This window comes from Hydrogenophaga sp., assembly GCF_051858985.1.
Classification (GTDB): Bacteria; Pseudomonadota; Gammaproteobacteria; order Burkholderiales; family Burkholderiaceae_C; genus Hydrogenophaga.
Window position 1 is genome coordinate 279,777 of sequence record NZ_JBHYGM010000003.1, and the last position, 56,309, is coordinate 336,085.

The 56,309-nt window shown below is 67.4% G+C and carries 49 protein-coding genes and 1 tRNA gene (2 of these 50 cut by a window edge); 24 read left to right on the forward strand and 26 right to left on the reverse strand.

Going from position 1 to position 56,309, the window contains the following annotated elements; translation table 11 throughout:
- The 4 genes in view from ACTIEY_RS13720 to ACTIEY_RS13735 are tightly spaced (at most 10 nt apart) and all read right to left on the reverse strand, a layout consistent with a single transcriptional unit that may run on beyond the window.
- Positions 1-1,329 carry the 5' portion of a sigma-54-dependent transcriptional regulator gene (locus tag ACTIEY_RS13720; RefSeq protein WP_439519691.1) on the reverse strand. Its footprint begins 171 nt before the window's first position, so only the first 1,329 of its 1,500 coding nucleotides appear in the window; the start codon lies at positions 1,327-1,329; its stop codon lies off the left edge, out of view.
- Positions 1,326-3,134, reverse strand: a complete 1,809-nt coding sequence (locus ACTIEY_RS13725; protein ID WP_439519692.1) for a sensor histidine kinase — start codon at positions 3,132-3,134, stop codon at positions 1,326-1,328. Before ACTIEY_RS13725 ends, ACTIEY_RS13720 begins: the two co-directional genes overlap by 4 nt.
- A 1-nt stretch (position 3,135) precedes the next feature.
- A complete protein-coding gene (locus ACTIEY_RS13730; RefSeq protein WP_439519693.1) occupies positions 3,136-3,375 on the reverse strand; it encodes a PP0621 family protein in 240 nt (79 codons plus the stop codon).
- 10 nt (positions 3,376-3,385) lie between these two features.
- Complete coding sequence (locus ACTIEY_RS13735; protein WP_439519694.1) at positions 3,386-4,186, reverse strand: cytochrome C assembly family protein; 801 nt, start codon at positions 4,184-4,186, stop codon at positions 3,386-3,388.
- Between the two features lie 152 nt (positions 4,187-4,338).
- Here ACTIEY_RS13735 and ffh point away from each other — a divergent pair, with 152 nt between their 5' ends.
- From ffh to ACTIEY_RS13770, 7 genes are read left to right on the forward strand one after another with little or no spacing between them, the layout of a single operon-like run.
- Positions 4,339-5,709, forward strand: a complete 1,371-nt coding sequence (gene ffh / locus ACTIEY_RS13740) for a signal recognition particle protein (RefSeq protein ID WP_439519695.1) — start codon at positions 4,339-4,341, stop codon at positions 5,707-5,709.
- 13 nt (positions 5,710-5,722) lie between these two features.
- A complete protein-coding gene (locus tag ACTIEY_RS13745) occupies positions 5,723-6,343 on the forward strand; it encodes a pyridoxamine 5'-phosphate oxidase family protein (RefSeq protein ID WP_439519696.1) in 621 nt (206 codons plus the stop codon).
- A 14-nt stretch (positions 6,344-6,357) separates the two neighbouring features.
- Complete coding sequence (locus ACTIEY_RS13750; RefSeq protein ID WP_439519697.1) at positions 6,358-7,182, forward strand: SDR family oxidoreductase; 825 nt, start codon at positions 6,358-6,360, stop codon at positions 7,180-7,182.
- On the forward strand, positions 7,179-8,489 hold the full coding sequence (locus ACTIEY_RS13755; RefSeq protein ID WP_439519698.1) for a flavin-containing monooxygenase: 1,311 nt from the start codon (positions 7,179-7,181) through the stop codon (positions 8,487-8,489). Before ACTIEY_RS13750 ends, ACTIEY_RS13755 begins: the two co-directional genes overlap by 4 nt.
- A gap of 29 nt (positions 8,490-8,518) precedes the next feature.
- Positions 8,519-9,442, forward strand: a complete 924-nt coding sequence (locus tag ACTIEY_RS13760) for a bile acid:sodium symporter family protein (RefSeq protein WP_439519699.1) — start codon at positions 8,519-8,521, stop codon at positions 9,440-9,442.
- Positions 9,439-10,437 carry an SDR family oxidoreductase gene (locus ACTIEY_RS13765; RefSeq protein ID WP_439519700.1) on the forward strand — a complete coding sequence of 333 codons (999 nt, stop codon included), beginning with the start codon at positions 9,439-9,441 and terminating at the stop codon, positions 10,435-10,437. The genes ACTIEY_RS13760 and ACTIEY_RS13765 overlap by 4 nt, the downstream gene beginning before the upstream one ends.
- A complete protein-coding gene (locus ACTIEY_RS13770; RefSeq protein WP_439519701.1) occupies positions 10,434-11,345 on the forward strand; it encodes an EamA family transporter in 912 nt (303 codons plus the stop codon). Before ACTIEY_RS13765 ends, ACTIEY_RS13770 begins: the two co-directional genes overlap by 4 nt.
- An 85-nt stretch (positions 11,346-11,430) precedes the next feature.
- Here ACTIEY_RS13770 and mdoH read toward each other — a convergent pair whose 3' ends face one another.
- The 7 genes from mdoH to ACTIEY_RS13805 form a co-directional block, all read right to left on the reverse strand.
- Positions 11,431-13,428, reverse strand: a complete 1,998-nt coding sequence (gene mdoH / locus ACTIEY_RS13775; protein WP_439519702.1) for a glucans biosynthesis glucosyltransferase MdoH — start codon at positions 13,426-13,428, stop codon at positions 11,431-11,433.
- Positions 13,401-14,972: a glucan biosynthesis protein G gene (locus tag ACTIEY_RS13780; RefSeq protein ID WP_439519703.1), complete on the reverse strand. Its 1,572-nt coding sequence runs from the start codon at positions 14,970-14,972 to the stop codon at positions 13,401-13,403. Before ACTIEY_RS13780 ends, mdoH begins: the two co-directional genes overlap by 28 nt.
- Before the next feature lie 191 nt (positions 14,973-15,163).
- The gene (locus ACTIEY_RS13785; protein ID WP_439519704.1) at positions 15,164-16,594 is read right to left on the reverse strand and encodes a sigma 54-interacting transcriptional regulator; all 1,431 of its coding nucleotides are present in this window, start codon (positions 16,592-16,594) and stop codon (positions 15,164-15,166) included.
- Positions 16,595-16,609: 15 nt separating this feature from the next.
- Entirely contained in the window at positions 16,610-17,302 is a 693-nt protein-coding gene (locus ACTIEY_RS13790; protein WP_439519705.1) for a hypothetical protein, read from the reverse strand.
- A 107-nt stretch (positions 17,303-17,409) separates the two neighbouring features.
- The gene (locus tag ACTIEY_RS13795) at positions 17,410-18,822 is read right to left on the reverse strand and encodes a sensor histidine kinase (protein WP_439519706.1); all 1,413 of its coding nucleotides are present in this window, start codon (positions 18,820-18,822) and stop codon (positions 17,410-17,412) included.
- A 66-nt stretch (positions 18,823-18,888) separates the two neighbouring features.
- On the reverse strand, positions 18,889-20,232 hold the full coding sequence (miaB, locus tag ACTIEY_RS13800) for a tRNA (N6-isopentenyl adenosine(37)-C2)-methylthiotransferase MiaB (RefSeq protein ID WP_439519707.1): 1,344 nt from the start codon (positions 20,230-20,232) through the stop codon (positions 18,889-18,891).
- Between the two features lie 69 nt (positions 20,233-20,301).
- Entirely contained in the window at positions 20,302-20,721 is a 420-nt protein-coding gene (locus tag ACTIEY_RS13805) for a hypothetical protein (RefSeq protein WP_439519708.1), read from the reverse strand.
- 105 nt (positions 20,722-20,826) lie between these two features.
- Between ACTIEY_RS13805 and ACTIEY_RS13810 the strand changes: the two genes are divergently transcribed.
- Positions 20,827-21,390 carry a lipocalin family protein gene (locus ACTIEY_RS13810; RefSeq protein WP_439519709.1) on the forward strand — a complete coding sequence of 188 codons (564 nt, stop codon included), beginning with the start codon at positions 20,827-20,829 and terminating at the stop codon, positions 21,388-21,390.
- 7 nt (positions 21,391-21,397) lie between these two features.
- Here the strand turns inward: ACTIEY_RS13810 and ACTIEY_RS13815 are convergent, their stop codons facing one another.
- From ACTIEY_RS13815 to ACTIEY_RS13830, 4 genes are all read right to left on the reverse strand, one after another.
- Positions 21,398-22,036 (reverse strand): class I SAM-dependent methyltransferase, encoded by a 639-nt coding sequence (locus ACTIEY_RS13815; protein ID WP_439519710.1) that lies wholly within the window; start codon positions 22,034-22,036, stop codon positions 21,398-21,400.
- Positions 22,037-22,052: 16 nt separating this feature from the next.
- Positions 22,053-22,613: a YaeQ family protein gene (locus ACTIEY_RS13820; protein ID WP_439519711.1), complete on the reverse strand. Its 561-nt coding sequence runs from the start codon at positions 22,611-22,613 to the stop codon at positions 22,053-22,055.
- Between the two features lie 59 nt (positions 22,614-22,672).
- Positions 22,673-22,749 (reverse strand) — tRNA-Met (locus tag ACTIEY_RS13825).
- Between the two features lie 37 nt (positions 22,750-22,786).
- Entirely contained in the window at positions 22,787-23,575 is a 789-nt protein-coding gene (locus ACTIEY_RS13830) for an enoyl-CoA hydratase (protein ID WP_439519712.1), read from the reverse strand.
- A 150-nt stretch (positions 23,576-23,725) separates the two neighbouring features.
- On the opposite strand from ACTIEY_RS13830, the gene ACTIEY_RS13835 reads away from it, so the two are divergent.
- The 4 genes from ACTIEY_RS13835 (at position 23,726) to ACTIEY_RS13850 (ending at position 26,907) form a co-directional block, all read left to right on the forward strand.
- A complete protein-coding gene (locus ACTIEY_RS13835) occupies positions 23,726-24,520 on the forward strand; it encodes an enoyl-CoA hydratase-related protein (protein ID WP_439519713.1) in 795 nt (264 codons plus the stop codon).
- The gene (gene paaI, locus ACTIEY_RS13840) at positions 24,520-24,954 is read left to right on the forward strand and encodes a hydroxyphenylacetyl-CoA thioesterase PaaI (RefSeq protein WP_439520297.1); all 435 of its coding nucleotides are present in this window, start codon (positions 24,520-24,522) and stop codon (positions 24,952-24,954) included. Before ACTIEY_RS13835 ends, paaI begins: the two co-directional genes overlap by 1 nt.
- Complete coding sequence (gene paaK / locus ACTIEY_RS13845; protein WP_439519714.1) at positions 24,951-26,246, forward strand: phenylacetate--CoA ligase PaaK; 1,296 nt, start codon at positions 24,951-24,953, stop codon at positions 26,244-26,246. Before paaI ends, paaK begins: the two co-directional genes overlap by 4 nt.
- A 148-nt stretch (positions 26,247-26,394) precedes the next feature.
- Positions 26,395-26,907 (forward strand): hypothetical protein, encoded by a 513-nt coding sequence (locus ACTIEY_RS13850; protein WP_439519715.1) that lies wholly within the window; start codon positions 26,395-26,397, stop codon positions 26,905-26,907.
- A 10-nt stretch (positions 26,908-26,917) separates the two neighbouring features.
- Here the strand turns inward: ACTIEY_RS13850 and ACTIEY_RS13855 are convergent, their stop codons facing one another.
- Genes ACTIEY_RS13855 through ACTIEY_RS13865 form a run of 3 tightly spaced genes read right to left on the reverse strand, consistent with a single transcriptional unit; the run spans position 26,918 to position 30,661 of the window.
- Positions 26,918-28,735 carry a M61 family metallopeptidase gene (locus tag ACTIEY_RS13855; protein ID WP_439519716.1) on the reverse strand — a complete coding sequence of 606 codons (1,818 nt, stop codon included), beginning with the start codon at positions 28,733-28,735 and terminating at the stop codon, positions 26,918-26,920.
- A complete protein-coding gene (locus tag ACTIEY_RS13860; protein WP_439519717.1) occupies positions 28,732-29,442 on the reverse strand; it encodes a DsbC family protein in 711 nt (236 codons plus the stop codon). The genes ACTIEY_RS13855 and ACTIEY_RS13860 overlap by 4 nt, the downstream gene beginning before the upstream one ends.
- Positions 29,443-29,491: 49 nt before the next feature.
- A complete protein-coding gene (locus tag ACTIEY_RS13865; protein WP_439519718.1) occupies positions 29,492-30,661 on the reverse strand; it encodes an FAD-dependent monooxygenase in 1,170 nt (389 codons plus the stop codon).
- A gap of 86 nt (positions 30,662-30,747) precedes the next feature.
- On the opposite strand from ACTIEY_RS13865, the gene ACTIEY_RS13870 reads away from it, so the two are divergent.
- On the forward strand, positions 30,748-31,650 hold the full coding sequence (locus ACTIEY_RS13870; protein WP_439519719.1) for an MOSC domain-containing protein: 903 nt from the start codon (positions 30,748-30,750) through the stop codon (positions 31,648-31,650).
- 4 nt (positions 31,651-31,654) lie between these two features.
- On the opposite strand, the gene ACTIEY_RS13875 is transcribed toward ACTIEY_RS13870, so the two are convergent.
- Genes ACTIEY_RS13875 through ACTIEY_RS13885 form a run of 3 tightly spaced genes read right to left on the reverse strand, consistent with a single transcriptional unit; the run spans position 31,655 to position 35,105 of the window.
- Positions 31,655-32,575, reverse strand: a complete 921-nt coding sequence (locus ACTIEY_RS13875; protein ID WP_439519720.1) for a helix-turn-helix transcriptional regulator — start codon at positions 32,573-32,575, stop codon at positions 31,655-31,657.
- A complete protein-coding gene (locus tag ACTIEY_RS13880; RefSeq protein WP_439519721.1) occupies positions 32,572-34,638 on the reverse strand; it encodes a xanthine dehydrogenase family protein molybdopterin-binding subunit in 2,067 nt (688 codons plus the stop codon). The genes ACTIEY_RS13875 and ACTIEY_RS13880 overlap by 4 nt, the downstream gene beginning before the upstream one ends.
- Entirely contained in the window at positions 34,635-35,105 is a 471-nt protein-coding gene (locus ACTIEY_RS13885; RefSeq protein ID WP_439519722.1) for a (2Fe-2S)-binding protein, read from the reverse strand. The genes ACTIEY_RS13880 and ACTIEY_RS13885 overlap by 4 nt, the downstream gene beginning before the upstream one ends.
- Before the next feature lie 150 nt (positions 35,106-35,255).
- Between ACTIEY_RS13885 and ychF the strand changes: the two genes are divergently transcribed.
- Positions 35,256-36,347 (forward strand): redox-regulated ATPase YchF, encoded by a 1,092-nt coding sequence (gene ychF / locus ACTIEY_RS13890; RefSeq protein ID WP_439519723.1) that lies wholly within the window; start codon positions 35,256-35,258, stop codon positions 36,345-36,347.
- A complete protein-coding gene (locus ACTIEY_RS13895) occupies positions 36,347-37,105 on the forward strand; it encodes an RNA pseudouridine synthase (protein WP_439519724.1) in 759 nt (252 codons plus the stop codon). Before ychF ends, ACTIEY_RS13895 begins: the two co-directional genes overlap by 1 nt.
- On the opposite strand, the gene ACTIEY_RS13900 is transcribed toward ACTIEY_RS13895, so the two are convergent.
- Both ACTIEY_RS13900 and ACTIEY_RS13905 read right to left on the reverse strand, forming a co-directional pair.
- On the reverse strand, positions 37,078-38,256 hold the full coding sequence (locus ACTIEY_RS13900; protein ID WP_439519725.1) for an MFS transporter: 1,179 nt from the start codon (positions 38,254-38,256) through the stop codon (positions 37,078-37,080). The two genes, ACTIEY_RS13895 and ACTIEY_RS13900, sit on opposite strands and share 28 nt — an antisense overlap.
- Entirely contained in the window at positions 38,253-38,735 is a 483-nt protein-coding gene (locus ACTIEY_RS13905) for a YqaA family protein (RefSeq protein WP_439519726.1), read from the reverse strand. Before ACTIEY_RS13905 ends, ACTIEY_RS13900 begins: the two co-directional genes overlap by 4 nt.
- Positions 38,736-38,914: 179 nt before the next feature.
- Between ACTIEY_RS13905 and dusB the strand changes: the two genes are divergently transcribed.
- From dusB to purH, 3 genes are read left to right on the forward strand one after another with little or no spacing between them, the layout of a single operon-like run.
- Complete coding sequence (dusB, locus tag ACTIEY_RS13910) at positions 38,915-39,946, forward strand: tRNA dihydrouridine synthase DusB (RefSeq protein ID WP_439519727.1); 1,032 nt, start codon at positions 38,915-38,917, stop codon at positions 39,944-39,946.
- Entirely contained in the window at positions 39,943-40,179 is a 237-nt protein-coding gene (locus tag ACTIEY_RS13915) for a helix-turn-helix domain-containing protein (RefSeq protein WP_439519728.1), read from the forward strand. Before dusB ends, ACTIEY_RS13915 begins: the two co-directional genes overlap by 4 nt.
- A gap of 36 nt (positions 40,180-40,215) precedes the next feature.
- Positions 40,216-41,802, forward strand: a complete 1,587-nt coding sequence (gene purH / locus ACTIEY_RS13920) for a bifunctional phosphoribosylaminoimidazolecarboxamide formyltransferase/IMP cyclohydrolase (protein WP_439519729.1) — start codon at positions 40,216-40,218, stop codon at positions 41,800-41,802.
- A gap of 111 nt (positions 41,803-41,913) precedes the next feature.
- Here purH and hemL read toward each other — a convergent pair whose 3' ends face one another.
- Both hemL and thiD read right to left on the reverse strand, forming a co-directional pair.
- On the reverse strand, positions 41,914-43,215 hold the full coding sequence (gene hemL / locus ACTIEY_RS13925) for a glutamate-1-semialdehyde 2,1-aminomutase (protein ID WP_439519730.1): 1,302 nt from the start codon (positions 43,213-43,215) through the stop codon (positions 41,914-41,916).
- Positions 43,216-43,222: 7 nt separating this feature from the next.
- A complete protein-coding gene (gene thiD, locus ACTIEY_RS13930; RefSeq protein WP_439519731.1) occupies positions 43,223-44,152 on the reverse strand; it encodes a bifunctional hydroxymethylpyrimidine kinase/phosphomethylpyrimidine kinase in 930 nt (309 codons plus the stop codon).
- A 154-nt stretch (positions 44,153-44,306) separates the two neighbouring features.
- On the opposite strand from thiD, the gene ACTIEY_RS13935 reads away from it, so the two are divergent.
- The 6 genes from ACTIEY_RS13935 (at position 44,307) to ACTIEY_RS13960 (ending at position 54,232) form a co-directional block, all read left to right on the forward strand.
- Positions 44,307-44,480 (forward strand): rubredoxin, encoded by a 174-nt coding sequence (locus ACTIEY_RS13935; RefSeq protein ID WP_439519732.1) that lies wholly within the window; start codon positions 44,307-44,309, stop codon positions 44,478-44,480.
- Positions 44,481-44,577: 97 nt separating this feature from the next.
- Complete coding sequence (locus ACTIEY_RS13940; RefSeq protein WP_439519733.1) at positions 44,578-44,973, forward strand: response regulator; 396 nt, start codon at positions 44,578-44,580, stop codon at positions 44,971-44,973.
- A gap of 13 nt (positions 44,974-44,986) precedes the next feature.
- The gene (locus ACTIEY_RS13945; RefSeq protein WP_439519734.1) at positions 44,987-45,352 is read left to right on the forward strand and encodes a response regulator; all 366 of its coding nucleotides are present in this window, start codon (positions 44,987-44,989) and stop codon (positions 45,350-45,352) included.
- A 29-nt stretch (positions 45,353-45,381) separates the two neighbouring features.
- Entirely contained in the window at positions 45,382-45,927 is a 546-nt protein-coding gene (locus ACTIEY_RS13950; protein ID WP_439519735.1) for a chemotaxis protein CheW, read from the forward strand.
- 62 nt (positions 45,928-45,989) lie between these two features.
- On the forward strand, positions 45,990-48,242 hold the full coding sequence (locus ACTIEY_RS13955; protein ID WP_439519736.1) for a methyl-accepting chemotaxis protein: 2,253 nt from the start codon (positions 45,990-45,992) through the stop codon (positions 48,240-48,242).
- Between the two features lie 41 nt (positions 48,243-48,283).
- Entirely contained in the window at positions 48,284-54,232 is a 5,949-nt protein-coding gene (locus ACTIEY_RS13960; RefSeq protein WP_439519737.1) for an Hpt domain-containing protein, read from the forward strand.
- Positions 54,233-54,882: 650 nt separating this feature from the next.
- On the opposite strand, the gene ACTIEY_RS13965 is transcribed toward ACTIEY_RS13960, so the two are convergent.
- Positions 54,883-56,309, reverse strand: partial view of a cryptochrome/photolyase family protein gene (locus ACTIEY_RS13965; RefSeq protein ID WP_439519738.1) — the 3' portion only. 58 nt of this gene lie beyond the right edge of the window; only the last 1,427 of its 1,485 coding nucleotides appear in the window; its start codon lies beyond the right edge, outside the window; it ends in the stop codon at positions 54,883-54,885.

The window sequence follows — 56,309 nt, forward strand, 5'->3', positions numbered from 1 at the left end:
CAGATCGGCGGGGATGTGTTCCGGAGGGCGCGTGGCCATCTCGCTCCGCGCGCCGGGTTCGTCGGGCAGCTGGTCGGGTTGCGTGGGGACTTCAAGAAGGTCGTCAGCGCCAGCGTCCCCGAAGTCTTCGGGCTCCAGCGTCTCGCCGCTGCTGAGGGCGAGTGCGCGTTGCAGCAGGTTCTCGAGCTCGCGCACGTTGCCGGGAAGGTCTCTGGCCTGCAGCCAGGCCAGCGCGCGCGGCGACAGCGCAGGCACGTTCTGCGCAGACTCGGCGCACAGGCGGGTCAGCAGCGCGCCCACCAGGCTGGCCAGGTCCTCGCGGCGCTCGCGCAGGGCGGGTGTGCGAAGCTCGATGACGTTGAGCCGGTAGAAGAGGTCCTGCCGGAACTGGCCCATCTGCACCAGCGCGGTCAGGTCGCGGTGGGTGGCGCTGACCAGCCGCACGTCCACCGATTCCTCCTGTACGCCGCCCAGCGAGCGCACGCGCCGTTCCTGGATCACGCGCAGCAACTTGGCCTGCATGGCCAGCGGCAGGTCGCCAATCTCGTCCAGGAACAGCGTGCCTCCGCGTGCGGCCTGGAAATAGCCCTCGCGGTCCTGCGTGGCGCCGGTGTAGGCGCCCTTGCGCGCGCCAAAGAATTCGGCCTCGATGAGGTTCTCGGGAATGGCGCCGCAGTTGACCGCGACGAACGGGCCAGCGCTGCGGTGGCTGCAGTCGTGCACCGCGCGGGCCACCAGTTCCTTGCCGGTGCCGGATTCACCGAGGATCAGCACGGGTGCCATGCTGGTGGCCACTTTCTCGATGCGGCCCTTGATCTGCACGATGCTGGGCGCCTGGCCCACGATGCGGTTGAGCGATTGCACACCGCTGGTCGGTGGCGCGATCCTGCGGCTGGTGTCGCCGCTGGATGCCGCCGGGGCCGTGGTCGCTCCGTTGGTGCCGCCGGTGGGCCGCTGGCTTTGCACCGCCGCCGTGACCGCACCCCGCAGTTGCTTGAGATCCACCGGCTTGGTGAGGTAGTCGAACGCGCCCGACTTGAGCGCTTCCACCGCGTTTTCCGCCGAGCCGTAGGCGGTGATGACGATGCATTTCTCACTGCGCTGCTGTTCGCCGAGTTCGCGCAGCAACTCCAGGCCCAGGCCATCGGGCAGGCGCATGTCGGTGATGAGCACGTCGAATCGGCGCTGCGCCAGCCACTCGCGCGCCTGCGTGAGGTCCGGCGCAGCCACCACCGCATGGCCTTCGCGCAGCAGGGTGAGCTCGTACAGCGTGCGCAGGTCGGGCTCGTCGTCGACGACCAGGATGGAGGCGGGGACGGCGGCGGTCATCGGGTCGCCAGCGGAGGATCACCCGACAGCGTGCTGCCACCGTGCACGCCCGAACGCGTGGCCAGGGAATCGACCACCGGATACGACAGGCTCTGCTGCACCGGATGCGGGTTGGCCGAGGCCTGCGTCGAGCAGGGCATGAGCACGTAGAACTCGTTGCCATCGCGCTGGTCCAGGCGGGTCCGCTGGTAGGCGATCTGCGCGCCGTAGCGTTCGCACAGTTCGCGGCAGATGTAGAGACCCAGGCCGCTGGAGCGGCTCTCGGAGGAGAAGAAGGGCTCGAACAGGTGGCGCATCACGCTGGCTTCCAGCGGCTGGCCGTCGCTCCAGATCGACATGCGGATGTGCTCGCTGCCACTGGGTTGCGTGATGACGCGGATCGACGAAGGCTTGCCGCTGGCGTGGCGGATCGCGTTGTCCAGCAGGTTCACCAGCAGCCGGCGCAAGTGTTCGGGATCGAACCCCACGTGGGCGGCCGGCGCGTGGGCGTGCACGCCCAGGGTTCGCTGGGCCTGGTTCTGGCGCGCCCATTCGTGGGTGACCTGGCGCACCATCTGGTCCAGCGGGAGTGAGGTCGCCGCGCCCAGGCCCTGGCTGGGCTGCGCGCGTGCCACATTGAGGATGTCGTCCACGATGCGCGAGAGGCGCTGGGCGTTCTGCTCGATCATGCTGGTCAGGCGCTTCTGCCCGGGCTCGCGCACCTCCTCGTCCAGCAGCGCATTGGCCTGGGAAATGGCCGACAGCGGATTGCGGATCTCGTGCGCCACAGCGGCCGACATGCGTCCCATGGAGGCCAGCTTTTCGGTGCGCACGCGGGCCTCGACCTCGCGCAGGTCTTCCAGGAACAGCACGCACAGGCCCGAGCGTCGCCCACCTTGTGCCGTGAGCTTGGTGCGCGCATGCAGTCGCTGGCTCGGACGCTCTTCGTTGTCGATGGTGGTTTCCGCCTCCAGCGACTGGCCCGATGCAAAGGTTTCATGGACCAGGGCGGCCAGGTGGTGCCAGCTGGAGCGGGCCGACAGCAGCAGCTTGGCCGGCTGGGCGGATACCTCACCCAGCAGCATGGCCTGGGCAGCGGGGTTGGCGTTTCTCACCACGCCATGCGGATCGACCACCAGCACGCCCACGCTCAAGCTCTCGATCACGAGTTCGTTGACCTGCGCCTGGGTCCGCGCAGCCGCCTGGCTGCTGGCGGCCAGCGCTTCCTCGCGGGCCAGGCGCAGCGCCAGCTGGTTGGCCAGCACCGCCACCAGGAAGAAGCCGGTGCCTGTCAGCCCGGTCTGCAGGAAGCGCGCGGTGGAGACGTCGCTCAGCAAGGGAGCGCTCAGCCACGATTCGGCCAGGAGGTACAGCGTGACGCTGGCCGCCGTGGCCAGTGCCAGAAGGAGCGGGCCGAGGATGGAAGCCAGCAGCACGGGCAGGGCAAACAACGGCGTGTAGTTGATGCCGCCGCTCTGGAAGAACTGCAGCAGCGCAAACACCATCACATCGACGCCGATCGTCAGCAGCCACTGCATCTTCTTCGGGCGGCCCTGTTCGACGGGTCGCCAGAAGTAGAGCACCACCAGGGTGGCGCACAGGTGCAGCGCGCACAGCATCACCAGCCATTCGGGGCCCCCGGTCTTGGTGACGACCACGAAGACCTGCAACGCGAGCAACACGGCGGCGATGAACACACGCGCGCGCATGAAAGCGCTCCAGAGCCGGACGAACGCGCGCATGCGTTGCTCGCGGCTCTGCGTGGTGCTGCCTTCGAAAGCGGAATACCACGAGGGGGCGAACTGCGAGCTGTGTTCGCGGGCCATGTCAGTTCGCGGTGCCTTCGTGCTGCCGCTGGTGCTCGACGCTGCAGTACGCGCCCACGCGGCCGCGCACCGCCTCGGTGTCCGGCAGGTGGGTGCCGCATTCGAGGCAGGCCACCATGATGGCCGGCACGTTCGATGGCGGGGTGGGCGCCCTGGGCGCATCGCCGCGCTGGGTGACGCGGTTGTTGCGCCATATATAGAAGGCGATCAGCACCACAGCCAGGACGAGCAGGTATTTCATGGGAGGGTTTTCAACTGCGGTGCAGCAGCACTTCCAGCACGAACCGCGAGCCGACATAGCCCAGCAGCAAGAAGCCCGCACCCACGTAAAGCGTGCGCACCGCCACGCGGCCGCGCCAGCCCAGTTGCCAGCGGCCCCAGAGCAGCACGCCCATGGTGAGCCAGGAGAGCACCGAGAAGGTGGATTTGTGGTCCCACACCCAGCGGTGGTTCAGGCTTTCGGAGAAATACCAGCCGGCCAGCAGCGTGGCGCTGAGCAGCGCAAAACCGGCCGCCACGAAACGGAAGGTGAGGCGTTCCAGCGTGAGCAGGGGCATGGCCGATTCGGTGGAGGTGCCCAGGCGCATGGCGCGTTCGGCGCGCTGCATCAACCAGGCGTGCACCACGGCGGCGGCGATCAGGCCATACGAAGCGATGCCCAGGGCCCAATGCAGCGGCAACCAGCTCGAGCGCAGCGCGGGGTAGGGGGAACCGGGGAACAGCAGCGCGAGCAGCACCACCAGCGTGCCCAGCACGGCCAGCGTCCAGCGGGCGCGCAGTTGCGGGAACAGCCGGCTCTCGACCAGGTAGACGGTGAGCACGAGCCAGGCAGTGACAGAGAGGGCGGGGGCGAAGCCGAAGCGCGCAGGCTGTTCGAACAGACCGAGGACCAGCACCACCAGATGCAGCAGCCAGGCCACACCCAGCAGGGTGCGGCTCTGGGCCGCGGACATGCGGGTGTGGGCCAGGGCCAGCCCGGCATAGGCCAGCGCCGCGAAACCGGACAACACGGCGACCGGCAGGTTGGACGCGAGCGCAGACGAGAGGCTCATCCAATGTGACTTTGATCAGGCTCTAGAATCATCTGCACAGTTTAACGGGCCTTGTGCGCCCCGGCCGTGCCGACCCGCCGGCCAAATCGGCCGCCGGCCGGCCCGCAGCGCGCGGGCACCGCGGCCAAGTCACTTCCCAACCCGAGCGCAGCATGGCATCAGCCCTATCAGACCGTCTATCACGCATCGTCAAGGAAATGCGCGGCCAGGCCCGCATCACCGAGGCCAACGTCACCGACATGCTGCGCGAAGTGCGCATGGCCCTGCTGGAGGCCGACGTCGCCCTGCCGGTGGTGCGGGACTTCATCGCCCGGGTGAAAGAGAAGGCGCTGGGCCAGGAAGTGGTGGGCTCGCTCACGCCCGGCCAGGCGCTGGTGGGCATCGTCAACCGGGAGCTCGCGGCCACCATGGGCGACGGCGTGGCCGACATCAACCTGGCCGCGCAGCCGCCGGCGGTGATCCTCATGGCCGGCCTGCAGGGCGCGGGCAAGACCACCACCACCGCGAAACTGGCCAAGCACCTGATCGAGAAGCGCAAGAAGAAGGTGCTGACCGTCTCGGGCGACGTCTACCGCCCGGCCGCCATCGAACAGCTCAAGACCGTGACCGCGCAGGCCGGGGCGGAGTGGTTCCCGAGCTCGCCCGACCAGAAACCGGTCGACATCGCGCGCGCGGCGATCGACTACGCCCGCAAGCACTATTTCGATGTGCTGCTGGTGGACACGGCTGGCCGGCTTGCCATCGACGAGGCCTTGATGCGCGAGATCCAGGAATTGCACGCCGTGCTCAAGCCGGTGGAGACGCTGTTCGTGGTGGACGCCATGCAGGGCCAGGATGCGATCAACACCGCCAGGGCCTTCAAGGACGCGCTGCCGCTGACGGGCATCATCCTCACCAAGCTCGACGGCGACTCGCGCGGCGGTGCGGCGCTCTCGGTGCGGCAGGTCACGGGCGCGCCGATCAAGTTCGCCGGTGTGTCCGAGAAGCTCGATGGCCTGGAGGTCTTCGACGCCGACCGGCATGCGCAGCGCGTGCTGGGCATGGGCGACATCCTGGCGCTGGTGGAGCAGGTGACCGCGGGCGTGGACATGGCGGCAGCGCAGAAGCTGGCGGCCAAGGTCAAGAGCGGCGAGGGTTTCGACCTCAACGATTTCCTGGACCAGATCCGCCAGATGAAGCAGATGGGTGGGCTCTCCAGCTTCATGGACAAGCTGCCCAGCGCGATGGCGGCCAAGGCGAGTCAGGTGGACATGGGGCGTGCGGAGAAGGACATCCAGCGCAAGGAAGGCATCATCTGCAGCATGACGCTCAAGGAGCGCCGCAAGCCCGAGATCATCAAGGCCACGCGCAAGCGCCGCATTGCGGCCGGTGCGGGAGTGCAGGTTCAGGACGTCAACCGTCTGCTCAAGGAGTTCGAGCAGATGCAGGACATGATGAAGAAGATGAAGGGCGGCGGGATGATGAAGATGATGAAGCGCATGGGGGGCATGAAGGGGATGCCCAAGTTGCCGGGCATGGGCTGACGGAGCACCGCTCATGACCGGGCGTGCCGAACCCCACACCATCGACGACCTCGCGTCGCTCCAGGCGCTTTTCGGTGCTGTGGGCGACGCCTCGTTGCGCAAGGAGGTGGCGCACCTGCACCCGGTTTATCAGCGCTGGATCGCCGCCTCGCCCTTCGCGGTGCTGGCCACCTCCGGCCCCGACGGTCTGGACGCCTCGCCGCGTGGCGACCCGGCAGGGCTCGTCACGGTGCAGGACGAACACACGCTCTTGCTGCCCGAACGCGCAGGCAACAACCGCGTGGACAGTCTGAAGAACATCCTGGCCGACCCGCGCGTGGCGCTGTTGTTCCTCGTGCCCGGCGTGGGCGAGACGCTGCGCGTGAACGGCCGGGCACGCATCTCCGTGGCGCCCGATCTGTTGCAGCGCCTGGCCATGGACGGCAAGCCGCCCCGGTGCGTGCTGGTGATCACGGTGGAGACGGTGTTTTTCCAGTGCGCGCGCGCCATGAAGCGCGCCCGGTTGTGGGAGCCTGGAGCGCCCGCGCCGGTCCCCAGCGCCGGCGACATGCTCGCGGCCCTCACCCGCAACGCCATCGATGGCGCCGCGTACGACCGCGCCCTGCCTGCGCGCCAGCGCGACACGCTGTACTGAGTCCGGTGGGTGGCATGAACACATCGACGACAACGCCCTTTCGCCTTGCCGTGGTGACCGGCGCCTGTGGCGGGCTGGGTCAGGCGCTGGCGCGCGAACTCATCGAGGGTGGTGCGCGCGTGGCGCTGGTGGGCCTGCAGCGACCGGCGCTCGATGCCCTGGCCGCGCTCGCGCCGGATCGTTGCGCCATCTACCTGCCCGACGTGTCCGACGCCCCAGCCATGCAGGCCACGGCCAGCGACTTCATGGCCCGTTTCGGCGTGCCCGATCTGGTGATCGCCAACGCGGGGGTGGCCGGCGGATTCGACACCGCGCAGGCGAGCGACCTGGCGGTGATGCGCCGCATGCTGGAGATCAACCTGCTGGGTGTGGCGACCACGTTTCAGCCCTTCCTTGATCCGATGCGCGCGCGTGGCCAGCCGGGCGCGCTGGTGGGCGTGGCCAGTGTGGCGGGTTGGCGCGGCATGCCAGGCAATGGCGCGTATTGCGCGAGCAAGGCTGGTCTCATCGCCTACCTGCAGAGCCTGCGCGCCGAACTGCGGCCCACGGCGCTGACCGTGCACACCGTCAGCCCGGGCTACCTGCGCACCGCGCTCACCGCCGGCAACCGCTTCGCCATGCCGGGCCTGCTCGAACCCGATGAGGCCGCGCGCCGTTTGCTCGCAGGCGTGGCGGCCGGCACCGAACACATCGTGCTGCCACGGCGCATCGGCTGGTTGTCACGCCTGCTGGGGCTGTTGCCCGCGTCGCTGCACGACCGCATCCTGCTCGGCCAGCCGCGCAAACCGCGAGTGGGCGAAGTGGGTGCCACCGAGATCCCTGGCATCAGGAAACCATGACGAATACCACCGAACAGATCGCGCTGATCGGCGCCGGCCCCTCCGGCCTGGCCGGTGCCCGCTGCCTGCAGAAGCACGGCATTCCTTTCCAGGGCTTCGAGGCCCACACCGACGTCGGTGGCCTGTGGAACATCCACAACCCGCGCTCCACGGTGTACCAGTCGGCGCACCTGATCTCCAGCAAGCGCATGACCGAGTTCAGCGAATTCCCCATGGCTGAGCGCGTGGCCGATTACCCCAGCCACCGCGAGTTGCTGTACTACTTCAGCGCGTTTGCCGACCATTTCAAGCTGCGCGAGCATTTTCATTTCGGCACGCGCGTGCTGAAGGTGGAACCGGTGAGCGAAGCGCCCGACACGCTCTGGCGCATCACCACCGAAGACACGCAGGGACGACAGACGACCGCCGACTACAAAGGTGTGGTGGTAGCCAACGGCACCCTGGCCGAGCCCAACATGCCGGCGTTCGAGGGCCACTTCGCGGGCGAATTGCTGCACACCTCGGCCTACAAGCACGCTGAGCTTTTCAGGCACAAGCGCGTGCTCATCGTCGGCGCGGGCAACTCGGGTTGCGACATCGCCGTGGACGCGGTGCACCAGGCGCGCAGCGTGGACATTTCGGTGCGGCGCGGCTACTACTTCGTGCCCAAGTACGTCTTTGGCAAGCCGGCCGATTCGGTGGGCGGCAAGATCAAGCTGCCGCCGTGGCTCAAGCAGAAGATCGACAGCACCGTGCTGAAGTGGTTCACGGGCGACCCGGTGCGCTTCGGCTTTCCCCAGCCCGCCTACAAGATGTACGAGTCGCATCCGGTGGTGAACTCGCTCATCCTGTACCACATCGGTCATGGTGACGTGGGCGTGCGCGCGGACATTGCCCGGCTCGACGGCCACACCGTGCATTTCAAGGACGGCACCCAGGGCGAGTACGACCTCGTCCTCGCGGCCACCGGCTACAAGCTGCACTACCCGTTTCTGGACCATGCGCTGCTGACCTGGAAGGGCATGGCGCCTGCGCTGTACCTCAACATCTTCGCGCCGCGTTTCGACCGTCTGGCCGTACTCGGCATGGTGGAGGCCAGCGGCCTGGGATGGCAGGGGCGCTACGAGCAGGCCGAGCTGGTGGCGCGCTACTTCAAGGGCCTGGATGAGGGCAAGGCCGCCGCCACCGCCTTGAAGACGGCCAAGGCCGGGCCACCACCCGATCTGTCGGGTGGCTACCAATACCTGCGACTCGAGCGCATGGCCTACTACGTGAACAAGGACGTCTACCGCGCCACCGTGCGCAAGGCGACCGACGCGCTGGCCTGACAGAAGACACCCACAAGAGGAGACAACGCATGCTGCCCGTGGACGAAATCCGGCTCAACTTCAACCCGGCCTCGCTGGCCGTGCTCAACGGCGTGCTGGCCTTCCTGATGTTCGGCATCGCACTGGACACGCGCATCGACGATTTCCGCCGTGTCATGCGCATGCCGCTGGCGTTCACGGTGGGCATCGTGGCGCAGTTCGTTGCATTACCCGCCATCACCTTCGTGCTCACGCTGTTGCTGCAGCCCGGCCCCAGCATTGCGCTGGGCATGATCCTGGTGGCGTGTTGCCCTCCGGGCAACGTGAGCAACATTCTCACCCACCGGGCCAACGGCAATGTGGCGCTCAGCGTGTCGATGACGGCGGTGTCCAACGCGATCGCCATCGTCGCCATGCCGCTCAACTTCGCGTTCTGGGGCGGCATCCATCCCACCGCGGCGCCGCTGCTCAAGACGATTGCGCTGGACCCGCTGGAGATGGTCGGCCACATCCTGCTGATCATCGGCGTGCCCTTCGTGCTGGGGCTCTGGTGCGCTCACCGGTTTCCCAACTGGACCCTGCGCTTCAAGAAACCGGTGCGCGTCCTCAGTTTTCTCGCGCTCATCGCCTTCATCGTCGGTGCCATTGCCGGCAACTGGCGCTATTTCCTGGACTACGTGGGCCTGGTCTTGCTGGCGGTGGTGATCCACGACGCGCTGGCCTTTGGCACCGGCTACGCGATCGCGCGCGCCGCCGGCCTGCCGGACTACGACCGGCGCGCGCTCTCCATCGAGGTCGGCATCCGCAACGCGGGGCTGGGCCTGGTCATCATCTTCAGCTTCTTTGGCGGGCTGGGGGGCATGGCGGTGGTGGCAGGCGTGTGGGGCTTCTGGGACATCATCGCTGGCCTGATCCTGGCCAGCTGGTGGGCCAGGCGGCCCTTGCAGGGCGGCGTCCCGGCGGCCCCGAAATGAGCCCCGGCCACGCGGCCCGGCGCGTGCTGGTCACGGGCGCCGACGGCTTTCTCGGGCGCGGCCTGGTCGCGGCGCTCGCGCAGCAACCCGGGGTGGAACAGGTGGTGGCCGTGGACGTGCGCGAAGTGCCTGCCGAGCGCCGCCTGCCCGGTGTGCTGACCGTGGCGCAGGACGTGCGCGACGCGGCCCTGGCAGACACCATGGCGCGCCACGCCATCGATACCGTGGTGCACCTGGCTTCCATCGTCACGCCGGGCAAGGGCTCGAACCGCGAGTTCGAACACTCGGTGGACGTGGGCGGCACGCGCAACGTGATCGACGCCTGCCTGGCCCATGGTGTCCGGCACCTCGTGGTCTCCAGCAGCGGCGCCGCCTACGGTTACCACGCCGACAACCCGGCTTGGCTCACCGAACACCATCCCCTGCGCGGCAACGAGGTGTTTGCCTATGCGCACCACAAGCGCCTGGTGGAAGAGATGCTGGCCGAGGCACGCGCAGCGCATCCCGCCTTGCGCCAGACCGTGCTGCGCATCGGCACCATCCTGGGCGAGCGCGTGGACAACCAGATCACCGCGCTGTTCGAGAAGCCGCGCATCCTGGCGATTGCTGGCAGCGACAGCCCGTTCGTCTTCGTGTGGGACGAGGACGTGACCGGCGCCATCCTGCATGCCTTGAGCGGCCAAGGCGTGCCGGGTTGCTACAACCTCGCTGGAGATGGCGCACTCAGCCTTTTCGAGATCGCGCGCCGTCTGAACAAGCAGCCGCGCGTGCTGCCAGCCGGCGTGCTGCGCCTGGCACTGCGGGTCGGATCTGCGCTGGGCCTCACGCGCTACGGCCCCGAGCAACTGGACTTTCTGCGCTACCGCCCGGTGCTGCTCAACACCGCGCTGAAGCAGCGGTTCGGCTACACACCGCAGAAGACCAGCGCCGAGGCGTTCGAAGCGTTCGTGGCCGCGCGTGAGGCCCAGGGGCGGCCGGTGAGGTCGCCCGCATGACGGTGCTGCCGCTGTCTCGTGGGGACCTGCTGCGCGCGCTGGGCGTGGTGGTGATCTGGGGTCTGAATTTTGTGGTGATGAAGGTGGGTTTGCAGGACGTGGGCCCCATGTTGCTGGGTGCGCTGCGCTTCGCGCTGGCGGCCTTGCCCTTCCTGTTGTTCGTGAGTTTCCCCAAGCTGCCATGGCGCTACGTGGTGGGCTACGGCCTGGCGCAGGGATTGGGGCAGTTCGGGTTTCTGTTCCTTGGGCTGAAGCTGGGCATGACCGCGGGCATGGCCTCGGTGGTGATGCAGACGCAGGCGTTCTTCACGCTGCTGCTGGCGGTGCCGGTGCTGGGCGAACGCGCACGGGGCGCGCAGTGGCTGGGCCTGGGTGTGGCGCTGGCGGGCTTGTTGCTGATCGCCACGGCACACGGCGAAGGCCCGGGTCAGATGACGCTGGCGGGCTTCGTGCTCACGCTGTCGGCCGCGTTCATGTGGGCGGTCTCCAACCTGGTGGCGCGCCTGGCCAACCGGGTGTCGGACTACGACCCGCTGCCTTTCATTGTCTGGAGCAGCGTGTTCCCGATCCTGCCGTTCCTGTTGCTCGCGGTCTGGATGGATGGGCCGCAGCTTGTGTGGCAACAGCTCGCCGGCCTGAACCTGAAGTCGTTCCTGGTTGTGCTGTTCCTGGCGTGGTTCGCCACGCTGCTGGCCTACAGCCTGTGGACCCGCCTGCTCAAGCGCCACCCGGCCGGGCGCGTCACACCGTTTTCTCTGCTGGTGCCAGTGGTGGGCCTGTGGGCGGCGTGGGTGTTCTTTGGCGAGTTGCCGTTGCCGCAGCAGTGGTTGGGGACGTGCTTGGTTCTCTTTGGGCTGGTTGTGAATCAGCTTGGAGGCTCAGTGATGGGCTGGCTGCGTAGAGGTTGAGCGTTTCGTTCGTCAACCTCGCGCCAGGCCGGAGAGCGCGCATCCGCTTCGTCCGACCCTGCCTACATGGTCGAGTGAACGGTATTCACGCAGCCGAAGGCACCGTGAAGCGGCTCGCATGACGCCACGCACGGCGCAGCACCGCAGGCGACCACGATTCCTCGGGAATCAGCAGCACGCCGCGTGAGCGCATCCAGGCACCCAGATCCACATGGCTGGTGGCCACAGTCAGGGGCACGGCCAGCAGCAGCGGCAGGGCGACCGGGGCGAGCCAGATCAGGGCCATCGGGTTGATCGCGGCCACGCCCACGGCCATCAGGCCGATCACCAGCGTCATCGGCGCCAGGCTGGTGAGCGCATCGCGCCAGCTCACGCCGTTGGCTTCCCGCGGGGGCGACTTCCACTCCAGCTTGATGCCGGTGATCGCCACCAGCACGAAGAGCGAATGCGCCAGCATGCGGATGGGGGCCTGCAGGAGGGCCAGCACCGTTTCCGCCACCGAGCTGCCGAGCAGGGCGGCCGTGCCACCAAACGACTTCTGTTCGCGCTTCATGAACACCGCCAGCAGACCCAGCACGCGAGGCAGGAACAGCATCGACAGCGTCCAGGCCCACAGGGCACGAAGCTCGTCCGGCATGGCTTGCCAGAAGGTGGCCATGCCCGCGTCGGACACCCACAGCGCCGTGCCGAAGCTCAGGAACGCCAGCCACAGCGGCGCCGAGATGTACGACATGGCACCGATGGCGAACATCGTGCGGTGCACGCGGTGGATGCCGGGTTCGGCCATCAGGCGCGAGTTCTGCAGGTTGCCCTGGCACCAGCGGCGGTCGCGCTGCAGTTCGCTCAGCAGATCGGGCGGCTGCTGCTCGTAGCTGCCGGTGAGGTCGGAGACCAGCCACACGTGGTAGCCGGCGCGGCGCATCAGCGCGGCTTCGACGAAGTCGTGGCTCATGATGCCGCCCGACATGCCGCCGGTGCCCTTGATGGGCGCCAGCGCGCAATGCTTCATGAAAGGCTCGACGCGGATGATGGCGTTGTGGCCCCAGTAGTGCGACTCGCCGAGCTGCCAGAACTGCATGCCCAGCGTGAACAGACGACCGGTGACGCGTGAGCCGAACTGCTGCGCGCGGGCGTGCAGCGTGGCGTGGCCGATGGCCTGCGTGGCGGTCTGCACGATGCCGGCTTGCGGGTTGGCTTCCATCAGCTTGACCATGGAGACGATGCAGCTCCCGCTCATGACGCTGTCGGCATCGAGCACGACCATGTAGCGGTAGTCCTTGCCCCAGCGGCGGCAGAAATCGGCCACGTTGCCGGCCTTGCGGTGGCTGCGGCGCGTGCGCAGGCGGTAGTACACCTCGATCTGCGGCAGTTCGGGCTGGGCGGCGAGCGCAGCGCGCAGGTCTTCCCAGGCCGACTTTTCGGCCGCAGCGATGGCGGGGTTGTAGCTGTCGGACAGCACGAACACGTCGAACTGGCGCGAGTGGCCGGTGGCGGCCAGCGATTCGCAGGTGGCGCGCAGGCCGGCGAACACCGTGGCCACGTCCTCGTTGCAGATCGGCATGATGATCGCGGTGCGAGCGTCCGGGTTCATCGGGTCGTTGCGCACGGAAGCTGCCGACAGGGTGTGGGCGTCGCCCCGCAGCGAGACCCAGAACCCCATGAGCGCGGTGACGAAACCGGTGACCACCCAGGCCGAGAGCAGCGCGAACAGCGCGAGCTGGCCGTACTGCAGCCACGGGTTCGGGTGGACCGGCTGCGCATCGGCAAACAGGCTGGTGGCAAATGCCGTGCTCAGCACCGTGAGCAGCGCGAACACCGCGCGGCGGCGGTTGGCTGCACGTTGCCAGGCCATGGGCTGTTCCGCGCTTTCGCGCGTGGCGTCATCGCGGTTGTACGGCGGCAGGGCACGGCTGGCGGTGCTGAGCAGCGCGGTACCGATGCTGTTCCAGAAACCGCGCCACGGGCGCGGCACCATGGAGCCACGGTTGATCGGCGGCGCGGTGACCGAATTCGGATGACGCACTTCGCGCAGGTGGGTGCTGGAGGGCGTGGAGCTCATTCGGGTAGCAGCAGATGTGTCCATGTTTCGCTCACGGTGTCGTTGATGTGTTGGAGGTAGGCGCGCAGCTCGACGGGCTGCTTCGCATCGATGCGCTCAACGCGCAGGCTCACGCGCCAGGAGCGCGTGGCGGGGTTGGGATAGGCCAGCGCTTCGATCACGCGGCCGTTGCTGTTGGCCGTGACCACCGCGCGCACCGGTGCGCCGGCGGGCAGGGCGTCCAGGGCCGGGCCGGTGAAATCCAGCACGTACTGCGGTTGCTGCAGTTGCTCGGCGGGTGTGAGGCGGGTGAAGCCGTAGCCGCGGCGCGTCTGCGTGACCCAGCTCGACGGCGGGCGCTGCTGGTTGTCGCCTTGCCAGGCCATTTCGTAGGCCACTTCCAGCGGCTGGCCCGGTGCTGGCAGGGTGGCGGGCACCCAGTAGGCAACGATGTTGTCGTGCGTCTCGTCGGGTGTCGGCAGCTGCACCAGTTCCACGCGGCCGGCGCCCCAGTTGCCCAGGGGCTTGATCCAGGCGCTCGGACGGCGCTCGTAGCGCGCTTCCACGTCTTCGTAGCTGGCGAAGCTGCGGTCGCGCTGCATCAGGCCAAAACCGCGCGGGTTCTGCATGGCAAACGAACTCACCGCGATGCCGTTGGGGCGCTGCAAAGGGCGCCACATCCATTCACCTTCGCCGCTGACCATCATCAGGCCGTCGGAGTCGTGCACTTCGGGACGGAAGTCGCCGGGCGCGGGCTGGTTCTCGCCCGAGAGGAACATGCTCGTGAGCGGCGCGATGCCCAGCGTGTTCACCGGGCCGGCACCGGCACGCAGGTAAACGCGCGCCGTCACCGTGGTGGTGGTCTGCTGGCCCGGGCGCACCACGAAACGGTAGGCACCCGTGGCCCGCGGCGACTCCAGCAGCGCCAGCACCGTCACTTCAGTGGCACCGGCGGCAGGACGCTGGATCCAGAACTCGGAGAAGCGCGGAAATTCCTCACCGCTGCCGCCCACCGTGTCGATCGCCAGGCCGCGCGCGGACAGGCCGTATTGCTGGCCTGCACCGAGCGCGCGGAAGTAGCTTGCGCCCTGGAACACGATCAGCTCGTCCTTGTACTGCGTCCCGTTGAGCGGGTAGTGCAGGCGGAAACCGGCATGGCCAAGGTCGCCCCAGGGGGCTGGGTTGAAGGTGTTCTTGCCGTAGTCGAAATCGGCGCCGCGGTAGGGCAGGTGGCTGACCGAGCCCTGGGGCGTGATCTCGTGGATGCGGACCGGCTCGGTCTGGTAGAGGCCGAGGTGGAAGAACTGGGCCTCGAAAGGCAGCTGTTCGGCGCGCCAGACCGATTGCGCCGGCTTGAACCGGATGTCGCGCAACTGGTCGTAGGTGATGTTGGCCAGCTCGGCCGGCAGCTTGTCGCTGTTTGCGCGATAGGGCTCCGCAGCGCGGGTCTGAGCCAGCCGGCTCACGCTGTCGAAGTCAAAGGCCTGGGCGTGCGCTGACGCCCCGAAAAACAGGGCCTGCAGCGCAAACAGCACCGCCCAGCGGCGGGTCTGCTGCAGCGTGTGATGAGGCGAAAAAGACAGGGTCATGCCCTGTATGGGGCAAGGCCTGTGCCAGCGCGAAAAAGCGCTTGTGAATCAAGCACTTGCAGCAGCGGCCTGCCCCCGGAGCCGTCTCAGGGTATTCCCGAGGGGCTGAAAGTTCGCCTTTTTGTCGCCAATCAGCGACAGCGGGACACTTGCTTCAGAAAAACTTCAATGAAAACAACAGCTTGAGCGTGTCACTCATCGGCGACAAGGTCGCTGCCCACGCCCGGGGAAAGCCCGAAACTGTCGCTCTTGAACAGACCCGGCGTGAGGGCGTGTTTCTGCAGCAGACGGTAGAACTCGGTGCGGTTGCGCTGCGCCAGGCGTGCGGCATCGGCCACGTTGCCGTCGGTCATCTTCAGCAGGTCGACCAGGTACTCGCGCTCGAAACGCTGCTTGGCATCGGCAAAACTGAGGACCTCCACCGACGGCGTGCGCAGCGCGCGCTGCACCAGCGCGAGCGACACCAGCGGCGTGGTGGACAGGGCGCAGACCTGCTCCACCACGTTGTAGAGCTGGCGCACATTGCCCGGCCAGGCGGCCATGGTGAGTGCCTTGAGCGCTTCGGGCGCGAAGCCCGAACTGCGCTTGCCGTATTTGGCCGCGAGCTTGGCCAGGAAGTGGTTGGCCAGCAGGGCGATGTCCTCGCGCCGTTCGGCCAGCGTCGGCAGCGTGAGCGTGACCACGTTGAGCCGGTAGTACAGGTCCTCTCGGAACTGCGCGGTGGCCATGGCGTCTTCGAGGTTGCGGTGCGTGGCCGAGATGATGCGCACGTCCACCGGCAGCGACTGGCTCGATCCCAGCGGGCGCACCGCGCGCTCCTGCAGCACGCGCAGCAGCTTGACCTGCAGCGCGGGCGGCATGTCACCGATCTCGTCGAGCAGCAGGGTGCCGCCATCGGCCGTCTGGAACAGGCCCTTGTGGTTGGCCACGGCGTCGGTGAAGGCGCCCTTCATGTGGCCGAAGAGTTCGGACTCCAGCAGCGCTTCCGGAATGGCGCCACAGTTCACCGCCACGAAAGGCTTGTTGGCGCGCGCGCTGGCCTTGTGGATGGCGCGTGCGAGCATTTCCTTGCCGGTGCCGGAGTCGCCGCGCAGCAGCACGCTGGCGTCGCTCTGGGCGACCATGCGCGCTTCGGCCAGCACGTCGGCCATGCGGTTGGAACGGCTCACGATCTCGCTGCGCCAGGCCTCGTCGACCTGCGCGCTCTGGTGTGCGGGCGCGCCCAGGGCCAGCGCCTGGGCGATCTTCTCGAGCAGTTCCTTGGCGTCGTAGGGCTTGGTGAGGTAGGTGAAGACGCCGCGCGCGGTGGCCTCCACCGCGTCGGGAATCGTGCCGTGCGCGGTGAGGAGGATCACCGGCAGGGAAGGGTGGCGCGCACGGATCTCGTCGAACAGCGCCAGGCCGTCGCGCCCGGGCAGGCGCACGTCGGAGAGCACCAGCTGGGGACGTTCGATGTCGAGCTGCGCCAGCGCCGCCTCGGCCGAACCCACGGAGGTGATGTGGTAGCCGGCCGAGCCCAGTCGCATGGCCAGCAGGCGCAGCATGTCGGCGTCGTCGTCCACCACCAGCAGGCGCGCGCGGGGCGTTCCCGAGGCGTTGGCGGTGGTCACGGCGGCGTTCATCGCGACGGTGGGGCGTCAGGGCGCGGGCCGCGCAGGGGTGGGCGCGGGTGCCGAAGCCGGCGGTGCGGGGGTGGCGCTCGGGCGCGAATTCAGGCTGCGCTCGATGGCGCGCATGGCTTCCAGGCGTTCGTTGAGCTGGTCGATGCGGCGCTGGCTGTCGCGCAGTTGCTGCTGGTGGCGGTCGTTCAGGTCTTCCAGCCGGCGCATTTCCGTGAGCCGTTCGGCCATCAGGCGCGCCAGCGGCTTGAGCTGCACGCTCTCCGGCCCAGGGTGTCCGACCACGCGCTGCACCAGTCCCAGCGAACGGGCCGTGTCGGCCGGCAGGTGGGTGTGCATGAGTGCCAGCGCCAGTTGCATCTGGCGCAGCGGCACATTGCCGGGATCGCCCAGCACCACGATCTCGGCGGCCAGATCGGTGGGGTTGAGCACACGCAGGCGCTCGGCGTAGGTGAGCAGCGCGGTGATGACGTCCGGTACCGCGCGCGACTCCGAGTCGAGCACCACCGGCGGCTGCACCGGCGGTGGCTGAACCGGCGTCACGGTGAGCGAGGGCGGGGGCGGCGGCAAGGGCGATGCGGCTGGAGGAGGCGTCAGGACCGAAGGCACCACGGGCACGGTTTCAACGGGTGGCGCCGCGGGGGCGGTGCCGCAGGCCACCAGCGTGCTGGCCAGCAAAGTCAACAGGCCGATGCGCGAAGCGCGAGGCAATACAGGTCGCGAAACACCGCGGATCCGGGTTTGCCGGGCCGCAGGTGTTGCCCCCTGGAGGGGGGAAGCGTGTTCGCTGGGCGAACACGCTGCGGGGGTGTTCATATCTAGCATGGAAGTTCGATTCGGAAGTGGGCGCCCTGGCGCCGGGGCAGCAGTTCGATGCGACCCCCGTGAGCCACAATGTACTCGTGCACGATGGACAGGCCGATGCCCGTGCCACGTGCAGCGCCCTGGGGTTGTCTTTCGCCGCGGTAGAAGGGCTCGAAGATGCGGTCGCGATCGGCCTCGGCCACCCCCGGACCTTCGTCCAGGATGTCCAGGCAGGCCCGGCCCGGCAGCTCCACCAGCGAAAGCCGGATCTCGCCGCCCTGCGGCGAAAAGCGGATGGCGTTGGACAACAGGTTGCTCACGGCGGAGGCGATCTTCTCGCGATCGATCTGCAACGTCACGGGCGCGCCGCCGGCGTGCACGCGCAGACCCTGCGCCTGCCATTGAAGACGCTGGGTGTCGATCTGGTCTTCCACCAGCGCCAGCAGGTCGGTGCGCTCGCGCTTGAGCTGGCGCGCTTCGAATGCCGCGGCGTTGAAGCGCAGCAGTGCCTCGATCTGGTGCTGCAGCAACTGGGTGTTGTGCCGCAGGATCGTCACCACCTCGGCCTGGTTGGGATTGAGCGCGCCGGCCACCCCATCGCCCAGTACCGCCACGCCCTCGTGCATGGAGGCCAGTGGCGTCTTGAGCTCGTGCGACACGTGCCGCAGGAAACGCGCCTTGTCGGCATCGAGCTCGGTCAGGCGCAGCCGCAGCCAGTCCAGCTGCTGGCTCACGCGGCGCACGTCGGATGGCCCGGGAATTTCAATGGGCACGTCCAGGCGGTTTTCACCCAGGCCCTGGATGGCCTTTTCGAGACGCTGGAAAGGCCGCGCCAGCCAGATGCCGAAAGCCAGCGCCATCACGGCTGCCACGCCGATCGAGCCCACCACCTGCTGGGTCAGCTCCTGGCGGCTCGTTTCGAAGCGCGCCTGCAGCGCGTCGTTGCGGGTCCTGATGATGGACTGCACCTTCTGCGCGATGGACGCGCTGTGGCCGTCGACCTCGCGGAAGACCCGGGCCACTTCGCGCTCCCGGTCCAGCGCGGTTTCGGGCGGGCCGTCGAGCAGGCCGACGATCACATCGAGCCGGTCGCGCCAGTTGTAGGCGTACTCGGGTGGCAGCTCGTTGTCCTCGAGCCGGCGCAGGATGTCGCGCGCGTTGCCGGCGGCTTCGTCGAATCGCTGGCGCAGCTGGTTGTCCCGCAGCACCAGCGACTGTCGCGCTGCGCGCTCCATGGTCAGGCTGCGTTCGGAAAGCGACTGCGCGGCGGTCGACAAGGCAATCGCCTGCGACGCGCTGTCCCGGCTCTGCGCCATCAAGGTCTCCAGCGAGAACAGCGCGCGCAAGGCCGCTGCGCCCAGCAGCGCACCAATGAGCAGAAAGGCCACCAGCAGCAATTGCTGGAACGAAAAGCGCATCGGTTTCATCGGGTCAACATCTGGGAGCCGGGCCTCATCGCGAAACACCGCGTAACTGGCTTTGGCGCGGGGGTGTCATACAGACTCGCGGACCAGGACTTCACCGCGCAGGGAGTGCGGCCGGGTTTCGGTGATTCGCACGTCGATCATCTGCCCGATGAGGCGCTGTGCCTGCGCACCGCCCTCGAAGTTCACGATGCGGTTGCATTCCGTGCGTCCCATCAGCTCGGCCTCGCTCTTGCGCGAGCGGCCCTCCACCAGGATGCGCTGCACCGTGCCCTCGCGGCTGGCACTGATGCGCTTGACGTTGTCTTCGATGACGGCTTGCAGGTGCTGCAGGCGGCGCAGCTTCACCTCGTGCGGCGTGTCGTCAGGCAGGTTGGCTGCGGGTGTGCCGGGCCGCGGGCTGAAGATGAAGCTGAAGCTGGCGTCGAAGCCGACGTCGTGGATGAGCTTCATCATCTTGTCGAAATCCTCGTCGGTCTCTCCAGGAAAGCCGACGATGAAATCGCTGCTCATGGCGAGGTCTGGCCGGATCGCGCGCAGCTTGCGCACCGTGCTCTTGAATTCCATGGCCGTGTAGCCGCGTTTCATGGCCATGAGGATGCGGTCGCTGCCGTGCTGCACGGGCAGGTGCAGGTGGTTCACCAGCTTCGGGATCCTGGCGTACGCCTCGATCAGGCGCGGCGTGAATTCGTTGGGGTGGCTCGTGGTGTAGCGGATGCGCTCGATCCCCGGGATCTCTGCCACGTACTCGAGCAGCAGCGCGAAGTCGGCGATGTCCGCGGTGTCGCCCATGGTGCCACGGTAGGCGTTCACGTTCTGGCCGAGCAGCGTCACTTCCTTCACGCCCTGGTCGGCCAGCCCAGCCACCTCCACCAGCACGTCGTCGAACGGCCGGCTCACTTCCTCGCCGCGCGTGTACGGCACCACGCAATAGCTGCAGTACTTGGAGCACCCTTCCATGATCGAGACGAATGCGGAGCCGCCGTCGACCTTGGCCGGGGGCAGGTGGTCGAACTTCTCGATCTCGGGAAAGCTGATGTCGACCTGGGGCAGGGCCTGGCGCGCGCGCTGGTTCAACAACTCGGGCAGGCGGTGCAGCGTCTGCGGGCCGAACACCACGTCCACATAGGGCGCGCGCTTGATGATCTCGGCGCCTTCCTGGCTGGCCACGCAACCCCCGACGCCGATCAGCACGCCTTTGTCCTTGAGGTGTTTCACGCGGCCCAGGTCGGAAAACACCTTCTCCTGCGCCTTCTCGCGCACCGAGCAGGTGTTGAAAAGAATCAGGTCGGCCTCTTCGACATCCTGCGTGGGTTCATAACCTTGCGCCGCGCCGAGCACGTCGGCCATCTTGTCCGAGTCGTACTCGTTCATCTGGCAGCCAAAGGTTTTGATGAAGACTTTCTTGCTCATGGGGAATTCCGATCGGAAATGGCTGCGGCCTGCCGGGCACGGCCGGCGAAGCGGACCGATTGCGGCCGCTCAGTTGCTCTGGACGGGAGCCGACGTGCCGGCGGCAGGCGTGCTCTGCTGGGACTCGAAGACGTAATTGCGCTGCACGCCGTTGCCGGCGCGCTTGACCTTCGCCTCGGCCTCCGACAACAGCCACACCTGGTGAACCTGACCGCGCAGGTCGAGCGTGTAGTTGACCGTGAGTTCCTGGTTGACCAGGGTCGCGGGCTGCACGAGGCGGTTGCTGGTGTCGAGGATGCGCGCACCGGGCGCGAAGCGCGTGGGCTTGTCGTCCATGGCCACCAGCGGTGGCTGCACCACCACCATGGAGCCGCGCAGTGCCTTGGCCGGAAACTCGCGTTGCACCGCCTGCGCATGGGCCGGTGACAACGGGGTGAGCGAGAACAGAAAGACGGCCAGCAGGCCGGTGGAAAGCAGGCAGCGGTTCATGGTGTGTGTCCAGAGGCTGTGGGAGGAAAACCGCACCGCATGCCAGGGGCATGGGCGAGGCCGCGATTGTCTCACGCGAGCCCCGGCGCACAATGCCACGACACCATGAAACCACACCGCCCATCGCGCCTCCCACACCGCTGGTTCCTTGCGGCCTGCCTCGCCGTGCTGCCGTTCCTGGGCGGCTGTTTCACCACGCCGCCCGATGGCGTGAAGGTGGTGAGCCCGTTCGACGTGCAGCGCTACGCCGGCAAGTGGTACGAGATCGCGCGGCTGGACCATGGCTTCGAACGCGGCCTGAGCGACGTGAACGCCACCTACAGGCTGAATGCGGACGGCTCGGTCGCGGTGATCAACCGCGGCTTCGACGCACAGAAGGGTGAATGGAAAGAGGCATTGGGTCGCGCGCTGTTCACGGGCGACGCCAACACCGCGTCGCTGAAGGTCTCCTTCTTCGGTCCGTTCTACGGGGGCTACCACGTGATTGCGCTGGACCCGGGTTACCGCTGGGCCATGGTCATCGGGCCGAACACCGATTACCTCTGGATTCTGTCTCGCGACAAGCAGCTGCCCCCAGGCGTGCGGGAACAGCTGGTGGCCCAGGCGGCCGCGCTGGGCGTGAACACCGGCGAACTGATCTGGGTCGAGCACCGCCGCAGCGACAGCTGAAGACGCGTCAGGGCGAGGTCCTGCGCATCAGGAGCACGTTCGGGGCCGGCACCTCCAGGCTCCAGCCGTGCGCGTTCGACAGATGCTCGAACGTGGCGCGGCGGTAGAACACCACATGGGTCGGGTCGCGACGGTAGTGCCATTGCGCAAAACGCGCGTCGTCGGTCTGCAGGCGCGTCATCACCGCCAGCCAGCCGCCCGGCTTGAGCAGATCGTTCAGCCGCCGGAATTCGGCGGCAGGGTGGTGGAAGTGTTCGACCACCTCGGTGCAGGTGATGAAGTCGTGGCGCTGGTCCAGCGCGGCATCGTCGGGGTGGAAGAACGGGTCGTACAGCGCCACCCGGTGCCCGGCCTCTCGCAACATGCCGGCCAGCACCGGGCCGGGGCCGCAGCCGAAGTCCAGTCCCGAACTGCCCGCTGCCAGCCGCTGCAACAGCGGGTTCGCCAGCCGCGCGAGGAACGCCCGGTAGCCGGCGTCGTCGGGGCTGTTGCGGTGCAACTCGTATTCGGCGCGCTCGGCCTCGGCCGTGGGCCAGTGAGCCGGCAGCAGAAAGGTGGCCTCGCACTGAGCGCAGCGCGCGTAGGCGCGTTCGTCGATGGTCTGGAAAGGGTGGCCGTGCGGGCCTTCGCAGACAGGGCAGTGCACGGCGCGTTGCGCGTGGTTATTTCCAGCGGACCGGTTCGATGTGGACGCTGCCCCGTTCGCTGGAGAGCGTGAGCGAACCTTCCTGCACCGTGGCCTGCAGGTGCATGCTGCGTTCGGCGAGCTGCGCCAGCGCGGGCGCCACCTCGGTCGGAAGTCGCCAGGCCTGCAGGCGCTCCAGGCGCGAGAGCTTGCTCTCGATGCCGCGCCACCACACGTCGGCCGCGCTGCCGAACGCATAGACCACCACGGCGTCGGCCTTGCTGCAGGCCTTGGCCAGCGGCTTGTCCTCCGGCTGGCCGACCTCGATCCACAGGCGTTTGCGGCCGGTGAAGTCGGTGAGCGAGACGTCAGGGTCTTCCGGGTCGGACAGGCCCGAGCCAAAGGCCAGCGTGCCGTCGCCACGGCAGGTGTCCTGCAGTTCGTGCGCGTGAATTGCCAGCGCCACCAGCCGCACCATCATGCGTTCGTCGGTCTCGCTGGGATGGCGGGCCAGGGTAAGCGCGTGGTCGGCGTAGTAGCCGTGGTCGATGTCGGCGATCTGCAGGTTTGCTTTGAAAATGGTCGATTTCAAGGCCATGCTGCATGCCCCAAATGAAAGAAGCGGGTCCGTTGCCGGAACCCGCTTCTGGAATGTGCTGGTGGCGATAGGTGGACTTGAACCACCGACATCAGCATTATGAATGCTGCGCTCTAACCAACTGAGCTATATCGCCAGCGAAGCGCGCATTATAGCCAGCTTTTGCGGGCCTCTCAGCGGTGCTGGAAGCTCGCGGGACGCTTGTTCACGAAGGCGTCCATGCCTTCTTTCTGGTCCTCGGTGGCGAACATCGCGTGGAAGAGCCGGCGCTCGAACATCACGCCGTCGGACAGGCTGCTTTCGAACGCACGGTTGACCGATTCCTTAGCCGCCATGACGCTGGGCAGCGAGAAACCGCAGATCACGAGCGCGGCGCCCAGCGCCTCCTCCATGAGCTTGTCCAGCGGCACCACGCGGCTGACCAGCCCGGCGCGTTCTGCTTCGTTGGCGTCCATCATGCGACTGGTGAGCACCAGGTCCATGGCCTTGGACTTGCCCACCGCACGCGGCAGGCGTTGCGTGCCGCCGGCGCCCGGAATGATGCCGAGCTTGATCTCGGGCTGGCCGAACTTCGCGTTGTCGGCCGCGATGATGAAGTCGCACATCATGGCCAGCTCGCAACCGCCGCCGAGCGCGAAGCCGCTCACTGCCGCAATGACCGGCTTGCGGATGGTGCGAATGGTTTCCCAGTTGCGGGTGATGTAGTCGCCGTTGTAGACGTCGGCGAAGGTGTAGCTGGCCATGGCGCCGATGTCGGCGCCTGCCGCAAAGGCCTTCTCGCTGCCCGTGACGATCATGCAGCCGATGCCCTCATCGGCGTCGAAACCCTTGAGCGCGGCGCCGAGCTCGTCCATCAGCTGGTTGTTGAGCGCGTTGAGCTGCTTGGGGCGGTTCAGCGTGACGATGCCGACGCGGCCTTCAGTGCGCACGGTGATGAGTTCGGGTGGGTTGGCTGCGGTCATGTGGGACATCTCCTGGGGCAACGGCGCCGGGTTGAAAGCCCGTGACTATATATACAGACCACTCGGGCCCCCGGGAAAACATTAACCGACCGCATGGTTGGTTAATGGTAAATTGCAGCGCAGCACACCCTTCGAGGAGACGACCGCACCATGACCACAACCACCGTTGTGTACGAAGAGCGCGGGGCCGTGGCCCTGCTCACGCTCAACCGGCCCGAGGCGCTGAACAGCTTCACCCGCCAGATGCACCGCGACCTGTGGGCCGCGCTGGACCGCGCCGAGGCCAACGCGGCGGTGCGCGCCCTGGTCATCACCGGCGCGGGGCGCGGATTCTGCGCTGGCGCCGATCTGGCGGAATTCGACTTCGAGCCCGGTCCGGACCTGGTGCAGCGCGCCGACCCAGGACCCGTCATCGACCAGGCCTTCAATCCCACGGTGCGCAAGCTCCAGGGTCTTCGCATGCCCACCATTGCGGCGGTCAATGGCGTGGCGGCGGGCGCGGGCGCGTCGCTGGCCATGACCTGCGACATCGCCATCGCCGCCACCGGCGCCAGCTTCATCCAGGCGTTCAGCAAGATCGGGCTGATTCCCGATGCAGGTGGCAGCTGGTTCCTGGTGGAGCGCCTGGGCCTGCCCCGCGCCATGGCCCTGGCCATGACCGGCGACAAGCTGCCCGCTGCGCAGGCCAGGGAATGGGGACTGGTGTGGGATGTGTCGGACGATTGTGTGGCCGCGGCGATGGCACTGGCCGAGCGGCTTGCGGTGATGCCCACCAAAGCCCTGGTCGCCACTCGCGCGTTGCTGCGCGATGCCGGCACGCGCACGCTGAACCAGCAGCTCGACGTGGAACGCGACACGCAGTCGTCGCTGGGACGCACGCACGACTACATCGAGGGCGTGATGGCTTTCCGCGAAAAACGTCCAGCCCGGTTCAAGGGCGAATGATGAGCCCGCAGGAAAAAGCAAAAAAGGTGGGCGAGACCATGTTCGCGGTCGACACTGCGAGCAAGGACACCATGGGCATGGAACTGCTGGCCTGCGAGCCGGGCCGTGCGGTCCTGCGCATGGCGGTGAAGCCGCTGCACCTCAATGGCCACCAGATCTGCCACGGGGGCTTCATCTTCACGCTGGCGGACTCCACCTTCGCCTTCGCCTGCAACAGCCACAACAGGAACGCCGTGGCCGCCGGTTGCAGCATCGAGTTCCTGCGCCCCTCCCACGCGGGCGACGTGCTGACGTGCGAGGGCGTGGAGCAGACCCTGAGCGGGCGCCACGGCATCTACGACATGAAGGTCACCAACCAGCGCGGCGAGGTGGTGGCGATGTTCCGTGGCAAGAGCGCGGTCATCCAGGGCACCGTCTTCCCGGAGGCAACATGAACACCTTTCCCCTCGAACCGATCGAGAAAGCCAGCGTGGACGAACTGCGCGCGCTGCAGCTCAAGCGCCTGCAGGGCACGCTGCGTCACGCATACCAGAACTCGCCCGTTTACCGCGCCAAGTTCGATGCCGCCGGCGTGCACCCCGATGACTGCCGCAGCCTCGCCGACCTGGCGAAATTTCCCTTCACCACCAAGAAGGATCTGCGCGACAGCTACCCCTTCGGCATGTTTGCCGTGCCGCGTGAGCGCTGTGCCCGCATCCACGCCAGCAGCGGGACCACCGGCAAACCCACGGTGGTCGGCTACACGCTCAAGGACATCGACACCTGGGCCGGCGTGATGGCGCGCAGCATCCGCGCCAGCGGCGCGCGCCCGGGCGACCTGGTGCATGTGAGTTACGGCTACGGCCTGTTCACCGGCGGCCTGGGGGCGCATTACGGCGCCGAGAAACTCGGCCTCACGGTGGTGCCCTTTGGCGGTGGCCAGACCGAGCGGCAGGTGCAGCTGATCCAGGACTTCCGGCCCGACATCATCATGGTCACGCCCAGCTACATGCTGGCCATTGCCGACGAGTTCGAACGCATCGGCATGGACCCGCGCGAGAGCAGCCTGCGCCTGGGCATCTTCGGCGCCGAGCCCTGGACCAACGACATGCGCATGGCGATCGAGGCGCGCATGGGGATCGACGCCGTGGACATCTATGGCCTGTCCGAGGTGATGGGTCCCGGTGTGGCCAACGAATGCGTCGAGACCAAGGACGGGCCGACCATCTGGGAGGACCATTTCTACCCGGAGATCATCCATCCCGAAACCGGCGAGCCGGTGGCGGACGGCGAGATGGGCGAACTGGTGTTCACCAGCCTCACCAAGGAGGCGCTGCCCATCATCCGCTACCGCACGCGCGACCTGACCCGCTTGCTCCCGGGCACCGCGCGTCCCATGCGCCGCATGGAAAAGATCACCGGCCGCAGCGACGACATGATGATCGTGCGAGGGGTCAACGTCTTCCCGACGCAGATCGAGGAACTCATCCTCAAGCGGCCCGAACTCAGCGCGCACTACCAGTGCGTGCTCACCCGTGAGGGACCCATGGACAACCTCACGGTGGCCGTGGAGACGCGCGCGGGACTGGCACCCGACAGCACCGAGGCGCGGGCCGCGGCGCAGTTGCTGCAGCACGAGATCAAGGTCTATGTGGGCAGCAGCGTGTCGATCGAGCTCAAGGCCGAAGGCGGCGTGGAACGCAGCCAGGGCAAGGCCAAGCGGGTCGTGGATCTGCGACAACGCTAGGTTCCACGGGGCTTGCACACGGTTGTGCGAAAAGTCCCCCTTTCGCGGCGGGATGGTCACACCGGGCGCAGAAATCGACCGTTGGGGGCCAACCCGCTTGGCACGTGCCCGAGCTGCGCTTACATTTCGGCAAAGTTTGGGATGCCCCATGGACAAAAACACACTGTTCGTCAAAACCGACCAGGGACGCGAGGCCCTGACCAGTCGACCGCCCGGTCTGGGTCCCCGGTTGCGCTCCCTGCTCATCATGGTGGATGGCAAGCGGGCGGTGGCCGAGCTGGACAAGCTCTCCGGCGGCGAAGGCAGCGCTGCGCCCCTGCTGGAGCAACTCGTCGCCGCCGGCTGGGTCGAGCTGGTCGAGGTGGCCACCGCGCCCGCACCGGCCGTGGCGGGCGCGGCGCCTGCCCCGGCGGAGGCACCCGAAGCCGTGGCGCTGCCACCGCTGCCTTTCAGCGAAGCGCGCCGCATGATGGTGCGGTTTCTCAACGACCAGCTCGGACCCATGGGAGAGCCGCTGGCCATGCGCGTCGAGGCCTGCAAGACACCCGTCGATCTGCTGACCGTGTTGCCGCGCATTCGCGACGGGCTCTCCAACCTCAAGGGTGCAGCCACCCTGCAGCGGTTCGATCAGGAGCTGGTGGCGCGCCTGCCGCGCTACTGAGCGCCCCGCGTCATTCCGCCAGCCAGGGCGCCAGTCGAGCCGCATCGCCCACCGCGAGGCGAACCGTCTGCGACTCGGTGGGCCATGCGAGGGAGCAATGCAGGATGCGTCGGTCTCGGGACACGACGGCTGTCAGATCGGTTCTCGTGCCGCGCAGCTCGGCCACCTCGTCGAGCTTGTGGATGCGCCACGCCTCAGGCGCTGCCCCGCGCTTCGAAGCGACGAACTCGATGCCGATCCATTCGTCACCCGGCGCCATGCCCGCGGCTTCGGCCGCGCCGCCGCGCAGCACGTTCTTCAAGACCACGCTGCCGTTGACTTCTGCAACGCGCAGGCCCAGTTGCTGGGCGAGCGGGGCCTTCTCATGCGTGACCTTGGCGCCCGCCTCCTGCAGCAGCGAGGGCAATGGCAGCTCGGCCGTGCTGTGCACCCAGGCGGCGATCTCGCCTTCAAAGCTGCGTTTTCCCAGGCGCTTGAGCGCACGCAGCAAGTCGGCCTCCCGCATGGGCCCACCCTTGCAGCGCTGCCAGAGTTCGCGCATCACGGCGTCGAGCGAGGTGTGGCCTTCGGCGCGCAGGACGAGATCGAGGCACAAGGCCACCAGCGCACCTTTGGTGTAGTAGCTGACCGTGGCATTGGGCGTGTTCTCGCCAATGCGGTAGTACTTCACCCAGGCATCGAAGCTGGCCTGCGCCACCGTCTGGACCAGCCGTCCCGGCGTCTGGCGCACCTGGTTCAGGGTCTTGGCCACGAGTTGCAGGTAGCAGGCCTCGTCGATCAGGCCCGCGCGGCGCAGCACCAGGTCGTCGTAGTAGCTGGTGAAACCTTCGAAGAACCACAGCAGCTCGGTGTGGTTCTCGGCGTCGTAGTCGTAGCGCGCGAATTCGGCGGGTCGCAGGCGCTTCACATTCCAGGTGTGGAAATACTCGTGGCTGATGAGGCCCAGCAGCGTGGTGTAGCCGTCGGTGGCTTTCAAGGCGGCCGGCTTTTCGCCGGTCGCGCGCTGGCGCGGGAGGTCGCTGCGCTGGCAGATCAGCGCGGTGGAGTTGCGATGCTCCAGCCCGCCATAACCGTCGCCGCTGGCGTACAGCATGAAGACATAGCGGTCAAAGGGCGGCTTCTCGCCGCCCTTTCCGTGCCAGAAGGCGATCTGCGTTTCGCAGATGCGCCGCGTGTCTTCCAGCAGCTTCGCGCTGTCCACCCAGGCCCCTGCGCCGCTCACCACGAAGCGGTGCGGCACCCCTCCAGCCATGAACTGGCCGCTCCAGAAACGGCCCATTTCAACCGGGCAGTCGGCCAGTTCGTCGTAGTCCCGCGCACGGTACTGGCCAAAGCCCTCGGCGTCCACGCGGTGAGGCGTCAAACCCGTGGCGACCTGCCAGTTTTCGGTGGCGGGGCCGCGTTCGATCTCCAGCGCGTGCGGCTCGTCTTCCTGCCCCAGCACCTGCAGGCACAGGCTGGTGGCGTTGAAGAAGCCGCGGGTGGCATCCAGGAAGGCGGTGCGCACCGACGCGTCAAAGGCATGCACCTCGTAGCGCAGCTCCAGCGGCTTGCCGGCAACGCAATTCACCTGCCAGCGGTGTTTGTCGAGCTGCTTGAGGTCGACTGGCTGACCGCCCTGCCAGGCACGAAGCTGCTGCAGGTGCTGGGAGAACTCGCGCACCAGGTAGCTGCCTGGAATCCAAACCGGCAGACTCACTCGCTGGTTCTTCGCCGGGCTCGGCACGCTCAGCGTGATGGCAAAGAGGTGAGCGTGGGCGCTGAGGACGGAGACGGTGTAGCGCACCGCGGCGCGAGGGGACGGGTTGCGGCCTCGCGGAGTCGTCACTTGGCTTCCTTGAGCATGGCCTCGATGCGATCCGCGGTAATGAAGCCGGGCACCCGCTTGTCGTTGGTGAAGAACATCGTGGGCGTGCCGTTGATGCCGTGCTGGCTGGCCAGCTTGCTGTTGCGTTCGATCGCGGCGGTGTCGCAGCTGGCGGCTTCGGGCGGCTGGTTGTTGAGCATCCAGCCCGTGTAGGTCCTGGCCCTGTCCTTGGCGCACCAGATGCGCTCGGTCTTGTCCACCGAGTCATCGCCCAGCACGGGAATCAGGAACACGTGGATGGTGATGTCGTCCACCTTGGCGAGCTCGCGATGCAGGCGCTTGCAGTAGCTGCAGTTGGGATCCTCGAACACGGCCATCTGGCGCGTGCCCTTGCCCTTGACCAGCTTGAACGAGTCCTTCAGGGGCAGGTCCTTGAAGTCGATGGCCGTGAGCTGTTCGACCCGCACCTCGGTGAGGTTGACGCGGTTGCGCGTGTCGATGAGCGCGCCCTGGAAGATGTAGTTGCCGCTGTTGTCCGAATAGAGCAGGCGGTTGCCGGCCAGGCGCACTTCCCACACGCCGGGAAACGGCGTCTTGCTCACTTCCTCGATGGCGGGCAGGTTGGGGAGGCGTTCGGCCAGATTCTTGCGGATCGCGGCTTCCTGAGCGTGCACGCCCAGGGACAGGGCAGCCAGCGCTGCGATCAGAAGGTGTTTGAGGAGTTTCATGTGGGGCCGTGTGTGGGCGGGTCGGGGAATGGATGCACGGGGCGGGCGCTCACGCGCCGGCCTGCCCCATGGCCTGGCGCGCGATCCAGCGCTTGAGCGGGCCGCTGCGGTCGAAGCCGGAAAGCCCCCAGTTGCGCAAGGCCTGCACGCGCGTGTCGTCGTGGGAGAAGAGCCCGAAGAGGCCGTCGGTCACCCAGCCCATGGCGCCCACTTCGGCGGCGCGCGCACGTTCGTAGCGGCGCAGCAGCTTGGGGTCGCCGAGTTCGCGCCAGTACTCGCGTTGCTGCAACACGCGCGCGAGTTCGCCCACGTCGGCCAGTCCCACGTTGAGTCCCTGGCCCGCCAGCGGGTGCATGGTGTGCGCGGCGTCGCCGGCCAGCGCCACGCCGCCCTGTGCGGTGCGGGCAATCCAGCGCTGGGCGCGGGCGAGTTCGAGGGGCCAGGCCTGGGCGGGGCTTTCCATGTGCATGTGGCCCAGAGCCTGGGCGCTGCGCGCCTGCACGGCCTGGGTGAAGGTCTCGGGATCGGCTTGCAGCCAGGCATCCGCCTGCTGTGCAGGAACTGACCACACCAGCGCCACGGAGTTCCCGGTTTCGCCGCCGAGCGGCAGCAGGGCCATCACCTCGCCGTTGGCGAACCACTGGCGGGCAATGCCCCCGTGGGGTTGCTCGCAGCGCAGGCGCGCGGCAAGGGCCTTGTGTGGATAGGGTCGCACGTCGAATTCAAGTCCCAGTTCGTCGCGCGTCTGGCTGCGCCTGCCTTCGCACACCACGGTCAGAGCCGCCTGGGGCGGCTCGCTCACGCGCTCGATGCTGCCCTGGAAGCCCACTGCGTCGTTCAGGCGCTGCTCCAGCGCCGGTACGTCCACGATCCAGGTGAGGGCATCGGCGCCCTGGTCTTCGGCGGAGAAACGCAGTTCGCCACCGTCGTCGCCCCAGACCTGCATGGCGCTCACGGGGGTGATGGGTGGCGTGCGCTCGTCCTGCGGGCCGGCTTCGGGCCAGGCGCGCACGGAACGCAGCAGTTCGCGCGAGGCGGCATTCAGGGCATAGGCGCGCACATCGCTCTGGCCAGACTCGGCGCGGGTGGTTCCGACCAGCGCCACGCGCAGCCGGTCGCGCGCCAGCAGGAGCGCCAGGGTCTGACCCACCACGCCAGCCCCACGGATGGCGACATCGAAACGCCGGGTCGAGCCGGGGCGGGGAGCAGTCGCATTCATGCAGCGATTCTAGGAGCAGGGCACAATCCGGGCCTTCTCGTCCGGGCAACCCCCACATCCGCCTGTCGCATTCCCCTCTCTCCAACATGACCGACGCTCAAGCCTCTTCCGCTGCCGACGTGCAGGCCACCATCGACCAGCTCTGGATCTACCCGGTGAAATCCTGTGCGGGCGTCAGGGTGGATGAAGCCGAACTGACGGACACCGGACTGCTCTTCGATCGATCCTGGATGGTGGTGGACGCCCAGGGAGAGTTCGTGAGCCAGCGCGAACTGCCGCGCATGGCCCTGATCCAGCCCAGCTTCAAGATGGGCCAGCTCGTGCTGCGCGCGCCGGGCATGCTGGCCCTGCACCTGGAACTGAACGCGGCCGAAGGCCCCCTGAAGGTGCGCGTGTGGGACGACGAGGTGCAGGCCTGCGACATGGGTGACCTGGCGGCCCAGTGGTTCAGCGACTTCCTGGGCCGCGACGCGCCGGCGGGTCTGAAACAGTTGCGCCTGGCGCGTTTCGACCCCGAGGTGCGCCGTCCGAGCAGCGCGCGCTGGCTGGGAGGCCGCGAGGCGGGCACCCAGTTTGCCGACGGTTTTGCCCTGCTCGTGACCAGCACGGCCTCGCTCGAAGGCCTCAACGAACGCCTGGTGGCCGCTGGGGAAGCGCCGGTGGACATGCGCCGATTCCGGCCCAACATCGTGCTGCGCGGCGTGGACGCCCACGACGAGGACCGCGTGGGCCCGCTGCGGATTCACACCGGCGGCGATGGCGCCGCGGTGATCGAAACCGTGAAACCCTGCGCGCGATGCCCCATTCCGAATGTCGATCCCGACACCGCCGCCTCCAGCCCCGCGGTGAGCGACGCCTTGCAGGCCTATCGCCAGGACGCGCGGCTCAACGGCGCAGTAACTTTCGGCATGAACGCGATCGTGACCGAGGGCGACGGACAGTTCCTGCGCGTCGGTCAGGCAGTCACCGCCGAATGGGCGTTCGACTGAGACGTCAGACGCCGGCGCGCAAGGCGAACGCGTTGCGGTACAGGCCCGGCGTCATGGCGGTGTGGTGCTTGAACTGTCGCGTGAAGTGGGCCTGGTCGGCAAAGCCGCACACGTAGCCCACCTCGGCCGTGGGCATGGGGCTCACCGCCAGAAGACGAGCCGCGCTGATGAGCCGGGCGTCAGAGAGCAATTGTGTGAAGGTCAGGTCTCGAAGCGCCAGCCGCCGCTGCAGCGTGCGCGGTGAGGACGCTGCAGCAAGTGCCAGCGATTGCACGGTCCAGCTCCGCCCCGGGTCGGCGGCCAGCCGGGCTTGCAGGTGCGCGATCCAGCCATCAGGGTCGGCGGGTGGGACGTCTGCAACGGGGTTGACGGACGCTGTCTGCCAGCGCAGTTCCCAGGCCGACACGTCGTCCGGCCAAGCGTGAGAGCGCCACGCGCGCTGGCTGCGGCTCCAGCCTGTCAGAGCTTCGGGACGAGCCCGCACACCCGGTGTCTCCAGACGTTCGCACATCGCCACAAGAAATCCGAACACCAGCAGGTCTTCGGCGGGTGTGGGCGGCAAGTGCGGGTCAAGCGATACGTGCCGGATGCGCAGCCATCCCGGTTCGGGCTGATCCACGCGCATGCGGTGGCGCGAGTGCACGAAGCGTTCCAGGCGCTGCCAGCGTTGAAGCAGATCGGCCGGGTCGCGCGCGAGCGAAAGCGCCAGCAACAGAGGCTCGTCGTCCATGCGATGCACCGCCTCGCCCAGTCGCACGATCACGTCAGGCCCATGGGCCTGCCACAGGCGATGCAGCCAGGCGCGCTTGTCTGCCAGCGGCACGTGGGCCTGGCGCACCGGTGGGGGGCCGTCGGTTGCCAGCCCTTGTCGCTTGAGACCGGTTCGCACCAGGCGCAACATGGCTTCGGAGGCGAAGTCGTTCATGTGTTGGCGGATTTCACCAGGAGGTTGGGGTCGATGGGGAACCGCTGAACGCGCACGCCTGTGGCCTCGCGCACGGCGTTGGCGATGGCCGCTGCCGTGCACACGATCGCGGTCTCACCGGCTCCCCCGGGCGCGCCGCCTTCCACCACCAGCACCACGTCCATGGGCGGAATCTGGTGCAGCAATGGTATCGGCGCCTCGGCGAAGCTGTCTGCACCGATGCGAGCGTCTGCCGCATTCAGGCGGTCGCTCAGCGCCATCCCCAGGCCCCAGACCAGATTGCCCTCGCACTGCGCGCGCACCTGGTCGGGGTTGATGACAGTGCCGCAGTCGTGGGCGCAAACCAGGCGAGTGACTCGCGTGAAGCCCTCCGCGTTGACCTCGACCTCGGCTACCACGGCGGCGTAGCTCACGTCTTTGTAAATGCCGCAGGCGACGCCGCGCCCCAGTCGCATGCCCTTCGGCGCGGCAGGCATGTCGCCAGCGCGGTCCACCGCCACCCGAAGCACGCGGGCCAACCTTGGGTCTTCAGCGTGTTGCAGGCGAAATGCCACTGGGTCCACACCAGCTTTTCGGGCGCACTCGTCAATGGCCGACTCCATCGTCAGTCCGTTGGGTCCTGCACCGAGCCCGCGCCAGGGGCCCGTGAAGACCGGGAGTCGGTGCAGCGCGAACTCGGCGCGTTTGCGTTTGCATCGATAGGGCAGCGCCGCACCCCGTGCCACGCCAGCGTCGGTCACGAAATCGGTGAGGCGCTGCGTCCAGGCGGGCAGCCCAGCGTTGGTGAAAAGAATGTGGCTGCTCACGAACGCATGCCACCAGTCGTCGATTCGGCCGTTGCGCAGGCGCACGCGGATGCGGTGGCTGGATGGCGGGCGGTGGAAGCCCTGACGGAACTCCTGCGCACGGGTCCATTGCAGCTTCACCGGTTGTTGCACCGCCTGCGCCAGCACCGCGGCCTCGAGCTCGACGGTGCAGATCGTCTTGCCGCCAAATGCGCCGCCGACGCGGGTGGCGTGCACCCGCACGCGGTCTTCGTCGAGCCCGAGCCGTTTGCAGACCACGTCGCGCTGGTAGTAAACGTCCTGTGAGCCCACCCAGAGGTCCAGCCGGCCTTGGGCGTCGAATGCCGCCACGGCAGCGCGCGGCTGGATCGGCGCGTGCGCCGCCAGCGGGATGTCGATGCGCAGGTCCACGTCCCACTGGCCCTGGCGCTCGATGGTGTCATCGTGAACGCTGTACTTGAATCCGTCTTTCTCGAGTTGGCGGTCCACGTCCACCGCACGATCGATGTCGGCCTGATTGAATCCGCCCTGTGAAAGCCAGCGTGCTTCAAGCGCGGCCTCCACTTGGTCGAGCGCGCCAGGCGTGCGCGCCACGATGCCGATGCCTTCGCTCAGGCCTTGTTGCAGGCGCTCGTCGCGCACCACTGCCACCCAGCCCGGCACCTGTCGCGCGGCGGCCTCATTCATCGAGGCCAGGGTCGTTTTCAGTTCGGCCGACACCGGTGCGCGGATCACCCGCCCAAACAGCATGCCGGGCAGGCGCACGTCGGCCACAAACACCGACGCACCGGTGACGATGGCGTGTCCCTGCTCGAGCGGCGCTGCCTGACCCACGTGGCGGGCACCCGGCTGGAAGGCGCGCAGGCTGGCCACGGGGCGTGGCTCGGCCTCTCGTTCGCCTTCAGTCTGGCCTGCGGCCAGGGCGTCGCGCAGGGTGGCGCAAGCCTGCGCCAGCGGCACGGCAAAGTCTTTCACCGATTCACTGCCCACCGTGGCGCGCACTCGCGCCATCTCGCCGGTGTGCGGCAGTCGCAAGGTGAGCTGGCCCCATTCAATACCCAGCTCCGCACACGCCACCTGCTTGAGCGCGGTGCCGATGTTCTGGCCCATCTCCACGCGCGGCAGCAGCAGCTCGTAACGGCCCTTCTGGTGGCGAATCCAGCCCAGTGCGTCCTGGTACTGAGCGACGGGACGTTTGGGAATCACCGGCAATGCGCAGCCGCTCAGGATGGTCACGCTCAACACGCCACCGGCTTGAAGAAATTGGCGGCGCTTCATGACCGCTGCCTCTGCAGCACCACGGCGCGCTGCACTCCTGCGCGAATGCGCTGCTGAGTGCCGCAGCGGCACAAGTTTCCTGAAAGCGCTTCATCGACGCGCGTGGGGCTGGGTGCGGCGTCCTGTCGCAGCAAAGCCACCGTGGCCATGATCTGGCCCGCCTGGCAGTATCCGCACTGCGGCACGCGTTCGTCCAGCCAGGCTTGCTGCACAGGGTGCAGGCGCCCGTCAGCGTCGCTCAGGCCTTCGATGGTTTCCACGGCCTGCTGGCCGACCGCCGTGACAGGGAACAGGCAACTGCGCTGGGCGCGTCCGTCGAGCAGCACGGTGCAGGCGCCGCACTGGCCGGCGCCGCAGCCGAACCTGGTGCCCACGAGGCCCAGGTGTTCGCGCAACACGGCGAGCAGTGTTTCGTCCTGCCATTCAGTCGGGACTTGGAAGCGCTGGCGGTTCACGAGGATGTCCATGGTGGTTCTCCAAAAGGGTTGGCGATGGCAGCACTGTCGCCGGGACAGGGGCCGCCGTCTTGAAGATTCGCGCCATGTGCCGCAGGGTGGCGGGGGCCGGGCAAAAAGCGGGCATCGCATACACTTCATGGCTGTTTTTCGAGGTATTCCATGAGTCTCCAATGCGGCATCGTGGGCCTGCCCAACGTGGGCAAGTCCACCCTTTTCAATGCGCTGACCAAGGCCGGCATCGCGGCCGAAAACTACCCCTTCTGCACCATCGAGCCCAACACGGGCGTGGTGGAGGTCCCCGATCCCCGACTTCAGCAACTGGCCGACATCGTCAAACCCGAGCGCGTCGTCCCGGCCATCGTGGAGTTCGTGGACATCGCCGGCCTCGTGGCGGGCGCCAGCACGGGTGAAGGCCTGGGCAACAAGTTCCTCGCCCACATCCGCGAAACCGACGCCATCGTCAACGTGGTGCGCTGTTTCGAAGACCCCAACGTCATTCACGTGGCCAACAAGGTCGACCCCATCGCCGACATCGAGGTCATCCAGACCGAGCTGTGCCTGGCCGATCTGGCCGCGGTGGAAAAGGCCGTTCACCGGGTGAGCAAGACCGCGCGCTCGGGCGACAAGGAATCCATCAAGCAACTCGCCATCCTGGAGAAATGCCAGGTCGCGCTCAACGACACGCAGCCGGTGCGCACCATCGATTTCAGCAAGGAAGAGCGGGCACAACTCAAGCAGTTCTTCCTGATCACCGCCAAGCCCGCCATGTTCGTGGCCAACGTGGCCGAAGACGGCTTCGAGAACAACCCCTTCCTGGACCGCCTGCGCGAGTTCGCGCAGAAGCAGAACGCCCCCGTGGTGGCCATCTGCGCCAAGATCGAGGCCGAGCTTTCCGAGATGGACGATGCCGACCGGCTTGAATTCCTGAAGGAACTGGGCCAGGACGAACCCGGCCTGAACCGCCTCATCCGCGCCGCCTACCAGCTGCTCGGCCTGCAGACTTACTTCACCGCCGGCGTGAAGGAAGTGCGGGCCTGGACCATCCACGTCGGGGACACCGGCCCGCAGGCCGCGGGCGTGATCCACACCGATTTCGAGAAGGGCTACATCCGCGCCCAGACGATCGCCTTCGACGACTACATCGCCCTGAAGGGCGAGCAGGGTGCGAAGGACGCGGGCAAGATGCGCGCCGAAGGCAAGGACTACGTCGTCAAGGACGGCGACGTGATGAACTTCCTGTTCAGCAGCTGATGGCCGAACCCCAGCGCCTGGCCAAACGCCTCGCGGCGCAACTTCCCTGCTCGCGGCGCGACGCCGAGCTCTACATCGCGGGCGGCTGGGTGAGGGTGGACGGCACGGTGGTGGAAGAACCGATGGCGCGCGTGAGCGACGGGCAGGTCGTCACGGTCGACGCCAAGGCCAGTCTGGAGCCGCTGGTGCCGGTCACGCTGATCTGGCACAAGCCCGCCGCTGTGGCGCTCCCTGCGGACGCGTTTCTGCCCGACGACATCGCGGCGCGCTGGCTGGCCCCAGCCACACGCTTCAAGGGCGATCGGTCCGGCGTGCGCCCCCTCAAGGCCCATGGCCACCGGCTGATCCCGGTGTCGCCGCTGGAGCCGCAGGCCAGCGGGCTGATGGTCTTCACCCAGAACCCCGGCGTGCAGCGCAAGATCACCGACGGCTCGTCGCCGCTCGAACACGAGTGGCTGGTGGAGGTGAAGGACGACGCCGGGCTGGACGACGCGGCGCGGCGCGAGGCGGTGTTGCAGTCGCTGGGCAAGCTGCTGTTCTTCGAAGGCACCAGCCTTCCGGTGGCGCGCGCGAGCTGGCAGAGCGAGCGACGCCTTCGCCTGGCCATCAAGGGCACGCTGCCGGGCCAGGTGGAATTCCTGGCCGAGCGCGCGGGCTTGACGCTGGCCGGCGTGCGCCGCCTGCGCCTGGGTCGCATCGGCCTGGACGGCCTGCCCTCCGGCCAGTGGCGTTACCTGGCCGCGCAGGAACGCTTCTGAAGGCGCGCAGCCCACACGCTCAGCGCCATCGCCAGCAGCAACACCCACAGGCCGACCTCGTTGAGCCGCAGCATGTGGCCCTGCGCGATCATCACGCCCCCGAGGGCCGCGCCCAGCGCCTGCCCGCCATAGATGCCTGAGCTGTTGAGCGCCACCGTGGCCGGTGCCAGCGCGGGCGACATGTGCACCAGCCGGGCCTGCTGTGCTGAATTCATCGAGAAGCAGCCCAGCGCCCAAGGCACCATGACCAGCGCCTGCTGCCACAGCCCGGCCTGGCCCAGCGGCCACAGCAGCAGGCTCAGGGCCATCGCCCCGAGCGCGATCAGCACGGATTGCGGCGCGCCGATGCGGTCGATCCAGCGCGACATGAGCACATTGCCCAGCAGGCCGAACGCGCCGAACCACAGGAACAGCAACGACAGGCCGCCACCTCCGAGGCCCAGCGTCTGTGCCATGTACGGCGCGAAGTAGGAAAACAGCACGAACTGGCCGAAGCCGCCCAGCAGCGTCACGCCCACCGCCATCATGAGGGGCGCCGATCCCAGCGTGGCCTGCCAGGACTGGCGCGACAGCGCCGCCGGCTTGATGCCGTTGGGCATTTCGCGCCAGACCCACCAGCCGCTGGCAAACGCCATCAGCGCCACCAGGCCGAAGGCCCAGCGCCAGCCGAACTCACCACCGATCCAGGCCGCCAGCGGCATGCCCATCACCGACGCCACCGACCATCCCAGAAACACAAAGGTGATGGCGCGTCCGCGTTGCTCGGGCGAGACCAGCAGACCCACGCTGGCGGCGGCCTGGGGCGTGAAGATGGCCGGCGCGATCACCGCCAGCACACGCAGCGGCAACAGCGTGGCGTAGCTCGGTGCCAGCGCGCAGGCGCCGGTGAGCAGGCCATACCAGATCAGCGACAGCGCGAGCAGGCGACGGCGGTCCCAACCGGCCACGAGGCTGGCAAAGGCGGGGGCACCCAGGCCCATGAGGATGGCCGCCGCGGTGATGAGCTGGCCCGCCTGAGGGATCGACACGTTCAGTGAGGTGCTGATGTCGGTGAGCGTGCCAGGCACCACCATCACACCGGTGCCGATCACGAAGTTGCCCACCATCAGCGCCCACAGGGCGCGCGGCATGGCGGGGGAGGCGGTGCTCATGGTGCGTAGGTTCCGGGAAAGAACCACAACAGGGCGGCCGTCATGGTGAGGTAGCGGGCGAACTTGCCGATGGCCATGTAGAGCACGCAGGGCCAGAAGGGAAACTTCATCCAGCCGGCTACCGCGCACAGCGGGTCGCCCACCACGGGCAGCCAGCTCATGAGGCATGCCTTGGGGCCGAAGCGTTCCAGCCAGTGCAGGGCGCGCAGCTCGGTCGAACTGCCGCGCGCCCGGTCCACCGCCTTGTGGGTATAGAAGCCCATGAACCAGCTCACCGCACCGCCCAGTGTGTTGCCGGCGGTCGCCACCAGGATCGCGGGCCAGAACATCTCGGGGTTGAGCTTGATCAGGCCGAACACGGCAGGCTCGGACCCCAGGGGCAGCAGCGTGGCCGAGACGAAGGCCACCACGAACACCGTGCTCAGCCCGTATTCCGGGAGCGACAGCAATTCCATCAGGTGATTCATCCAGGCGGGCATGAGAAACGTCGTTGGCGCGGAACAAGACCGGCGCGATCGGGTCGGGCAGGTGGATGGAAAAAACTTCGGTGCGATATCGCCTGCTGAAAAAACAGGCAGATACAATCGCCTTCCTCTCGCACCCTGCCTGGGCAGGGCTCGCGGCCGTTCAACCGCTCGACGCCGATTCTCCCACCGCCATGCAACTCGGGGCCTTCACCCTGCCCAATGCCCTGTTTGTCGCACCGATGGCGGGCGTGACGGACCGGCCGTTCCGCAAGCTGTGCAAGCGGCTGGGCGCGGGCTACGCGGTGAGCGAGATGGTGACCTCGCGCCCCGATCTGCAGGACAGCCTCAAGACCTCCCGGCGCGCCAACCACGAAGGCGAGGCCGCGCCGATCGCGGTGCAGATCGCCGGCACCGACGCGCAGATGATGGCCGACGCGGCACGCTACAACATCGACCGCGGTGCACAGATCATCGACATCAACATGGGTTGCCCGGCCAAGAAGGTGTGCAACAAGTGGGCCGGCTCGGCGTTGATGCAGGACGAGGCGCTGGCGATCGAAATCGTCGAGGCGGTGGTGGCGGCCAGTGCGCCGCACGGCGTGCCGGTCACGCTCAAGATGCGCACCGGCTGGTGCGCAAGCGTGCGCAATGCGCCCACGCTCGCCCTGGCTGCCGAAGCCGCGGGCGTGCAGATGCTCACTGTGCACGGCCGTACCCGCGAACAGGGCTACAAGGGCCAGGCCGAGCACGACACCGTGGCCCACATCAAGAGCCGTGTGCGCATTCCGGTGGTGGCCAATGGCGACATCGATTCGCCCGAGCGCGCCCGCGAGGTGCTCAAGCGCACAGGCGCCGACGCCATCATGATCGGCCGCGCCGCGCAGGGGCGTCCCTGGATCTTCCGCGAGATCGCTCACTTCCTGGCCACGGGTCAGCACTTGCCGCCGCCTTCGCTGGCCGATGTGCGCGGCTGGCTGCTCGCCCACCTGCACGACCACTACGACCTGTACGGCGAATACACCGGCGTTCGCAGCGCGCGCAAGCACCTGGGCTGGTACGCGCAGTCGCTGCCCCTGCCGCCGGGCGCTGCCGCGCTGTTCCGCTCGCGCGTCAATGCCACGGCCACGGTGGAGGCGCAGCTGCGTTGCGTGAGCGACAGCCTCGACGAATGGTCCGCCGACACCACCAACATCCCGAGAGACAACTGGAAACTGGCCGCATGAAACACAGCAAACTGCACGACTGTGTGCGTGCCAGCATGGAAGATTTCTTCCGCGATCTCAACGGCACCGATCCGGACAACCTGCACGACATGCTGGTCAAGGCGGTGGAAAAGCCGCTGCTCGAGGTGGTGATGGAGCACGCACAGAACAACCAGTCGCGCGCCGCGCAGTGGCTCGGCCTGAACCGCAACACGCTGCGCAAGAAGCTGCTCGAACACAAGCTTCTCGACTGACCGTTCCGTTTTTCATAACTTCCTCTCCCTCCATTCATGCGCGCACTCATTTCCGTTTCCGACAAGACCGGCGTCGTCGAACTTGCCCAGGCCCTGCACGCGCTGGGCGTGTCGCTCATTTCCACCGGTGGCACGGCCAGGCTGCTGGCGCAAGAAGGCCTGCCCGTGACCGAGGTGGCCGAAGTCACCGGCTTTCCTGAAATGCTCGATGGCCGCGTGAAGACGCTGCATCCCAAGGTGCACGGCGGGCTCCTGGCGCGCCGCGACCTGCCCGAGCACATGGCCTCGCTCAAGACCCATGGCATCGATGCCATCGATCTGCTGGTCGTCAACCTCTACCCCTTCGAAGCCACCGTGGCCAAGGCCGACTGCACGCTGGACGACGCCATCGAGAACATCGACATCGGCGGCCCTGCCATGGTGCGCAGCGCCGCCAAGAACTGGAAGGACGTGGCGGTGCTCACGGATGCCGCGCAATATCCGGCGGTGATCGACGAACTCAAGGCCAGTGGCGGGCTGAGCCTCCAGACCCGCTTCGGGCTGTCGGTCGCTGCGTTCAACCGCATCAGCAACTACGACGCCGCCATCAGCGACTACCTCTCCAGCATCCAGTTTGACGAAGCCGCTGCCGTGCCCGCGCGCAGTGAGTTCGCCGGCCAGTCCAATGGCCGCTTCGTCAAGCTGCAGGACCTGCGCTACGGCGAGAACCCGCACCAGAGCGCCGCCTTCTACCGCGACCTGTATCCGGCGCCCGGATCGCTGGTGAGTGCGAAGCAGTTGCAGGGCAAGGAGCTCAGCTACAACAACATCGCCGACGCCGATGCCGCCTGGGAATGCGTCAAGAGCTTCGACGCACCGGCCTGCGTGATCGTCAAGCACGCCAACCCCTGCGGCGTGGCCGTGGGTCAGGACGCGGCCGAGGCCTATGCCAAGGCCTTCCAGACCGATCCCACCAGCGCCTTTGGCGGCATCATCGCGCTCAACCGCGTGCTCGACGGCGCCGGTGCCCAGGCCATCAGCAAGCAGTTCGTGGAAGTGCTCATGGCGCCCGGCTACACGCCCGAAGCGCTGGAGGTCTTCAAGGCAAAGGCCAACGTGCGGGTGTTGCAGATCGACCTGCCACCGGGCGGTGCCACTGCCTGGGAGCAGGGCCGCAATTCGCACGACGTCAAGCGCGTGGGCTCCGGGCTGCTGATCCAGTCCGCCGACAACCACGAGCTCGCGCGCGCCGACCTCAAGGTGGTGACGAAGCTGCAGCCCACCGAACAGCAGATCGAAGACCTGCTGTTCGCCTGGAAGGTGGCCAAGTACGTCAAATCGAACGCCATCGTGTTCTGCAAGGACGGCATGACCATGGGCGTCGGGGCGGGCCAGATGAGCCGCCTGGACTCCGCGCGCATCGCCAGCATCAAGGCTGGCCACGCCAACCTCTCGCTGCAAGGCACGGCGGTGGCCAGCGACGCCTTCTTCCCGTTCCGTGACGGGCTCGACGTGGTGGTCGACGCGGGGGCGAGCTGCGTGATCCAGCCCGGTGGATCCATGCGCGATCAGGAAGTGATCGACGCCGCAGACGAACGCGGCGTCGTCATGGTCTATTCAGGCGTCAGGCATTTCCGGCACTGAATCTGGAACACCCCCGCGCCGGCGCTTCGCGCCGTCACCCCCTCAAGGGGGCGCTGCCTGCGGCCCGGCGAAGCCGGATCCGCGGCAGCTCTCGAAAACTCCCCTTCTCGCTTACAGCGTCTTGAAGATGTCGCGTGCGGCGCTCACGGTGTCCGCAATGTCCTGGGCGGTGTGTGCGGCGCTCACGAAGCCGGCTTCGTACAGCGCGGGTGCGATGTACACGCCGCGGTCCAGCAGGCCGTGGAACAACGTGTTGAAGCGGGGGCCGTCGGTGGTCATCACCCTGGCGTAGTTCTGCGGCAGTTCGTCGAACAGGAAGAAGCCGAACATGCCACCCTCGCTGTCGCCACTCAGCGCCACGCCTTCGGCGGCCGCAGCGCCCTCGAGCCCATCGACCAGTGAGCGCGTGGTGGCGGACAGTGCTTCGAAGAAACCGGGCTTGCGGATTTCCTTCAGCGTGGCCAGGCCACACGCCGTGGCCACCGGGTTGCCCGACAGCGTGCCTGCCTGGTACACCCCGCCCAGGGGCGCGAGCTGTTCCATCACCGCGCGTTTCGCGCCAAAGGCCGCCAGCGGCATGCCGCCGCCAATCACCTTGCCCATCACGGTCATGTCGGGCTCGAAGCCGGGGATGAGTTTCGCGTACACGCTCTGCGCGCCGCCCAGGGCCACGCGGAAACCGGTCATGACTTCGTCAAAGGCCAGCAGCGCGCCGTGTTGCGTGCACAGTTCCCGGCAGCGCTTCATGAACGGCACCGACGCGCGCACGAAGTTCATGTTGCCGGCGATGGGTTCGATGATCAGGCAGGCCACCTCGGGGCCGTGCTCCGCGAAGGCCGCCTCGAGCTGAGCCACGTTGTTGTATTCAAGAACCAGGGTGTGCTGCACCACCTCGGGTGGCACGCCCGCGCTGGTGGGGTTGCCAAACGTCGCCAGGCCCGAGCCAGCCTTGACCAGCAGCGCGTCTGCGTGGCCGTGGTAGCAACCCTCGAACTTGATGATCTTCTTGCGCCCCGTCGCGCCGCGCGCCAGGCGGATCGCGCTCATGCCGGCCTCGGTGCCCGAGCTGACCAGCCGCACCATGTCGATGCTGGGCACCAGTTCGATGATCGCCTCGGCCAGTTCCACCTCGCGCTCGGTGGGTGCGCCGAAGGAGAACCCCTCGAGGGCCGCCTTCTGCACCGCTTCCACCACCGCCGGGTGGCCATGGCCCAGGATCATCGGGCCCCACGATCCGATGTAGTCGATGTAGCGCTGGCCATTCGCATCCCAGAAGTAGGCACCCTGCGCGCGCTGCACGAAACGCGGCGTGCCGCCCACCGCGCGAAACGCCCGCACGGGCGAGTTGACGCCACCGGGAATCAGCGCCTTGGCGCGGTCGAAGAGCTGCTGGTTGCGGTCGGTGGTGGTCATGCGAGGATCAATGTCTTGTGGTGTCGAGCGGGAAGTCGTCGGCGTCCAGGGCGCTGTCGGAAGCGGCCTCGTCTTCGGTGGCATCGTCGTCGTGCGCCCAGAACATGCGGTCCGGCACGGCGTGTCCCATGCCGGGCTGGAAGCCCGCGTCCAGGCACTGGTCGAGGTACGTCAGTGCCTCGGCACACGCGGCCTGCAGGTCGGTGCCGCCTGCGATGAGCGCGCACAGGGCCGCAGAGAGCGTGTCGCCAGCGCCGGTGAACGTGGCCTCGAAGCGCTCGTAGCGTGCCGTGGCCAGCACCGTCTCGGGCGTGGCGAGATGGCTCTCCAGGTATTGGTCGGCGGCGTTGAAGCCAGTCACCAGCGTGTAGGGCACGCCGTGCACGGCAGCAGCCCTGGCGACTTCACGTGGACTCGGCGCGCGGTCACCTTCCCACTCGGGCAGCAGCCATCGGCACAGCGTGCTGTGGTTGCCCACCAACACCGTGGTCTGCGGCAAGAGCAGTTCGGCGCAGGCATCGAGGTAGGTTTCGATGGCCACCTCGTCCCACCAGGAAAGGTCGGGCATGTAGGTGATCACCGGCACCTCTGAATAGTCGGTGGTGATCTCGGCAATGGCGCTGAGGTTCTCGGGGCTGCCGACGAATCCGACCTTGAAGGCCTGCACCGGCATGTCCTCCAGCGCGCATCGGGCCTGGTCGGCCACCGCTTCTTCATCGAAAGCGATGTGGTCGTGGATGTCGCTGGTGTCGCGCACATACGCGCCCGTGACGACCGGCAACACGTGGGCCGATGCGCTCGACATGGCGGTGATGTCGGCGCTGAGTCCGCCGGCACCGCTGGGGTCGCTCGCGTTGAAGACCATCACGCAGGGAAGGGAGGATTCGCCAGGTGCCTCGACCGCGGAAGAGGCAGCTTTGTCGGTTGTATCGGACATGAATATTGGGAAGGAATCAGGAGGCGCGACGCCCATCCGGGCAATGCGTCACACCGTGCGCCAAGTGGGATCGACAGCCGGGCGAAACGGCCCGTGGAGCGGTACATATGGCTCGATACAATGCTTGCATTCTAGAACAATGCCCCCTATAACCATGACCGAAACCAAGACTTGGATGTGCCTGATTTGTGGGTGGATTTACGACGAGGCAGCCGGTGCGCCGGAGCACGGCGTGGCACCCGGCACAGCCTGGGCCGAGGTACCGATGAACTGGACCTGTCCTGAGTGCGGTGCCCGCAAGGAAGATTTCGAAATGGTGCAGATCTGAGCTTCGATCGGCGCGCTTGATGGTCTTGTGACGGATGCGGTCGATGCATGTGACCCCTCCGTATTCCACCTGTCCCAAACTCTGGAGCCAGTGAACCGTGAGCACTACACCTGCCCTGAAAGTCCTGGTGGTTGACGACAGCAACACCATTCGCCGCAGCGCCGAGATTTTCCTCAAGCAGGGTGGACACGAAGTCCTGTTGGCCGACGATGGCTTCGATGCCCTGGCCAAGATCAACGACTACCAGCCCGACCTGGTGTTCTGCGACATCCTCATGCCGCGGCTCGATGGCTACCAGACCTGCGCCATCATCAAGCGCAACCTGCGATTTGCCAACATTCCCGTGGTCATGCTCTCGTCCAAGGACGGCGTGTTCGACAAGGCACGCGGCCGCATGGTCGGCTCGCAGGACTACCTCACCAAGCCTTTCACCAAGGACCAGTTGCTGCAGGCCGTGCAGCAATTCGGCGCCCAAAGCCTGAACGTTACCTAACCGGAGCACTGTGATGCCCATCCGCAAGATTCTCGTGGTTGACGATTCGAAGACCGAACTCATGGTGCTCTCTGACCTGCTGGGTAAAAACGGCTACACCGTGCGCACCGCTGAGAATGCGGACGAGGCCTTCCGTCGGCTAGGAGAGGAAAAGCCCGACTTGATCCTGATGGACGTCGTGATGCCCGGTCTGAATGGATTTCAGCTCACGCGTGCCATCACGCGGGACCCACAGTTTTCGAGCATTCCGATCGTCATGTGCACTAGCAAGAACCTGGAAACCGACCGTGTATGGGGCATGCGCCAGGGCGCGCGCGACTACGTCACGAAGCCGGTCAACGCGGAAGAGCTGCTGTCCAAGATCCGGGCGCTCGGCTGATTGCCGCACAGACCTGATTCACCCACAGCATGGCCAAACGTCAGTCCCTCAAGGAACTCCAGGAACGATTGGCCCAGCGTTTGACGGTCGCCAAGACCGAAGCCGTCACAGCCACCTGGCTGGCGGTGGAAGCCGAAGGGAAGCGCTACCTGCTCCCGCTCGTGCAGTCCGGTGAGATCTTTCCGTGGGCACCGGTTCATCGCGTGCCCTACACCAAGCCCTGGTACGCCGGTGTGGCCAGCCTGCGCGGCGGACTCCATGGCGTCATCGACCTGGCTCGCCTGGTGTCCGTGTCGGCCGAGGCGCCCGTCGCGGGTCCGGGCCAGGTCGAACGCGTGACCTCCGAGTCCCGCCTGGTCAGTCTTCACGCTGCGCTCGGCTTCAACGCGGTGATCTGGATCGATCGCCTGCTGGGCTTGCGAAACCCCTCCATGTTCAGTGCCGTTGGCGACGCACCCGCGAATTCGCCCGGCTATTTCACGCGCTCGCTGGTGGACCTCCAGGGCCAATCCTGGCAGGAGATCGATCTGCAGGCGCTGGTGACCGAACCCGAGTTTCTGGCGATCGCGGCCTGAGGGTCGGTCCGCCCGGCTCGCCTGGGTATTTTTCGTTTCGTTATCTGTTGGAAGGTGTTTACATGGCCATGCTTGATCGATTCCAGGGACTCTTCAAGAAGAAAGCCGGTGACGAACCCGATCTGTACCAGGCCACCGATCAGGAAGTGGCCGAGCTGGCTGCGGCGCGTCTGGCACCCGACCCCGCCAGCGATGCGCTCGCCGGCACGCCGATGGTGGACGATGAGGAAGACCTGGCCAACCAGGCGGGCCTGGTCTCGCTGCCGCTGCTGGGTCGCCGCACCGCAGAACAACACCAGCGATCGCTGGCTGTGTTGTTCACCTTTGCGCTCGTGGTGCTGGGTTCGGTGACGCTGTTTGCCCTGAGCCAGACGGACAAGGTCGGTAAGCAGGTGGCCGCGAGCGGTCAGGCCCTGATGCAGTCGCAGCGTCTGGCCAAGAGCGTGTCGCAGGCCATGATCGGCAGCGCATCCGCGTTTCCCGAAGTGCGCGACAGCTCGGACGTGATGGCGCGCACCGTGCGCGGTCTCAAGCAGGGCGACACCGAGCTCGATCTCGATGCCTTGAGCCCCGAGTACGCGGGCGAACTCGATGAACTGCTGCCCAAGGTCGACCAGGCCGAGCGCAATGCGTCGGCGGTGCTGGCGCAGCAGAACATCCTGACGCAGGTGGGTACCGCCCTGCGCACCATCAACCGCCAGTCTTCCGACTTGCTTGAGATTGCGGAAACCGTGTCCTCGCTCAAGCTGCAGCAGAACGCGCCAGCGGCCGAGATCTCTGCCTCCGGCCAGCTTGTGATGCTGACCCAGCGCATCGGCAAGTCGGCCAACGAATTCCTGACGATGGAAGGCGTGAGCCCCGAGGCCGTGTTCCTGCTGGGCAAGGACCTGAACACCTTCAAGGAAATCACCGAAGGCCTGCTGCGGGGCAGCGACGAACTGCGCCTGCGCGCCGCGTCCGATCCGCAGATTCGCGAACGCCTTGAAGCCCTCCTCAAGCTGTATGAGGAAACGCGCGTGGAAGCGGGCGCCATTCTGGGCAACCTGCAGGGTCTGGTGTCTGCGCGCGAAGCGCAGGCCAGCATCATCGGCGACAGCGAGCCACTGCGCCTGGGCCTGCAGAAGCTGCAGGGCGACCTCTCCCTGCGCTCCGGTCTGGGTGGTGGCGAGCTGATTGCGCTGGCGCTGTCGGCCGCGTTTGCGGTGTTGTGCGCCATCGGTTTTGCCGTCGTGCAGCTGCAGGACAGCCGCAAGCGGCAGATGAGCGCGGAATCGATGCGCCTGGCGGCCGAGTCGCAGGAGCAGGACGCCAAGCGCGTCAACGACGCCAACCAAGCGGCCATTCTGCGGCTGATGAACGAACTGCAGACGGTGGCCGAAGGCGACCTGACCCAGGAAGCCACCGTGACCGAGGACATCACCGGCGCCATCGCCGACTCGGTGAACTACACGGTGGAAGAACTGCGATCGCTGGTGGGCAACGTGCAGGCCACGGCCACGCGAGTGGCGCAGACCACGTCGGCGGTGGAGAGCACCTCCACCGAGCTGCTGGCGGCTTCCACCGAACAGCTGCGCGAGATTCGCGAGACCGGCCAGTCGGTGCTGGACATGGCGCAGCGCATCAACCAGGTGTCTGGCCAGGCCCAGGAATCTGCCACGGTGGCGCGTGCGTCGCTGCAGGCCGCCGAATCGGGCCTGCAGGCCGTGCAGGACGCCATCGGCGGTATGAACGCCATCCGCGACCAGATTCAGGAAACCTCCAAGCGCATCAAGCGCCTGGGCGAGTCCTCGCAGGAGATCGGTGAAATCACCGAACTGATTTCCGACATTACCGAACAGACGAACGTGCTGGCCCTGAACGCCGCCATCCAGGCCGCGTCTGCCGGTGAAGCCGGCCGCGGCTTCTCGGTGGTGGCGGAAGAGGTTCAGCGTCTGGCTGAACGCTCCGCCGATGCCACGCGTCAGATCTCGGCACTGGTGAAAGCCATTCAGACCGACACGCAGGATGCGGTGGCCGCCATGGAGCGCTCCACGCAGGGTGTGGTGGAAGGGGCCAAGCTGTCGGACAACGCAGGTACCGCGCTGTCCGAGATCGACCGCGTGTCGCGCCGCCTCGCTGACCTCATTGAACAGATCTCCAACGCCACGTCCCGCGAAGCCGATTCGGCCAACGAAGTGGCCGGCAACATCCAGCACATCTTCGCCGTGACCGAACAGACCGGCGAAGGCACGCGATCCACGGCCCAGCAGGTGCGTGAACTCTCGGCCATGGCCGAGGAACTGCGCCAGTCGGTGGCCCGATTCAAGATTGCCTGACTCCAGCCCGCTCCCAAGGCCCGCTTTTTTCCTGGATCACCATGTTCGACACCGCCACCGACACCGACAGCCAGCCGATGGACACGGTCGCCGACCTGGGTCCGCTGGCGTGGGTTTTCGATGAACTGCGCAAGTCGCTCGACGGCGCCAACAAGGCCATCAAGCGCTTCGTGCGCGAGACCGAGCAGTCGCGCCAGAACGACCTTGAGGCGGTAGACCCCGGTTCGCTGCGCGTCGCTCGCCAGCAACTGCACCAGGCCGTGGGTGCGCTGGAGATGGTGGGGCTGGGCGCGCCCGCGCAGGTGCTGCGGGCCATGGAGGCCGCGGTGCAGCGTTTCGTGCAGCGTCCGAACACCTGCACCGAGGAAGCCGCCGCCAAGGTCGAGCGCGCCAGCTTCGCGCTGGTCGAGTACCTGGAAGCGGTACTGAACAACAAACCCGTGCAGCCGGTGGCGCTGTTCGCCCAGTACCGGGAGGTGCAGGAACTCGCGGCCGCTGAGCGCGTGCACCCGGCCGACCTGTGGCCTTTCGAGCACCGGGGAGTGGAGGTCGGTGCGCCCGATGGCGTGGCACCCCTGCAGGTCAACCCGGCCATGCGGTCCTTGTTCGACCGCCTGGTGCTGCTGGTGGTGAAGACGCAGAGCCCGGCGGCCGCGCAGCAACTGGCCAAGCTCTGCGCTGGACTGTGCGCCGGCGCCGACGACGCGCGCGTGCGCACCTTCTGGCGCGTGTGCGCCGCCCATTTCGAATCCGTCGCGCAGCGCCTGCTGCCGGCCGACGTGTATGTCAAGCGCGCGGCCTCGCGCATCCTGCTGCAGTTCGCCAGCATCGCGCAGGGCAAGAACCAGATTTCCGAGACGCTGCTGCACGACCTGCTGTTCTTCTGTGCGCAGCCCAGCGGCGTGACGGCCGCCACCACGCCTCACCTGGCGGCGGTGCGTGAAGCCTTCGGCCTGGGCGGTGTCACGCCGGTGGATTACCACCAGGCCACGCTGGGCCGCTTCGACCCCGCCGTGCTGGCGCAGGCGCGCAAGCGCATCCACACCGCCAAGGAAGTGTGGTCCCTGTATTCGGGTGGCGACCAGAGCCGCGCACGCCAGGTGGCCGACCAGTTCGGCCTGATCGGCGATTCGCTGCTCAAGCTGCACCCGGCCAGCACCGTGCTGGCGCAGGCGCTGGTGAAGGCCGCCGACGCGGCCGTGCACGAGCCCGGTGGCGTTCGACCCGAGCTGGCCATGGAAGTGGCCACCACCACGCTGTACCTGGAAGCCGCGTTCGAGGACTTCGACCCCAGCGCGCCCGAGCTCACCGAGCGCACGCAGGCCCTGGCCGAGCGCCTCGAAGGCGTGCTCGCTGGCGAGCCCGCGCAGCCGCTGGACGGCTGGATGGAGCAGCTCTACCGCCGCGTGAGCGACCGCCAGACCATGGGCAGCGTGGTGGGCGAACTCAAGGTGTCGCTGGGCGAGGTGGAAAAATCGCTCGACCAGTTCTTCCGCACTCCGCAGGAGAAGGCGGGCCTGCACGTGGCGGTGTCCCAGCTGGGCCAGATGCGCGGCGTCCTTTCCGTGCTGGGGCTGGAACAGGCGGTGCACACCGTGGCACGCATGCGCACCACGGTCGACCAGATCCTCGACACCGAAGTGGACGAGGCCATGGCCCGCGAAGCCGGCACCTTCCAGCAGCTGGGCAACAACCTCAGCGCCCTGAGTTTCCTGGTCGACATGCTGAACTACCAGCCCGCGCTGGCCAAGAAGCTGTTCGTGTTCGACGATGAGAAGGGCGAACTGCTGCCGCTGATGGGCCGCACGGTGAACGCACAGACCATGCACCAGCCGGCACAGGCCGACGCCCGCGCCATCAGCGACGGCGTGCAGCGCGTGGTGGACAGCGTGCACGGCGGCGCCAGCCTCGTGGACCTCACGCAGCAGCTTGATTCGCTGGCCGACCAGGCTTCGCTGGCCGAACAATCCGGCGTGGCGCGGGCCGCGCGCGAAGCCGCTGAAGCGGTGGTCAATGACAACGCCGCTGCCGGCGCGCAGGCACTCGTGGGCTTGTCGGAAAGCTCCCACCTGGCACCGCTGGAGCCTGAAGCCACCGCCGCCGAGGACAACGACGAAGACGACCTGCTCGACATCTTCCTGGAAGAAGCCCGGGAAGTGGTGGGCAATGGCCTGGAGGCGGTGTCGCACCTGCAGGTGCAACCCGGCGACCTGGAACACCTCACCACGCTGCGGCGCGCCTTCCACACGCTCAAAGGCAGTTCACGCATGGTCGGGCTCGACGAGTTCGGCGAGGCCGCCTGGGCGATGGAGCAACTGCTCAACACCGTTCTGGCCGAACAGCGACCCGCCGGCCCGCCGCTGCTTACCCTGGCCGGCGAATCGATGACCCAGTTCGGGCGCTGGGTGAACGACATCTCCGCGCGCCAGGCCGACGCCTGGCGTTCGCAGCCTTTCCGCGCCAGCGCCGAGGCCTTGCGGGAACACGGCCAGTACCTGCCGCTGGCGGTCCCGGCCGCGAGCCGCACCGACGCGGTGCCCATGAGCGTGCCCGAACTGGTCGAGGTCGCCGAAGAAGCCACCGCAGAGCCCGACTTCAGTTTCGATCTGGACGCGCTGGCCGTGCCGGCCCCCGTGGAGGAGCCTGCTCCAGAGCCCGTATCCGAGCCCGAGCCCGAACACGATGCGTCACTGGACGAGTCGCTGGCGGTCGAGTTCGAACCCACCAACATCCAGTCCCTCGTCGAAGAGCCCGCACCCGCCGCCGGCGAAGCGACCCCTTCGATGCTGGCCGACATCGATTTCGACAGCCTGGCCGCGATGCCGAGCAGCACGCCTTCCGAGCCGACGCCCCAGGCGGATGCTGAAGCCGAACCGGTCTCCGCCTGGGCCGAGCCGGCGGACGAGACTGCGCCGGAGCCAGTGCCCGAGCCGATGCCCGAGCCGGTGGCCGACGTGCCGGTCGAATCGCCCGCGCCCATGGCAGAGGTCGAGGCCATGCCGGACGACCAGACGCGCGTCATCGGTTCGCTGCGCATTGGCCACAAGCTCTACAACGTCTACCTCAACGAGGCCGACGAGTGGTCGCGCCGCCTGAGCACCGTGCTGGCCGAATGGGCGCTGGAGCGTCACGAGCCCGTGCCCGAACAGGCGGAGGCACTGGCCCATTCGCTGGCCGGCAGCTCGTCCACCGTCGGGTTCGATTCGCTTTCCCGGATTGCCCGCGCGCTCGAGCACGCCCTGGAATCTGTGGCCATGCACCAGCAAGCCGGTCGGGCTGCCACCGCGGAGCAGGCGCAACTCTTCGAGCAGTCCGCCGACGACATCCGCCGCCTGCTGCACCAGTTCGCCGCCGGTTTCCTCAAGGAACCCAGCGCTGACCTGCTGGCCGCGCTGTACCGGGTGGTGCACGATCCCGAGCCCGAACAACAGGTCCAGCCCGAGGCGGATGCGGCGGTGCAGGCGCCGCTCGAGACACCGATGGCCGAGCCGGTCTCACCGGTGCTGGAGCTCACCGGGTTCGAAGTCAGCAGCCTGGGCGACCTCACGACCGGCTTCACGGCGCCGCACGCCGACCTCAGCCGGCCACAAGGCCCCGTGCAGGATATCGACGACGACATCGATGTGCTCGACACCATCGACGTCGACCTGTTCCCGATCTTTGCCGAAGAGGCGATGGAACTGCTGCCCCAGCTCGCTGGCGCCCTGCGCCAGTGGGTTTCGCGGCCCGACAACGCCAGCGCGCGCGCCGAGGTGCTGCGCAACCTGCACACGCTCAAGGGCAGTGCCCGCCTGGCCGGCGCGCTGCGCCTGGGTGAAATGGCGCACCGCATGGAAACCACGGCCGAACGCCTGGGCTCCGACGTGCAGCGCAGCAGCGATCTCGAGCCACTGCAGACCGCCTTTGACGCCATCAGCGCGCGCTTTGACCTGCTGCGCAACACCGACCCCCAGGCGCAGGACGTGGTGCAGACCGCGCCCGAGCAGGTGGCGAGCGTCACCCCGGCGGTGGTCGAGCCGATCTCCGCGCCGGACGTGGCGCCTGTGGGCGAAGCGCTGGTGCAGGTCGATACCGCAGCAGCACCGGCAGGCCTGGCCGGGCTCACGCTGCCACAAGCGCCGGTTCCGGTGCAGGCGCGCGCAGGTGCCGCCGTGCGCGTGCGACCCGAACTGCTGGACCGCCTGGTCAACCAGACCGGCGAGGTGATGATCACGCGCTCGCGCATGGAAGCCGAACTGGTCACCCTGCGCGGCTCGCTCAAGGACCTCACCGGCAACCTGGACCGCCTGCGCGGGCAGTTGCGCGACATCGAACTGCAGGCCGAGACGCAGATGCAGTCCCGCCTGGCCCAGGCGCGCGACGCCGACCAGTCGTTCGATCCGCTCGAATTCGACCGCTTCACGCGTGTGCAGGAACTCACCCGCATGATGGCCGAGTCCGTCAACGACGTGGCGACCGTGCAGCGCAACCTGCAGCGCGCGGTGGAATCCACCGAAGACAGCCTGGTGGCCCAGGCGCGCCAGACGCGCGAACTGCAGCGCGACCTGCTGCGCACGCGCATGGTGGAATTCGAAGGCATTTCCGAGCGCCTGTACCGCGTGGTGCGGCAGGCTTCCAAGGAAACCGGCAAGCAGGTGCGACTGGACATCACCGGCGGCAACATCGAAATGGACCGCGGCGTGCTCGACCGCATGACCGGCGCGTTCGAACACCTGCTTCGCAACAGCGTGGTGCATGGCATCGAACTGCCCGAAGCGCGGCAGACGGCGGGCAAGCCGGCCGAAGGCCAGATCGAGATCCGGCTGGCCCAGGAACTCAACGACGTGTCGGTGGTGTTCACCGACGACGGCGGTGGCCTGGACCTGGCGCGCCTGCGCGAAAAGGCCGAGACACAGGGCCTGGTGCCGGCCGGCAGCCAGCTCAGCGACGAAGAGGCCGCGCAACTGGTGTTCGAACCCGGCTTGAGCACAGCGCGCGAGGTGTCCGAACTCGCCGGCCGCGGCATCGGCATGGACGTGGTGCGCAGCGACGTGGTGGCGCTCGGTGGCCGCATCGAGACCGCCACGCAACGCGGGCAGGGCAGCAGCTTCAAGCTGGTGCTGCCGCTCACCACCGCCGTCACGCAGGTGGTGATGCTGCGGGCGGGCGCCCTCACGCTGGGCGTGCCGTCCAACTTGGTGGAGGTGGTGCGCCGCCTCAGCACCGACGACCTGAACAAGGCCTACGCCAGCGGCGCGCTGAACGTGGCCGGTGAAGACGTGCCGTTCTACTGGACGGGCGCGCTGCTGCAGTCGTCTGCCCATTCGCAGGAAGTGCACGGCCGCACACATCCGGTGGTGATCTTTCGAAGCGCGGCGCAGCGCGTGGCCATGCACGTGGACGAAGTGCTGGGCAACCAGGAAGTCGTGGTCAAGAACCTGGGCACGCAACTCTCGCGGCTGCCGGGCCTGGCGGGCATGTCGGTGCTGGCATCGGGTGCGGTGGCGCTGATCTACAACCCGGTGGCCCTGGCCACGGTGTATGGCAGCCAGGTGCCGGCCTGGGTGGCGAGCCACCAGCGCAGTGGTGCGCTGGTGTCGTCCGACGCCACGGCAACCGCCGAGATGGAGGTCAACGCCGTGCCGCTGGTGCTGGTGGTGGACGATTCCATCACCGTGCGCCGCGTCACGCAGCGTCTGCTGCAGCGCGAGGGCTACCGTGTCACGCTTGCGGCAGACGGCCTGCAGGCGCTTGAGAAGCTCCAGATGGAGCGGCCCACCGTGGTGCTGTCGGACATTGAAATGCCGCGCATGGACGGTTTCGACCTGGTGCGCAACATCCGCAGCGACGTGCGCCTGTCCGACCTGCCGGTGATCATGATCACCTCACGCATTGCCGAGAAGCACCGGGAGCACGCGCGCGAACTCGGCGTGGACCACTACCTGGGCAAGCCCTACTCGGAAGACGAGTTGCTGGCGCTGATCGGCCACTACGCCAAAGTGGCCGCTTGATTCAGGGCTGCGGGCCCGCTCCCGGGTTGGGCCCCTTGCGTTGGGGTGAGACTGAAGGCGGCCCTTGCAGCACGGTCTGGTAGTGCATGGCGCCGGCTCCTGCTGCCGCCGCAGGCGGGCCTTGAACGCCCGTCGTCGCGGGTGGTCCCTGGAACGGAAGTGCTCCAGGACCTCTGTCCGGCGAAGCGGGAGGACCTTCGAAGCGTGAAGTGGCCGGGCGTTCGCCGCGTGCGGTTTGTGGCCACGCCGGGTCACGGTGTACGGTGTCGAACTCTACAGCCGCAGCGGTTGGTGTTGGCTCAGGCCGCTCGCGCGTTGCGAAGAGGCGCGCCGCCGCACGCTGGAACAGGCTTGGTTTTCCTTCCTGCTGCTTCTGTTGCGTCTCCATCCTGCGGCGACGGGCGAGTCTCTGTTGTTCTTCATGTTCGGGTGGAGGACGACCAGAAGAATTCACAAACACAGATCTCTCTTCCATAGGCACAAGTGGGCGATCGGGATTTTTCTGATCGGGGCCGGGCATGGCAGTCTCCTGGTCAAGTGGGTGCATCGCTGCGGGAATTCCACTGTAGGAGTGCCGCGCCGTTGCCGCGCGTGCCTGTCACCAAACCGCATTCCTGGAGCCTGAACTGCCGTGGCTTTCGCCACGGACCTCACTTCAGTTCGCCGGGCTTCTTGACGACCGCGTAGCGCAGCAGCGTTCGCTCGCGGGCGAGCGCGTGGTCGACGATCGGCAGCGGGTATTGGTTGCCGAGTTCCACGCCTGCGGCGGCCAGTTCGATCTCGTTCGCCTTCCACGGCGCGTGGATGACGGCGTCGGGCAGGCCGGCGAGCTGGGGCAGGTAGCGCCGGATGAACTTGCCTTGCGGGTCGAACTTCTCGCTCTGCGTGACCGGGTTGAAGATGCGGAACCAGGGCTGGGCGTCGCAGCCGCTGGAGCTCGCCCATTGCCAGCCGCCGTTGTTGGCCGCGAGGTCGAAGTCGATCAGGTGTTCGGCGAAGTAGCGCTCGCCCCATTGCCAGTGAATGCCCAGGTCCTTCACCAGGAAGCTCGCCACCACCATGCGCAGCCGGTTGTGCATGTAGCCGGTCTGGTTGATCTGCGCCATGGCCGCGTCCACCAGCGGGTAGCCCGTGCGGCCCTCGCACCAGGCGGCAAACTGCTCCTTCGCGTGCTTGTCGCGTTCGAACTTGATGGCGTCGTACTCGGAGCGAAACGCCTTGTCCACCACATGCGGGAAGTTGGCCAGGATCTGGTGGTAGAAGTCGCGCCAGATGAGTTCGGACAGCCAGGTGCTGGCGCCGGCCATGCCCTGCAGGTGCATCTGGTAGGCCACCGACGCCAGGTACCGGACGGAGATGGTGCCAAAGCGCAGGTGCGCACTGAGGTAACTCGGCCCCTTCACGGCGGGAAAGTTGCGCGCCTCGTCGTAGCGGTCGATCCGCTCCACGAAATCCTCGAACAACTGCTGAGCGCCCGTCTCGCCCGTGGGCATGGGCAACTGCGACAGGTTGCTCGGCTGAAAGCCGATGTCGGCCAGGCGCGGCACGGGCGCGGTGTGCGACGTGGGCACCGGTGCGAGGGACCTGGTGTAGGTGGCCACCGGGTAGGCCTGGAGCTGGAAGGGCGTGATCGCCTTGAGCCAGGCGTTCTTGTAGGGCGTGAACACGCCATACGCCTGGCCGGCCTGCGTGAGCACCTCGCGCCGCTCGAAGATGACATGGTCCTTGTGGCTGTGCAGCAGGATGCCGGCGTGCGCCAGATCACCGAAAACCCGCGCATCGCGCGCGAGTGCGGCCGGTTCGTCGTCGTGGTTGGCGAACACCGCCTGCACACCGAGTTGCTGGGCCAGCGCCGGAATGGCTTCGGTGGCCCGCGCATGCAGCACGATCAGCCCGGTTCCGCGCACGCCGTGGGCGCGGCCCATCTCGCGCAGGCGTTCGTCGAGTTCCACCAGCGACTCGCGGATGAACTCCACCCGACGGTCGGCGCGCGGCAGCTCGTCGAGGATGTCGGTGTCGAACACGAACACGCACCAGGTCCGCCGGCATTGCTTGAGCGCGTGGTAGAGCGCGGCGT

Bases quoted from the DNA above. Each gene is read 5' to 3' on its own strand.
- ACTIEY_RS13870 (WP_439519719.1), top strand. From the start codon at position 30,748: ATGACCGACGCTCAAGCCTCTTCCGCTGCCGACGTGCAGGCCACCATC.
- ACTIEY_RS13835 (WP_439519713.1), top strand. From the start codon at position 23,726: ATGACCACAACCACCGTTGTGTACGAAGAGCGCGGGGCCGTGGCCCTG.
- ACTIEY_RS13960 (WP_439519737.1), top strand. From the start codon at position 48,284: ATGTTCGACACCGCCACCGACACCGACAGCCAGCCGATGGACACGGTC.
- mdoH (WP_439519702.1), bottom strand. From the start codon at position 13,428: ATGGACACATCTGCTGCTACCCGAATGAGCTCCACGCCCTCCAGCACC.
- ACTIEY_RS13805 (WP_439519708.1), bottom strand. From the start codon at position 20,721: ATGAACCGCTGCCTGCTTTCCACCGGCCTGCTGGCCGTCTTTCTGTTC.
- thiD (WP_439519731.1), bottom strand. From the start codon at position 44,152: ATGTCCGATACAACCGACAAAGCTGCCTCTTCCGCGGTCGAGGCACCT.
- purH (WP_439519729.1), top strand. From the start codon at position 40,216: ATGCGCGCACTCATTTCCGTTTCCGACAAGACCGGCGTCGTCGAACTT.
- ACTIEY_RS13760 (WP_439519699.1), top strand. From the start codon at position 8,519: ATGCTGCCCGTGGACGAAATCCGGCTCAACTTCAACCCGGCCTCGCTG.
- ACTIEY_RS13935 (WP_439519732.1), top strand. From the start codon at position 44,307: ATGACCGAAACCAAGACTTGGATGTGCCTGATTTGTGGGTGGATTTAC.
- ACTIEY_RS13945 (WP_439519734.1), top strand. From the start codon at position 44,987: ATGCCCATCCGCAAGATTCTCGTGGTTGACGATTCGAAGACCGAACTC.
- ACTIEY_RS13880 (WP_439519721.1), bottom strand. From the start codon at position 34,638: ATGAAGCGCCGCCAATTTCTTCAAGCCGGTGGCGTGTTGAGCGTGACC.
- ACTIEY_RS13900 (WP_439519725.1), bottom strand. From the start codon at position 38,256: ATGAGCACCGCCTCCCCCGCCATGCCGCGCGCCCTGTGGGCGCTGATG.
- ACTIEY_RS13750 (WP_439519697.1), top strand. From the start codon at position 6,358: ATGAACACATCGACGACAACGCCCTTTCGCCTTGCCGTGGTGACCGGC.
- ACTIEY_RS13875 (WP_439519720.1), bottom strand. From the start codon at position 32,575: ATGAACGACTTCGCCTCCGAAGCCATGTTGCGCCTGGTGCGAACCGGT.
- ACTIEY_RS13830 (WP_439519712.1), bottom strand. From the start codon at position 23,575: ATGACCGCAGCCAACCCACCCGAACTCATCACCGTGCGCACTGAAGGC.
- ACTIEY_RS13765 (WP_439519700.1), top strand. From the start codon at position 9,439: ATGAGCCCCGGCCACGCGGCCCGGCGCGTGCTGGTCACGGGCGCCGAC.
- ACTIEY_RS13810 (WP_439519709.1), top strand. From the start codon at position 20,827: ATGAAACCACACCGCCCATCGCGCCTCCCACACCGCTGGTTCCTTGCG.
- ACTIEY_RS13755 (WP_439519698.1), top strand. From the start codon at position 7,179: ATGACGAATACCACCGAACAGATCGCGCTGATCGGCGCCGGCCCCTCC.
- ffh (WP_439519695.1), top strand. From the start codon at position 4,339: ATGGCATCAGCCCTATCAGACCGTCTATCACGCATCGTCAAGGAAATG.
- ACTIEY_RS13780 (WP_439519703.1), bottom strand. From the start codon at position 14,972: ATGACCCTGTCTTTTTCGCCTCATCACACGCTGCAGCAGACCCGCCGC.
- ACTIEY_RS13745 (WP_439519696.1), top strand. From the start codon at position 5,723: ATGACCGGGCGTGCCGAACCCCACACCATCGACGACCTCGCGTCGCTC.
- ACTIEY_RS13730 (WP_439519693.1), bottom strand. From the start codon at position 3,375: ATGAAATACCTGCTCGTCCTGGCTGTGGTGCTGATCGCCTTCTATATA.
- ACTIEY_RS13820 (WP_439519711.1), bottom strand. From the start codon at position 22,613: ATGGCCTTGAAATCGACCATTTTCAAAGCAAACCTGCAGATCGCCGAC.
- ACTIEY_RS13915 (WP_439519728.1), top strand. From the start codon at position 39,943: ATGAAACACAGCAAACTGCACGACTGTGTGCGTGCCAGCATGGAAGAT.
- paaI (WP_439520297.1), top strand. From the start codon at position 24,520: ATGAGCCCGCAGGAAAAAGCAAAAAAGGTGGGCGAGACCATGTTCGCG.
- ACTIEY_RS13895 (WP_439519724.1), top strand. From the start codon at position 36,347: ATGGCCGAACCCCAGCGCCTGGCCAAACGCCTCGCGGCGCAACTTCCC.
- ACTIEY_RS13860 (WP_439519717.1), bottom strand. From the start codon at position 29,442: ATGAAACTCCTCAAACACCTTCTGATCGCAGCGCTGGCTGCCCTGTCC.
- ychF (WP_439519723.1), top strand. From the start codon at position 35,256: ATGAGTCTCCAATGCGGCATCGTGGGCCTGCCCAACGTGGGCAAGTCC.
- ACTIEY_RS13725 (WP_439519692.1), bottom strand. From the start codon at position 3,134: ATGGCCCGCGAACACAGCTCGCAGTTCGCCCCCTCGTGGTATTCCGCT.
- ACTIEY_RS13885 (WP_439519722.1), bottom strand. From the start codon at position 35,105: ATGGACATCCTCGTGAACCGCCAGCGCTTCCAAGTCCCGACTGAATGG.
- ACTIEY_RS13795 (WP_439519706.1), bottom strand. From the start codon at position 18,822: ATGAAACCGATGCGCTTTTCGTTCCAGCAATTGCTGCTGGTGGCCTTT.
- miaB (WP_439519707.1), bottom strand. From the start codon at position 20,232: ATGAGCAAGAAAGTCTTCATCAAAACCTTTGGCTGCCAGATGAACGAG.
- hemL (WP_439519730.1), bottom strand. From the start codon at position 43,215: ATGACCACCACCGACCGCAACCAGCAGCTCTTCGACCGCGCCAAGGCG.
- ACTIEY_RS13785 (WP_439519704.1), bottom strand. From the start codon at position 16,594: ATGAACGCCGCCGTGACCACCGCCAACGCCTCGGGAACGCCCCGCGCG.
- ACTIEY_RS13955 (WP_439519736.1), top strand. From the start codon at position 45,990: ATGGCCATGCTTGATCGATTCCAGGGACTCTTCAAGAAGAAAGCCGGT.
- ACTIEY_RS13735 (WP_439519694.1), bottom strand. From the start codon at position 4,186: ATGAGCCTCTCGTCTGCGCTCGCGTCCAACCTGCCGGTCGCCGTGTTG.
- ACTIEY_RS13905 (WP_439519726.1), bottom strand. From the start codon at position 38,735: ATGCCCGCCTGGATGAATCACCTGATGGAATTGCTGTCGCTCCCGGAA.
- ACTIEY_RS13865 (WP_439519718.1), bottom strand. From the start codon at position 30,661: ATGAATGCGACTGCTCCCCGCCCCGGCTCGACCCGGCGTTTCGATGTC.
- dusB (WP_439519727.1), top strand. From the start codon at position 38,915: ATGCAACTCGGGGCCTTCACCCTGCCCAATGCCCTGTTTGTCGCACCG.
- ACTIEY_RS13950 (WP_439519735.1), top strand. From the start codon at position 45,382: ATGGCCAAACGTCAGTCCCTCAAGGAACTCCAGGAACGATTGGCCCAG.
- paaK (WP_439519714.1), top strand. From the start codon at position 24,951: ATGAACACCTTTCCCCTCGAACCGATCGAGAAAGCCAGCGTGGACGAA.
- ACTIEY_RS13770 (WP_439519701.1), top strand. From the start codon at position 10,434: ATGACGGTGCTGCCGCTGTCTCGTGGGGACCTGCTGCGCGCGCTGGGC.
- ACTIEY_RS13850 (WP_439519715.1), top strand. From the start codon at position 26,395: ATGGACAAAAACACACTGTTCGTCAAAACCGACCAGGGACGCGAGGCC.